The following is a 56432-nucleotide window of genomic DNA, read 5'->3' on the forward strand; positions in this document are numbered from 1 at the left end:
TGAAAAGCTGTATTTATCACCTGTGCTGGACTTGTTTAACGGTGAAATTATCACCTACACAGTAGGGTCTCGTCCTACATACTCCTTAGTCTCTGAAATGCTGAATCAGGCCTTTAAACGCTTATCCGACGAGGATGAACTCCTCCTGCATTCGGATCAAGGCTGGCACTATCAGATGAAGCAGTATCAACATGCGTTGAAGAAACAAGGAATTACCCAAAGCATGTCGCGCAAAGGAAACTGTTACGATAACGCAGTAATGGAAAACTTCTTCGGCATTATGAAGTCAGAGTTTCTTTATCTTAATGAGTTTGAAAGTGTAGATCACTTCAAGCAAGAACTAGCACGATACATTGATTACTATAATCACAAACGCATCAAGTCAAAATTAAAAGGCATGAGCCCGGTACAATACCGAACTCATGCCCAACAGGTTGCATAAAAATATTGTCTAACTTTAAGGGGTCACTTCATCGTTTGGCCGGCTGCCGCTGTGTAATAATGGTTGAACTATCGTCTCCCTTTAGCTTAATGACCTACGTGGTCGCCCCACGAAAAAAGAAGCACTTAAAGACATGTATTCTACAATTTGCTTACTTGGAGTACCCTTTGACGGATTGAATGAACCCTGATTCGACCTTTACTAGTGCATTAAGCGTACCAGTAATTCTAACCCTGTATCCGAAATCTGGCATTTTTTATGATTTCTTCAGCAAGTTCATCCGGCTTCTTACCATCGGTGTCCAGTAGGAATGGCTCATTAGTCGGTGACGCCATCAACTTGTTCCGAAGGAAGAGCGAGCGGTGGATATATTGCGCATCTCCTCGCTGATGGAGTCGAGCGGTAAGTGTGTCCGGTTCCGCGTGCAGCACAACATAGTGGAGCGTCGCCTCGAGATCCGATAGTTGGTCAAAGAACCATTGAAGTTCATCTTCGACGACGAAATCGATAACCACGTCTAGCCCGTTCAGGAGAAAATTCCGCGTCACCGCAGCGATATTAAGCCATGCCAGTCGAAGTCGTTCCTCCCAGGGCGGTTCGGTCTCCCCTCGGTAGACATGGAGAAGGAGATCACCTTCAATCAAGACACATTGGTTCATTGCACTAGCCAGAGTCTTGGAGACGGTTGATTTCCCTACACCAAGTGGACCAGAGATAAGATAGACGGTTACTGATCTTTTGGTGAAATTCATATAATCCCCTCCCCCATATTTTACCCGTTCGTAACGAAGCTGCCTTTTCATGCCGGCAGCCTCGCACTAATCATTTGTTCAACTCTCGTTACCCGTTAGTTTAGCCAGCAATAAATGAAGGCGTTCTTACGCTTTCTTTATTTGTTATCCATTTCGTTAATGCGTTTCTCGAAGGTGCACCAAGTATAAAATTGACATCATTATTGGGATGCAATTTATAATCGGTTATTTCATTCAGTGGAATCCAAGCAATGCCCACCTGGTGCACGTCAGGAGTGTCTCCAACCTTTGCTTCATTTATCGAAATAACCTTGCATAAAAATGTAAAGTCAATTTGGTGGATATCGGGTTCTAAATCAGGGAAAAGAGAATCTCTTTTAGCAATGAATTCATTTATAAAGAGAAGTTCCTCAATTTCAACCACCAAACTTACTTCTTCAAGTACTTCCCTAACCAAAGTTTCTTGAATGCTTTCGCCATGTTCTTGACCACCACCAGGGAGAACATAAAATTCCCCTTGAACTCCAGTTCTTCGTAGTACAAGTAATTTTTCATCTTTAATAATTATAGCCCTTGCTGCGGTTCGAATTCTCAACTTCTCCCTCCTTTACCCTTCCAGATTATAACAGAGATTGGTTGATTCCTTAACATTTATTACGCTATACTGCCCGTTAGCTTAACGCCTATCAGCTACATATGTACTAAATTTCTTATTTTGTGAAGAAGTCTGAACACAGAAAGAGACCCACAGCATCGCTGTGGGTCTCACTGATTCTTTATTTTCCTAATGTTTTTTCATTTAGTTCTTTAATTTCTTCTTTTGTCATTTTCTTTATTGGATTCTTTTCAAGATCATCAAGAGTGCTCTTGATTTCTTGCTTTATTGTGGAAAGCTTAAAAGAATTTTCATAGGTAGAGTCAACAGCAGTCTCATTTACAAAGACTTTGTCACCATTTTGCGATCCCTTCAACGTAAACTTACCTTGGATCATGCCCGTTAGAACATAATAGTCTTCATTCGGATTCGCTACATCTGAATCATCCTCCGACAGAAAAAGAACAACTTCCTCTCCAACTTCAAAATCTGGATAACCCTCAAATTCCATTGTTGTGTCGCCAACTGTACCTTTGTCAATTCGTACAGTTACTACTTCATCATTGTACGGTTTATTCTTATAAACATCTTCAACATTTACCAAGACATCTGTTTGAATGATGTTTCGAACGCCCTCACCTTTCTCAAGGTTTGGATTACTCCAGAAACTTGGTTTCATTTCTTTGACTGTACCTTTAATCATAACGGAAGCATTATTAATCAAATCTTTTTTGCTGCTTGCAGGGATTAATCCTGATTGATGCATTGTTGTTTTCATAGGGAAGATATTATAAACTCCGACTCCAAGGGCAAATGCAACAGTAGTTATTATCAATACCATTTTCATTTTCATAATCTTTCTCCTTGCTTTAATAAATATCTTTCGCACCAAGGTGATGATTATTTCAAAACGTTTCCAATGGTTGGAAAGTTGCACTAGCTGAACGCTAAATGCCAAGACATATGCACCAAATATTATATTTTGTGAAGATGTAAGAAGGAGCTGCCGCAGTAGCTCCTTCTTCGTTTGTATAGGGTCCTTCATTGAACTAACGTTCCCCGTTAGTTCAATAGTACAGCGGACCTTGTTATCTATTACTTCGAATTGACCTAAGTATTTTTATTATTATTCTAGAAAAACCTTGAAAGAAGTCACTTAGATATTTTTTGACTAGGAACCCTACCAACTTAAAGAATAGTGAAATAGCTATTATAAACACAAACAGTTTTAACCCAGTTTCTATAGATTCTATTGTAGGAGTCATAAGCACCTCTGCCTAGAAAAGTTAACTACAATATACCACATATTGGAACTATTCTGCCCTTTAGCTTAATGACAGAAGGAGCAGCTGCCGCGGCGGCAAACTGCTCCCTTGATCGCTGAACTAACGTTTCCCGGTAGCGTAATAATTATAGGGACATAGGGTAAAAGTGCGTTAGTAGAGTCGTTATCCGTACGAATATAGGAAGCGCGTTTAGTTATTTTTTAAATTTGGTTCAAGTAGTACTTCTAAGAGAGAAGTAATGTCTCTCTCACCTAAACCGCGTTTGGAGGCTTCAACAAATAGATCACGAATATCATTAAGAATTTTCGATGGTATATTTAGTGAATCTGCAGTTCTAACCATTTTATCCATTGAGATTTTAACATCATCAATTTTTGCAAGATAAATATCGTAATCACGAGCTAGAAGTTTTGATAAAACAACCTCAGCGTCTGGAATAATAGCACTCAACGCATTTATGCCTACTTCTTTAGGTATGTTTAATTTTAGCAATGCTGCAGCTGCATATGCGCTAGAAACCATATTAAATGCCCATACTAATCCAATTGCTGTTGTTACGTTGGAAGCAACTCCAACTTCACCAACACGTTTTGAAGTTGGCCCAATACTTGAAAGAATCTCTGTCCAAAAAGTTTCATCATCGGCATCACAAGCTAACGAAAAATTAGCATGTCCGGTACGAAGCTCTTCAGGGCCTACCAAAATCGACGCCTCAGCCAAACTACCCCCATGTTCTTTAACTTCCTTTGAAAACTCAAGAATCTCGTCAGTGCTGGTTGTTGATGTGTTCAAGAGTTTTTTTCCTTTTACTGCTGCAAGTGTTATATCATTCAGAAGTAAGTCGCGAACACTTGCGCCATCTAATAGTACAAGAATGCTCGCATCAGCAGTAACAATTGCGTCTGCTGGCGTAAGTACTGCCTTTGCACCTAATGCAACAAGAGGCTCTGTTCTAGAAGCTGTTCTGTTGTAAATGATGACTTCATGTCCTGCTTTCATCAAGCCTTCTGCGAGTGCCGATCCCATTAATCCTGTACCGATAATTGCTATTTTCATTATTATTCCTCCTAAATAGTTCATAACACTCTTACACATAACACTATACATAATTGTCTCAAATGAGTCAAATGTGTCTCATTCAGGTATTGAGAAAACCGAATATCTTAGTGCCTAAGAGATTCGGAATTGTAAGATTATAATAATAGTTTTTTAGAGTTATCACTAGTTTGAATCTAATTCGTTATGCATGCAATGGATTTAATGCACCGTATAGAAAGAACTGTTCAATTGTCTCTAACATATAGCTTGAAGCTACTCTACCTCTTCTCTCGCTGTCAATCACTCCAAAAATTACCGACAAAAAAAGTTCTGATAATACAGAGACAGAAAAGTCACTTCTAAAAACCCCTTGTCTTTGGGCTCTCAAGAAGAATGAATCAATAGCTTTAGCATAAGTATTCCAATATTCATCATCTGTACAATTTTGAAAACTGCAAGAATATCTTAAGAACTCTTTGCCTTCGTAATGTGATTTAATTAATAGTTTTACTCCATTTACATAATCATCATATTCTTTTTCTGCAACGCAAATTACATTCTCCATAGATTCTTTTGATTTATCTATTAGTAGTGTTTCAAGATTTTCTCTAGTGCCACAAAATCTGTGTAAAGTAGCTTTACTTATTCCCACCGATTTCGCAAGTTCATTAAAAGTACCCCGAGGACTATCCACTAGGGACACTGCAAGAAGCTTTAGAAGCTTATTATCATCTATAGTTGAACTCATAGAAATTCCTCCTTACATAAATCATCTGTCTGTAATTCTAAACTACAAAGTTTCAAACGAGAATAGTTTTATCTTATTTTACACTTTTTCTCATATTTCATTCAATTTATACGAGAGTTATTAAACTATCCTGCCTGTAGTTTAACAACGACTCCAGTATGGCCACTTAGTTGCAACGCTGCTGCCGACCCGCGTTTCTGCAGAAATCGTCCTTGCTCCATTGGCCCGCAGGAAAAAGGAATCTGATTAAAAAATGATCGCTTCAATTCCATAGACCTGTAAGTGAAATTTCAGTTTCAAGTTTTTTTGTTCTTGAGAACTTGATATAACTTTGCTTTAGATACTCCGGTCTGCTCTGTTATTTCTTTTATGGTATATCTCCGACTCTCATACAGAAGCAACGCCATTTCAACTTTGCTCTTATCCAACGGCGGTCTTCCTCCTTTTCTACCTCGAGCCCTAGCGGCTTGTAATCCGGCCTGGGTTCTCTCTCGAATTGTCTCTGCCTCCATTTCAGCTAAACCAGCCATAATTGCGAAAAAAAGCTTGCCCGCTGGTGTGCTTGTATCTACTCCCAAAGTGATGATCTTAAGACTGACTCCTCTTTCTTTAAGGTCATGCGAAAGCTCGATTAACTGCTTTGTCGTCCGACCGAGTCGATCCAATTTCCAGATGACTAATGTATCCCCGGAACGCAAGTACTCCAAGCAACGAGCTAACTCAGGTCGATCACTTTTCTTTCCAGAGACCTTTTCATCGAAAATACGTTCACATCCGGAAGCCTTCAAAGAATCGATTTGTAAATCCATGGACTGATCGGAAGTCGAAACGCGCGCATATCCAACTTTAGCCATTTCCCAATCCCCTTTTGTCTATTAAACCTTCGATTTATACATTTAATGCACCTTGAATAATAGACGAATTAATAGACTAAAACAATGGTCAGTTTGGGGCATTTTTAGTTCATGTTCAAAAAGTCTAAAAAACGATTGTTTTATAGCCATATGGTGATCACCGTACAGAAAAAAACCAGTCCCTGAAACGAACTGGTTCACGCTGCGTTCATTCAACTATCGTGTCCCGTTAGCTTAATCAATTATGATTCCAATCTTAATTCATTAACAAGAAAATCACCTTGCTCAATTTTCATTACTCTCTTTTCTTTTGTATAATCCCAACCATTATTTATTGCATAATTAATTAAGCGAGCACAAACACTCGGTTCACTTAAGTTGGTGGACCAATTAACTTTCCAAGAAAACAATATTAAGAAGTGCGAAGTTTTAGTTTTTGAAGAATATATTTTAAAACTTATTGACTCATTTGTAGGCGTTTGGTCAATTATGCAATGAAATAAGCATTCACCAAATACGATTTTTTTTACTTCCTTAGTGAAAAGCTTCATTGATTGCACTCCTTTTGTAGGACGATTTTCTTGATTAATAAATTCTATATTTTCTTACGTTAACCTTCCCGTTAGCTTAATAAAGAAATGGAGCAGCTGCCATAGCAAGCTGCTCCTTGTATGTACTATCGTTACCCGTTAGCGTAACGCACGGTCAGCTATTCACAAAGTTCAATGTCATTAGGTCCAACAGAAAAAGAGCTTTTGTAGTTCCGTCTTGGTTAACAAATTCTAATTCGCAGCCTTCCGTTGGCAACGAATAAACCTCGACAATTGTTGCTGTATGTCCTATATATATGCCTTCTTCAGGATTTTCTTGAGTGATATTTCACCACCTCGAACAACTTAAACCTCACAGTTAACACATCAATTAAAATTGAATTTAAGTCTCCTGATGGCTTAATAACCTAACTCAACAAAACTCATCTTTAATGATTATCATAAAATGCTTAACTTGAAATACTATATTTTTGAACATAGTTCTATTATTTTGGTCTAAATTTCTCAGGCTTTTTGACATAACTCTCCACAATAAAACCACATTTTAAACAGAATACGTGAATCAATTCGGAACCAGTATTAAATATACTTAAGTTCTTTGGCAAAATATTGGCATGCCCTACTTGGACTCCTTTTGAAAGGTTAAGGCATCCACATTTTGGACACTCATTCATATACTCACCCCTAAGACATACTTTTGTTTAGGATGACTCCTGTTGAAAAAATCCAACATTTTGTTTTATCCCATTCTTGAAGTATTCTCGAAATCCAATAGATATCCCTTTAATACCCATTGTAAGACCTTGAATTACTGAACTGCCAGTTAGTGTGGAAAGGCAGCCGATAATAATGGTTGCCTTTCCTGATGGTGTATTGAGGTGTAGATTCCCGTTAGCTCAACGTAGCTGCCGTTCTGTGCCGGCAGCCTCGTCCTCGTAATTGTTAAGCTATAGTTTCCCGTTAGCTTAATATCCAATTGGTCCAGTAATCCCATGTTTTAGAACGCAAATTTGCCCACGTTGCGTCATATGTACAATCGTTTGTATGATTTTTCATACAAAAAAAGACACTGATATCCTATTCCAGTGTCTTTTTTGTTGATACTTTTCCACCAACAAAGAGGGTTATGATTTAAAGCAACTTAATCAGCTCTTCTAGCTCATTAACCAATACTTTTGCAAGTACAAAATCTGTATCTTATAAAGCCAATTCTATTTTCGTTTCAACTGATTTTTTCTTTTGTTCAGTTTCTAAATAGTCTCTATCAAAATGACTAGCATAAATCATCTTTCTAAATTTTTGTATACTCATTTTTCGAATCGTCTTATCGTCAATGATTGAATTGAATCATGATTATTGTTAAAGATTTCTCGGTGCAAGCGTTTCCATTGATTCTATATTTTGACAGGTTGAAAACCTGGTAAATATACCACATCATATAGTTGGGCGTTTGTCAAATTGACAATGTGTCCGTATACGATGCGGGTAAGCCGTGGGCGCACCGGATCGAAAAAAAAGGAGGATTTTCATTTATGTCAAAACGATTTGGCAGAATGCTCGCGTTCCTCTGTTGCTTGGTAATGGTAGCGTCGCTAATGCCTGCCAGCTTTGCCGCCGCCACTGACAACATCGAGTACGCAGAAGCACTTGATGGCGACCTCAGTTCTACAACTCTTACAAGCTTGCAGGCGAATGAAACGCCGACCGCCATTTTCGGAACTCCCGAACTCGGGTCAGACGACCCACTGTGGGCCCTGACAATGGAGCATCTCATCAACAAAAGCACTGTGCCCGGCGACTCCAGACCCCATGCCACGGGCACAGCCAGAATCCTTTGGGACCACAACTACCTGTATGCCCGCGTAGTTGTGGAGGACAGCAATCTATATCAGGGAGCCGGCGGAGATCACCAGTACGACAGCCTGGAGTTTTATGTCGGCACCGGAACCGGAGGCTCAAACCAATGGCGTGTCAGCGCGACGGGCGTGTTTTCAGGGCAGTCCGCTCCGGGCAGAGCTGCGTGGACCCAGATCACGGAAACAGGATATATCGTGGAGATGAGAATACCCAAAAGAACCTTGACCTTACAGGAAGGCAAGCTTACCTTTGAGGTTTATATCAATAACTCGACGGAAAAGGGCAGTGACCGCTATGAAGTCGTTTCCTGTTTCGGAGTTCCGGACGCGGCTTATTCCAGCGATGTTTCATTTATAGACAGCCTGCAGCTCTCTTTAGCCAATGAAGTGGACACCAGATTCTCAATCACCGCCACGGCGGGACCGGGCGGTGAAATAACGCCGAACCCACCCGGCGATGTTCTGAGACTAGATAAGGGCTCAAGCAAAGAATTTACGTTTACCCCCGATCACGGCAAAATTGTGGATACCGTAACGGTAGACGGCGAGGCCGTGACTCTATCCGCTGGCACTTATACCTTTTTAAATGTTGAGGCTGACCATACAATTCACGTGACATTCAAAAACGATCCGGACGCGGAGCTGCTTCCCTTTATCGTATGGAAAGACAACTTCGCCCGTGGCGAGTACACGACGGCTGTCATCATTGACTTAGGCGATGGGAAGGCTGCGTTATGCTCCGAGCTTAATCCGGGCTTGTTTACCGTCTCGGCTAGGAACACGACCCTGAACGGCGACTCGGTGACCTTTGAAGGGACGCGCAAGATCACAAGGGTATACGCCAATGACGAACCAAAGGTACGCGGCTATCTGGGGACGGTAAGCAATTCACCGGATTATCAGGACGGACTGGCAAGCGGCCGTTACATCGTAGTTGAGTTTGAGTTTTATTCAGAGAACGGCGGCAATATAACGCTGGATGGCAGCAGTAACTCGACAAAGCAGGTTTACAACATCGTCCAAAACGACAAGATCGTACTGACAGAAGGGAGTCCGCTTCGCAACGTGGTTTTTGAACAGGAAAAAGTTGTGAATCCGATCCTTGACAAGTTTACAACACCCACGGGCAATTCGGTCAATCGCGCGCTCTACCTTCACAAGGATGAAAATGGTAAAGTGTTGCAAGGATTGCCGCTGTATGTCTATACCCACGGCAGATCACGCGGCGGCACAAACGCTGCAACAGACCAAAAAGCAGCCATGAAATCCGCCAACGGCTCGGTCGCTCTAATGAAAAAAATAGAAGAAAATCCCGAAAAATACGCCAGCCATATACTGAATATTTCCTATGATGGCGTATCTACTCCCTCCACAGCCAATGTTAAGAAGGTTATAGACGACCTGGTTGCCAGCGGCGCAGTAGACCCTAACCGTATTTACGCGGCGGGCTTCTCATGGGGCGGCCAGTATACGAACAGCTTAGTTAACGCCTACCCCGGCTTCTTCGCGGCCGCCGCACCAATGTCCCCGGTAAGCGGCTCACCGAACGCGAACGCCAACGACGTTCACACCAACCTGGCCTATTGGATGTTTATAAATGCTCATAACGTTGGAGTATACCAGACTAACCTCACTAACTTCATAAACACCAATATGCCGAAAATGATCAATGCGAGGGCTTCGCGCTTTGAGAGCAACGAGGTTCTTACGTGGCCCTACAATCAATTTGATCAGCCGAATCAGAGGCCGAATCTGGCCAACACACCTGTCCTGGCTGATTATGTAGCGCACGAGGTTGAAGCTGCGGTTCTTTACAACCAGATAACTATGGGGACTTGGAGCATAGCTCCCACGGCGCAGTCCTCTAACTTGCCGGCTTGGAACAATGACTACACAGACGTCTTTGATTGGATGTTCGCGCAGAGAAAAACGGACGTGCCCGGTGCTCCGGGCGGCTTCAAGGCGACGGCGGGCGACGGACAGGTCACATTGAGCTGGACTGCTCCGGCTGACGACGGTGGCAGCGCGATATTGGGTTACAAGGTCTGGTACGGCAACGTGACGCCAGTCACACTGGGTGCGGCGGAGACCAAATATACCTTCATGGGCCTGACAAACGACCAAGGCTACACCTTCAAGGTCGTTGCGGTAAGTGCGAAGGGCGACGGCGCGGAGATCAGTGCAACGGCTACGCCGACGAAGACGCCGACTCCCATTGTGCCCGATCCTTCTGGTGGCAACAGCGGCAATACGGGCACCGGGACAGACGCTGGATTGTCGAAGTCGAACTACACAGTGAATACACCTAAGGATAAGCCCGCGGTCACAGACAAAAACGGCAACACCACCCTACCCGGCGGCGGCGAGATTGCGACCAAGGGTGGGACGAAGATTAAGGTACCCGAAGGCACAACTATAGACTCAAACGGTAAGGTGACCATTCCGGCGGACAAGAGCGCCGAAGTGGCACTACCCGGCGGCAACAGCACAGTGACCATTCCGGGCGGCTCGACGATAGCGGGCGACGGTACGGTCACAGTGGGCGGCGGAGACGCGCATGTGAACCTGCCGAACGGCAACCAGGTGGATATCCACGGCGGCTCGAAGATACAGAGCGGCGGCGCGGTTATGGTAGGACCGGGCGGCGCGAGTGTCGGCTTAGACAACGGCATGTCGCTGAACATCCATGAGGGTACGGAGCTTGTGTTCGATGACGACACCCCGCTGGGCTTCCTCGTGATGTCGGGCAATCCTTTCAGGGATGTCAACATGGACGACTGGTTCTACAGCTACGTAAACTTCGCCTACACATACGGTCTTTTCAACGGCACGACGTCCACGACGTACTCACCGGGCACCTCAATGACGCGCGCGATGTTCGTGCAGGTACTGGCCAATCTTGAGAACGTAAACCGCTCCGGCTACACGAGTTCCCGCTTTAGCGACGTGACGGACGGGCAGTGGTACACGGCGGCAGTCGAGTGGGCGGCCGAAAGCGGCATAGTCAACGGTATAAACGCAGACCTGTTTGACCCCAATTCACCGATGACGCGCGAGCAGATGCTGGTGATACTGTACAACTACATGAAGTACAAGGGCTATGAGATACCTGAAAGCCAATCTAAGTCCTTCGCGGACGAGAGTGAGATCAGCTCATGGGCGTTGGAGGCCGTTCAGGCGCTGCGGGGCATCGGCATTGTATTAGGCAAGCCGGACAACCTCTTTGACCCCAAAGCCACCGCCACCCGCGCCGAAGTAGCCACTATCTTTGTAAGGTTCGTCGAATATCTGGCTAAGTAAAGGCGTAAACAGAAAAATGCGGACCCTTCCGGCTGGACAATATCCAACCGGAAGGGTCTCCTTCTATTTTACAAAGAAAATCTCCGATCTGATGCTGCTAAACACACGACAGTAGCATAGGGCTTTGGTCTATGCCTGCTTCATTATCACTTGGGTGCCGCTGTCGATGCACGCGCTATCAATGACGGTCTGTATAATAATCCCTCATTTCCCGGACTATCGGTTTGAATCATATTCAACAAAAACTCGGCGGCTTTTTTGCCGAGTTTTTGCTTTGGATACTTGACGGAAGTCAGCGGAACCTCGCAGGTCGCGGCGAGACTGCTGTCATCGATTCCAACGAGCGAAAGGTCCTCCGGTACGCGACCAAATTCTTCACCCGTTTTCAGATTAGTTGCTTTTAATTGATCATCTTCAAATACAACTTCATAGTTTCCAGTATTAATAACGGCTCTATTAATCATTATCATATTCCATTTTCTTCAATCCCGATATATCCTTACCACACACTCCACATGCGCTGTCTGAGGAATCATATCGTCGCGGGATATGCTCGAGTAATAAATCGATTAGACTGCTTAAAAATAGAAACAGCGGTAGCCTTGGACTCAGATATTAAGTCCAAAACTGCCGCTGTTTATTGAACTAACGTTCCCCGTTAGTTCAATCGTGTTTTTAGGGACTGACTTTGAATCGGTATACTTAGTTCTTTTCTTTGAGCATCACGAATTTTTTCTAATTAACTTCTTATATCTATTCGATTCCTCCTCCAATGGCGGGGCAGCATATCGCGGCAACTACGATTGGATAATCCGCTCCGCCTCCAAAGCATCCCAGTTCGGCGTAGGCACATCCGACCTGGTCCTCAACTCGGCGAATGTGTAATTCAACGCATTAAGCTCCACATCCGTCCCATCAATCAACCGACTAATCGGGAGCAAGAAGAAAAGCTTTAGGGCCCAGCGAACTAAGCGTGGATACCTGATAATCCAAGATGCTTGACCCACCGGGGTCAGCGGGTAACCCAATGAATCCAGTACGTGAAGGCCCTCCCCCATCGCCGCCACCAACTGACGCAATCTCTTGTCGTCACGAACAACCTGTTTCATTTGGAAGCCATGGAACAGAATGACCATGTTCATGGGCACGACTAACACCATGTGATTTTTTAGCCAGGCATCGATCTGATCATGATAGTTGAGCTTGTACTTGGTTCGTTTGAATGCCTGCTCCAGCAGGGAGCGGAACGGAATGGGGCTGTTCAGTCCCCCGATGACCATCTGCCCGTGGCCGCCACGGATGCAAATGACTCGTCCGTCGGTACGTGTACCTGCGGTAGCTTGGAATCCAAAAGCGACCTGTTTGGGCGACTGTCCATGTTTACTCAAATAGTCCTGCATGGCGTAGGTATCCATATTATTGCCTACCATTACAATATGACGGCTAACGTTTTCTGCGAGGATCGGTAGCACAGCCCCGAAGTCTGAATATTTCATCATGACGAAGATCAAGTCATACGCGTCACCTGACTCGAGTCTACGAATTACACGAACCCGATCGACAGTTGTCTTGCGCTGAAGGTAATGCCGAATGACCAGTCCCTCCTTTTCCAGTTCCTCCGCTCGCTTTCCTCTTGCCAACACAGTCACGTCATGACCGCCCTTTACCAGAACATGTGCCAGATAGCTTCCCTGCACACCTGCACCGTACACAAGTATGTTCAATATAGTCCCCTCCCCATGCAATTAACAGATGTTGAATATATAACACCTGTGTACTACAATCAAGGTATCATTGGAACTAAAGCAAGCGCAATGGCTAATCGTAACTGCTTTTGTTGAGAAATGAACAACGAAAGCTGGATATGTTCAAGAAAGAGGGAAAAAACATGGATCGACGCATCGAGCGATCAAGACAAATGATTATGCAAGCGTTCATCGAGTTGTTGGAGGAGCAGGATTTTGAGAAGATCACCATTCAAGGGATTGCGGATCGGGCCAATGTCAACCGCGGAACAATCTATTTGCATTTCACAGACAAATATGACCTGCTGGAACAGAGCGTGGAAACGTATCTGATGATGCTTGTTGACAGCTGTTTACAGGAGGAAGGAGTAGCCACTGAACTATCCCGGGAGCTGCTGATTCGTGCGTTCACGTATCTGAAGGAGCATGCATCGATCTACCGCGTGTTGATGACCAACAAAGGCATTCCAACTTTCAGACATCGTATGACACAGTTCATTAAGGGAAATATTACCGTGGTGGTGAACTACATGAATCTGGAAACGGGTATCCATCGAGATGTGATGGCGCAATTCTTATCCATTTCCGTTACGGGTTTGATTGAATGGTGGATCGTCGAATCCATGCCGTATACGCCAGAAGAGATGGTCGAACAGATGACTAAGATACTGGAAGCACGGCTGCAGCTATGGTGAACTTAATTACTAATCCAAGTATAACCTCGTCGTTGCAACTAACTGCCCGTTAGCTTAACCATTACTTATCCAGAGTTTTCGCAAATTCCCTCAGTTGTTCTGGGTCATTTGTGTGATAAACCATTTTTTCAGTATCAAAAATAAGGATAACTTGGCGTTTCTCTTCTAGCCCTAATATCTTTAACCACTTCAACTTATCGTCCTCTGTATGAATGGTTGCTTGTTGAATATATTTAAGAAGAGTTGGTTCAGAATTATGTACTTTATTTACTTCAAAATCCCAGTCAGGTGAATCCGAGAAAATCTGCATATGGAGTTTATTTTCTTCTTTTGAAACTAACTTTTCAAGAACATCAGTTTTGTTTGGGACGCAACCTGTTAAAAATAAGGCAACGACCAGTAAGCACAGCCCAAGCTTAAGCTTCTGCATAATTGATGCCACCTTTCCAATTTCAAAACTACAATTTTCTCACGAACTTAACAAAGGCTGCCGTTTCAAACGGCAGCCTTGTCTTAATGTTTATTGAGCTATAGTTACCCGTTAGTTCAATATTTTGTGTTGTGCCACAGTCCCCTATTAGAGCAGTACGAATTAATTTAAACCCCGAAATCGCTGCTCGCTCGATTCGTCAGGATCGCGCTCGCAATAATATTGAAGAGATAGTCAGCCCTTGGCGCGGACGACGGTTGGTTGCTGAGCCACGCAAGCGCAGCAGCTAACGAGAACAGATCATCACCATCCATGTCGGTACGCGCCAAACCTTCTGCCTGGGCACGAGCGAGAAGCTGCGTGCCTGCTGTGCGCATCGTCATGCATGAAGCGTGGAGCGCGGACTCCGGGTCCTCTTTGGCTGCCATCATCACGTCCACAACACCTTGATAGTTGCTCGTGAATTCAACGATTTCGCGTAACCACGACACGAGCGCATCTTCGGGTGAACTTGCAGTTTCGAGCATACGTGCCTTTGTCGTAAACTCGTCGAAGCTTGCGCGGAGCAAAGCTTCGAGCAGCGCCTCTCTCGTCGGGAAATGACGATAAAGCGTGCCTAGTCCGACACCAGCTCTGCGAGCGATCTCGCGCAGTGATGCATCGACGCCATGCTCGGTTATAACGACGTTCGCGACTGCGAGTATGTGCTCATAGTTTTTCATAGCATCAGCTCTCATAAGAGACCTCCTTGACAAGCGGAGCGGTGCTCCGTATAATCGTAAACGGAACAGTGATCCGATTAAACGGAGCACCGCTCTGGTAAGTATAACTCATCTGCATGAAAGGAGAAAGTAAGATGTCTATAAATACAATGAAAGCAATTCGTCTGCATGAATTCGGCGGTCCTGAGGTACTGCGTTACGAGGAGGCGCCGATTCCCGAACTGAAGCCAGGTGAGGTGCTTGTCCGCGTTCACGCGGTTGGCATCAATCCCCCCGACTGGTACCTGCGCGAGGGGTATAAGGATCTTCCTCCTGAGTGGCGGCCGCCGGTGCCCTTTCCCGTCATTCTGGGGTCGGACGTGTCGGGCGTCGTCGAGGCGGTAGCCACGGATGTGCAGGGCTTCTCCGTCGGCGATGAAGTTTTCGGCATGGTTCGCTTTCCTAGCTTTGGGGAGAGCGCTGCTTATGCAGAGTACGTCGCCGCGCCAGCGTCGGACCTTGCACTCAAGCCGGCAGGCATCGATCATATGCACGCCGCAGGGGCGCCGATGGCAGGCCTCACCGCGTGGCAGTTCCTGATCGAGCTGGGGCACAGTGAAGCGAATCCGCTTCAACCGGAGTCGCATCGCCCAGTGCAGCTGAGCGGCAAGACAGTACTCGTCAATGGTGCCGCGGGCGGCGTGGGGCACTTAGCGGTGCAACTGGCTAAATGGAAGGGTGCGCACGTCATCGCGGTGGCATCGGGCAAGCATGAGTCGTTCCTGCGCGAGCTCGGTGCCGACGAATTCATCGACTACACCAAGAGCCCTCCCGAGGACATCGCTCATGACGTTGATCTCGTCCTCGATACCCTCGGCGGTCCCACCACCGGTCGTTTCTTACGTACGCTCAAGCGTGGCGGCGCTTTGTTCCCAGTGTTCTTAGGCTTCTCCGACGCCGAGGAGGCCGCAAAGCTGGGCGTCACGGTATCAATGACCCAAGTGCGCTCAAACGGCCCACAGCTGGCGGAATTAGGGCGCTTACTCGATGCCGGGACGGTTCGCGTCGCCATCGACAGCATGTTTCCACTTGCCGATGCTCGCAAGGCGCATGAACGAGCCGCCGGTGGGCACATTCAAGGCAAGATCGTACTCACGGTGGAGTAAGGACGATAGCTCGAATGATTTTCGCACTCCTTGTATATCGCGATTAGCTTTGAAGAAATTTTGCATGCTTAATTCAAGAAAAAAGGATGAACATCAATGATTCTACTCATGGGTTACGTACATCTAAATCCGTCTGACGTAAATGAGTTCACTGCAGACGTTCAGGACGTCGTTTCCAGCACGCGAACTGAAACTGGATGCCGCTTTTATGCCTTTACTTTGGAGGATGCACGCGCCGGACGCATGCTGACTGTTCAGCGGTGGGAAGATCAAGAATCGCTGACCGCTCATGTTGAAAGACATGAATCGGCGCCGTTTTTAATGAAGTGGGAAAACAGGATGAGAATGGACATTCAAAAATATGATATCTCAAACGAGCGCTCGTTTATGGAGTAAAAGAGGTCGAGTAGACCGGGGATTCCCCTTTTTCTCACAGAACAGGGCTACTCTTGCAGCATGAGTTAAATGGATCCGCCGCGGCGGATCCTTCTGCTTATATTGATCTAAAGTATCAGCTCGGATCACTGAGCATAACTGCCCGTTAGCTTAACGAAGAAAGGAGCAGCTGCCGCAGCAATCTGCTCCATGATTGTTCAACTATCGTCTCCCGTTAGCGTAAGATTGTTTGGTTACCTTCCCCTTACATCAAGAGAAGGTACTTGCCAGCAACTTGTACAAAATTATTATCTTAAGTGTTCTAGAATTCTTTCAGGTGAAATATTTATTACATCCGTTTCCGTCGCTGTTAGTTTCGTTAATTGCAGGTTCTTTATCTGATAATTATCGAAAATTCCTAAGTCAGTGGGTCTACTCCAAACTTATCCCATAATAAAGGGTACCTTTCCTCTAGGTCTTCTTCCTCCCAATCAAATTCAATATCAATGGGTTCAAATTTATAACCTAGTGCTTCTAATTCATTTAAAAATTCTGTATTAATATCATCGTTATATTCAAAAGATCCTGTTTTTTGATATGTGTACGCATCTGAAGCCGCTGATAAAATCTCTTCCAACTGAGGCGCAAATTCATCTTCTTGTAAATTATCTTCAGTGAAATATTCAGCTAGAAATTCAGGATTATTTACTCCCTGATTGAAAATTTCTTCTCCACGAGAAATAAGCCAGCCTCTGAAGTAATCAAATCCATCGTCTGAACATCCTCCCATTATTACAAAAGCTGCGCCCCATAATGACGATGTATAAGATTGTTTCAACTTATTTCTAAACTCAATTTCGAATTCAATGACCTCTTCTGTTCTTTTCTTTACTAATTCTTGGGTTAACCATTCTACTTGTTCTGCACCGTTCTTTTTTGAATTATCTATCATTTCCCAAAAATATTTATTCGTCATAGGTACTGTTCTCCTTTGGTTTTTATTATTTTCATTGCGGAGATTTCTTTTACCGTGATATTCACGAAGTTCGTAAATACTCCATCCCGAAATGTATTCGAGAAGCGATTGAACTATCCTGCCCGTTAGTTGAACGAAAGGCTGCCAAGCAGCAGCCCTGTCAGTATTGAACTATCGTATCCGTTAGCGGAGTAAAGAATTTTATTTTGCAGAAATCGCCTCTTCCAGCATTCGAATTATCGCATCATAGTCTTCAACAATTGGTGTGAGGCTCTCATCGATGGGATTCGTATAACCATTCTTAATCTCTTCCCGCCAATAGTGTGCGAGCTGAAGCGGTGTCCAATTGTCTCTTACTGCAACTTCGGGGTCCGCCCCTCTTTCTATCAGGAACGCTACAGTGTCTGGCCTGCCTGCCGTTACAGCATTAATCAGTAACGTACTCCCGTACCATTCCGAAGTATAATAGTCGATGTCCATTCCGTACTTCAAAAACAATTCGATTAGGGGGATGGATTCGCCAGCGAAGGCATACCCTTCCGGTCCTAACGGACCGATCATCACGGTTGGGTCGGAGCCTGCTGCTAACAATCGCTCAACCTCCTTCAGATCCTCACTAATTATTGCAGAGAACAACTGATTCTGATTTGCCGAAAGCACCCAGACTACATTGAGCGCACCACCGTAGAGCTCAACGTCGCCGCCGCTTGCATCGCCGACGAATCGAAGTGGTACATAAGTGACATTACCTATCACCGCTGGCGCCAGTGGCATGTTTTTTTTCACTCCATTCACTATTGCGACGCGTGATCCCAGGGTTAACATGATATTATATTCATCATTACTCGCCGTAATCTGTTTTGATTTTGCATTCCACACGACTTTCAAGCCAAGCCTCTCGAAGATTGGGCGAAAAGGAACCATCGTTGCTCCTGCACGCAGAAACGGCGGATCATTCAGCTTAAGCTCTTCGTTGTCGATTACAATTCTATAGCCTGGCCTCGTTAGCTTCTGCGAGGCGGCGACTACGGATACGGCTGGCCCCACAACAATAAATAATAGCAGTATTACGATTACTTTTTTCATTAGACCCTTACCCTTTCCTCGATCGATGAGTCCATAACATCCTTCTGTGATTACGTTTAAAGAAAAGTTCACTGCTATGGCTTTTATATAAGTACTTTACTGATCATTAGCGTAACAAGGCTGCCGATTGATCCCGCGGCAGCCTCATTGAGCTCTTGTTACCCGTTAGTTGAATAATGGTTCGGTTTCAATCCTAAACTGAATCCATTCGATACCTGCAACTTTTGTTTTAGTGGTTAGTCCACTAAATTCCCAAAATCCAGATTTCGAATTGGAAGGACCAGTAACTTGCCATTCATAAGCCAATTTGTGAGCACTTACTAGGGTTGAGAAAACGGCATGAGAAATATCGTCCTTATTTAAGGATGTGCTAAAACCAACATCATATAAAGCCGAATCCTTCCAATAACGTTCACAGGATAAAAGGGCAGCATTCGTCTCACAAACCTCTTCGAATCTTGAGAGTAATCTCCGAGCCTTTTCCTCTGTATTCGCTTTGAAAAACGCATGCCAATGAATGCTTTTATACATTTAGATACCCCAATCATTGAATAAGATGCGATGGTGATTTAACAATTCAGTCTGTTGTCATTGAACTATCGTGTCCCGTTAGTTCAATTCTTTTTTGTAACGAAACCCTTTAGTTTTAAGTAATTGTGAGTTGGGAAATCATAGTTAACCCACTTTTCTTTGTAGCCTTCCTTACCATGTAGACTCAATAATAATTCAAGCGCTTGTACTACTGCCTCTGAAAATTCCGATATCGAACAAGACTCATTTAGTTCAATAACCAGTTGTTTTTTGTTTCGCAAATTCTCAAATGACATAATCTGAACGTTCAATAAATCATCAATCTTTCTGAATTTCCAAACGGTTCCACCAGGTTCTTCATTCCATTCAAATTGTGAATTTGAAACAGGGTATGGACTGAGCTCTGGATTAAGTAAAATCAGAGCCTTTAACATCTCATCAAGAGCATCCGTGATATAACTTGTTGCAAAATAAACGGTATTAGAGTTCATTTCAATGAATCCACTAGCCCAACCTCTTCCGGTAAGTTCATATTTGAACCTCAAAACTCCACCTCGCCTTTAACAAGGAATTCCCTTTCAGTATTTCGGGGTTTCCTCCACGCAATCCAGCCCATTAGCTTAATGAAAACAAGGAGCAGCTTGCGGCGGCAAACTGCTCCTTGTTTCGTTCAACTATCGTTACCCGCTAGTTCAATGAAATCTTCCATTTATGGTGTTCAAAACTCGTCAATCAATGAAATTCCTTTTGTAATCCGCATTCGACTATCTTGCAAAAAATCGCGTGTCCAATCGTCTGGTTGACTTAAATCCCAGCTCCGGTGCATACCGACGAATACGATAATTTCTCGTAATCTTAGAAAGAGCCCAAGCTGTTCCTTCCAGCCGTCAGGCAATTGACGGCCATCCTCTGTATAGCCTTGCTCGAAATGTTTAGTGAAAAGTTCATACTGCATCTTTCGTTCGGACTTCGAATCTTCCCCGAATACATATAACAAGTAATATAGCTGGATGGCAATGTCTTCGATAAACCAACTATACTGGCATTCGTCGAAGTCGAAGAGCGTTATTTCCCCAGATTCATCAACTGTAAAATTCCCAACATTGATATCCCCATGAATTAAACCGAAATTATCAGCAGTAACAGGCAGGCTAGCCAACTGTGATTTAAGTTTATCAAGGGCAAGAAGAATTGGTTGTTGCTCTGACGGTATATAATTTCTGGCCCGTAAGAGGTATTCATTACTCTTCCACGTATGTCTTTTGGCCGTAGGTTTGTACTGCTTAGTAAGAACATGGAGAAGGCCTGTCATGCGTCCGCATTGTTCATAAAGTATGGAATTACCTAGGCATTCTGGGTATCCAATTTTTCTACCGGGTGCATGTCTGAAGGAGGTCACGTAGAAATCAATCATATTACCTTGAATTCGTTCCATGTTCTTTCCATCAATCGACGATATCGAATTTGAGACTGACAAACCATTCTCAGAAAGATAACGAATCCATTCTATTTCAGCTGCAAGTCCGTCCCACGTGCGAAGAGTGCTCGGGGTAAAACGGAGAATGTATTTCAATTCATCGCGATTATAGGAATAAATAAAGTTCTGAAAGCCTCCGATGAAAGTCAGCTCCTTTGGGCTGACGCCAAACAGCGCAGCACCTTCTATGGCATGTTCGTCCAGGAACATTGATTTTATTTTTGGGTCCATGGGTTCTCCTTGGTAATTGAGTCGTGATTGAACAATCGAATGAACTTTTCCCAATCTCCGTTTATTACCTCAATTTAATAAAATGAATGCCTGGTGACATGTGAAAGCCTCACTTTCGAGAAATCTTTATTCCATAGCAATTATACTAATCCAGCTTTTTACACCCGTTCTCTGGTTTTAGTTGGATATTGAATGTACCTATTTCTTTACCATTAACATCATATAGCGGAATTTTTCGAACACTTCCTGGAGCAATACTACGTTGTTTAGACAATGCTTCTTCAGGGCTTTTGGGCATTTCGGTTTCCAAGTCTTTTGCACGTACATATCCGAGAGTGCCATCTACACCAACTGCTTGAACTAAATCTGGCCCTGCATTTGGTGCTGCGTTTTCTCCAGATCCATATGTCTCGCCATTCTTGTTTACCGGGAAACTGGGAGTATGTTCTTGAGTATTGCTTGGATTAATATTGGTTTTAGCATTTGTACTATCGAGAGCCATCGTTCCTACCAACATGCCAGTGACAAAGACAACACCAATGATGACTATTCGTATACCCGTTGAATAAACCCGCATTTCGTTCACTCCCTAATTATTTTGATGTTACTGTCCCCGACAGTTATTAAGTTTCTTTACATTGTGGCTGTGTCACCTTATTGTTACTACCCTATATGAGTGTAGCATCATCGTTACCTTCTCACTTTTCGAATGTAAATGTCTCAACGATATTTTCAAATTCCTCTTTTGATAATGGTGGGATTTGACTACGAAATTCATAAATATGCTCATTGCCGACAAAAATGATATTTCTAAGCTCGGAAATATTAGTAGGTCGGACATATGCTGATTGTATGGCATATTTATAAACCGTAAAATCTCCTTTTGTTTCCTTGGTTACATCCTCCAAAAGTTTATTATCCGCTTCTTCAACTGAGAGTTTTCGCTTGATCTCTGAATCCAACCATTTTTCTACACCCTCTTCAGGGATATCATGTGTTCGAAAAGAGATATGTTTTTCGGTGGCACTTTCTTGCAAAGTACTATCAGTAATTTTATCCCATGATGCAGGATATTGAATAGTCCAGCCATCTTTACTTTGATATTTCAATAACACTGAAGGAACTTCCGTTGGTACCTTGCTTTCAATCGGATGACTCGTTTCTACAGGAGCATTCGTTGGTTTTACTTCCGGTTCGATGTTGTTCATACAAGCCGATAAAAACGTAAGGGTTGCACATATTACAACGATGCTTAATAACGTCTTCATTTCATTCCCCCACTTACAAATTTTATCTTAATTAGACGATGGTGTGAGGTAGTAATTCGTTCACCAGTAATTTGCGCTTTTCTCATGGACTCCCCTCCTAGATTTTACCATATACATTTGACGGAAAAATACCTTGATAAGTTGCACTATACTGCCCATTAGCTCAATGACGCTTTTTTATTCGCAATTTGTCTCTAAATTATTATTATTAGCAATCGAGAAGAAACGACAGCAGCATTTATATGCTTAAATAAAATGGACACAAAAAATATCGAAGGAGTAGTTTAATTATAATGAATGGAACAAATTTTAGTATTGTGGAAGCAGGTTCTTTTGGCGGTCTTATGAATGTGACGAAGGGTCCTTCTGCAGGCAAGTACTTCTTGAAAGACATGCTTGGACTAACTGGCATGGAAGTTTCTCTTAACCAACTGCCGGAGGGAGCCGCGGTCCCTTTCTATCACACACATCGCGAGAATGAGGAGCTATTCCTTTTCATTGGTGGCTGCGGTCAGTTCCAAGTGGATGGACAGATTTTTGAAGTCAAGGAAGGAACAGCAGTCCGCGTAGGGCCTGAAGGCGAACGCACGCTCCGCAATAACGGTACTGGGGATTTGTATTTCATCGTTATTCAAGTAAAAGCAGACAGTCTCCGACAATGGGTGATGACTAATGGCGTCATTCTGGATAAACCAGTGACCTGGCCTGAATAATGATTATAGGTTTGGAAAGCAAAACGAACAAGCTCAAATCGAATTAAGAAAACTTATGCGGTGCCCGTTTGCTGGATACTCGTCCAGAAAAACCAGACATCCTCCGGCAGCCATAGTCGCCCGCAACTGGAATTGCCCAAAACTTGCTGCTAATAGCAAGCGATCAGAAAAAAGTATGTTATCACCCTCAATCCCTCTATTTCACTTAATCAGGTACGAAAACCTGGATTAAAAATAGAATACCACGCTTCTGGAAGAATTAGGATAATTTATTCCGATCATATTTATCAATCCTCCTGATAAATCGCTCTTTTACCAGGGATCGATTACCGATCATGGTGTTGATCTAACCTGCCCGTTTGTTGAGCAAAGGTAACAATTACTTTGGTCGGCTGCCTTTGCTATTGCTTTATGAACAAACGTACCCGTTAGCTTAAGGACCGAGGGTCAATAGCCCCAATGCTTGAATATGTTGTTATCTGATGGATTCGCTTTACTATGAAACACTAATCTCTCTTTTACTTAATTTTTTAAATGCAGAGTAATCCTGATCGGACTTAATAAAACTTAATATTTTTTCGGCACACTCTGTTGGACTCAACTCTTCAGTATTTACTTCAAGGTCATATTCATTAAAAGAATATATTTTGTCGTACTGGGAATTTGCTAGTCCAATCTCTCGATCTCCTCTGATTTGCTCTCTTCTTGTGAGTTCTTCTTTCGAGCATATTACACCTACAAATAATGTAGGATAATCAAAAAGTAAATCAAGATAATCATTAAACCGCTTGTCATTGTCGATTACGGTATCGACGATTACATTCAAACCCATTTCTGAAAACAATTTAATTGTTGCATAGTACACTGAGTTTATGGGATCAAAAACTATTTGTCCGAAATTATCCACTTCTTTTGTAGGTTCAATATCTGGAAATTTATTATTAATAAAATCAAAGTAATTATGAAAAAAATCATCTATGGATAAATGATGAAAAGGAATCTCTTTCTGATTTTTTAGTTCCATAGAAATACTAGTCTTTCCTGAACTTGAAGTTCCGTTTAAAAACACAATAAGTCCTTGCTTCAAACGAATTCACCCTCACATATAAGATTTGCGTATCATTCAGACAACGATATATTCACAACGTTCATTAAATTATCCAGCTGATAAAATATTCGAGAAACGATTAAACTATCCTGCCCGTTAGCTTAATAAGAAGAGCAGGCCATCGTAGCGCCTGCTCTTCTTGTGTGTTATCCAACTATCGTACCCGTCCCTCGGTTTTAAGGGTTTATCTCACATATACTCACTCATTCGCAGGATTTCGTCGCCATAGAATACAGCTGTTGTTCAGAAAGCAAGCTCATTAGACACCGTTGCTCTGGTCTTGGGCATGCAGAAACAGAAGAAGCGTATGGGACATTTCTCCAAGTACAATTCTTCTGCACGCATACTCCACAATTTCCTTGGGGTTCACCATCCCATAGATCTACGGGTCTATGCCCTTACATTCCTTCGTTACACCTAACCAAGGCGTGGAGACCGATAGCGTTTAGCTGACGGGTCTGAGCCCTTATCGGGTACGAACTCGGTCCTCCGTGCTTTCTTTGTGAAATCCTACGAATGAGTCAATATACGTGAACGTTTAATCTGTCTTAAGCAGCTTGAATATATCTCGGGGCAGTTTTTTCAGGAGAGAAAGTCTCTCCACGTCCAACAATGCCGATGATGATTCGTGCCAATTTCCCAATCAGTTTAAATACCGATTGGTGCTTCTTCATTTTTGACTTGAACATTGTTCTTATGCAGCTGCCGGAAAACAGGGTTATTTCCAACGAGTTGGAGCGTAGCCAGATACAGATATTTTCGCAGCGTAGCATCACCTCTTTTAGAAAGCACAATCTGTCCCTTGCGCTTCCCCGAGGTGCTTTCGGCTAGGTTTAAGCCTGCCATACGCAATAATTGACGTCCATGGCCATACTGTCTAAGGTCGCCAGCACCTGATAGAATGGCTGCAATACAGATCGTGCCTAGGCCGATAGATCGAAGCTGATTGGCCATAGGAATTTCGCTGAGTAACACATGTATATCCTTTTCTATTCTTTCTAGTATCTCAACAATCCGTTCGAACTCTTGAAATAGCCGCCCCAAATCCTGCTTTGCTTCATCGAGGGCAGACGTTTCGCCTATACTACTCTTAGCGTGAGCGATGAGCTGCGCAGCTTTCTGTATACCAGTGGAGCATTGTTGGAATTCCCGACGTCCGAGGCCGTACTGAGCGCCGGTGAGCCTCTATAACATATAGGCTTTATTTTAATGTGGTAGCCGTAGCGCGGCTGGTCATTGCCCAAAATAGAAGAGCTAAAGCACTGACTGCGGCCCCAAGTAAGCATACTCCGGCCCAGCCATAGTGTGCATATATTTGGGTAGAAGTAATCGAACCGGTAGCACTGCCGATAGAATAGAAAACCATGTACCCGGCAGTTAGCCGACTACGCGCCTCCGCACGCAATGCGAAGATCATACTTTGATTAGTGACATGCACGGCCTGCACCGCCAAGTCAAGAAGAACAATACCTATGACCAATGCGAACAGCGACTGTTCTATATAGCTGATTAGCAACCATGATATTAACAATAGGATCAAAGCGAGGCCTGTCGTTCTTTGACCGTAACCTCGATCGGCTAGCTTCCCCGCACGTGTTGCAGCTAACGCTCCTGCCACTCCTGCGAGACCAAATGCCCCAATTGCAGTGTGGGAAAGAGATAATGGCGACGCGCTAAGCGGGAGTACTAATGAAGTCCACAAAATACTGAAATCTGCAAAAATCAGTAGAGCCAAAATAGAGCGGATGCGTAATATTCGTTCTTGTGAGAACAACAGAAACACCGACCTAATCAGGTGGGGATAAGACAGTGATTTTACCCCACGTTCAACATTTGGCAATACCCTGAATAATGCACAAACCATAAGAAGCATCAACGCTGCAGAGACCAGATATACGGAACGCCAACCCGCAAGATCTGTTAATATTCCTGAAATGGTTCGCGCAAGAAGTATGCCGATTACAATTCCGCTTGTTATTATACCAACGATACGTCCTCGTTCGGTAGGGGCAGCCATTGTCGCAGCGAATGCTACAAGTGTCTGCGTCACAACGGCAAGCAGTCCCACTAAAGCCATACCTGCGAATAGTACTGTGCTGGAGGAAGCAGTTCCAACTATAACGAGGGCTATCAAGGAGAATGACATCTGACCGATAATCAATCGGCGCTGGTTCAGTAAATCTCCAAGAGGCACCAACAGCAGCAGTCCCAATGCATAAAAAATTTGAGTGATTGTAATGAGAATGCCAATGATTGAATAGTCAATACCAAACTCACTCGATAGATTATCGAGAAGTGGTTGTGCGAAGTAGATATTGGCAACAGACATCCCGCAGACAACCGCAAACAACAGTGTCACATAGCGAGGCATTGAAGAACCATGAACTGAATCTGATCTGATAATCGTTCCCGGTGACGAATTCGCCTTTATACCTGCATTAACTTCTACTTTTGCTTTAGCCTCCTTCATTTTGTACACATCCTATTTTTTTTATTTTTTAATACCGGAAATTATCATACTGTTCAGTACGATATAATTCCCAGTAAATATAACTCTTAGAAATGAATGCTGTCAATAAAAATATTGATTTTACACTATTAATCCCTATATTTGATCTTACCTTGTTAGGATTAACCAACCTACAATTGACACTATTAACGGATAAATATAAAATAATAACATATCATTTAGTACGAAAAAGACGCAAATCGTTTCATATGATCAGAATCATTGCGCTATTAAGAAAAAACCAAGAGTAACGAGAGGTATTGATTATGGGACGAATCCGCGAATTTAACGAAGAAAAAGTATTAGATGCAGCTATGCAACTATTTTGGGAGAAGGGATATGAAGCTACCTCACTAAGCGATTTAACTTCCAGAATGGGAATTCAACGACCCGCTATATACTCAGCTTTTGGAGGCAAAGAAGAATTGTTTGAAGCCGCGCTGCGCAAATACACGATGTTCCATGCTTCTCTTATCCGAACCAGACTTCAAAGCAATCCATCTGTAAAAGAAGCATTTCGCACTTTTTTTGAAGGTGTGGTTGATGAGGAATACACACAAAATACCAGAAAAGGTTGTTTTTGCATCAATACAATGGTCGAACTTGCGCCTCATGATGAAAAATTTGAAATTCTTACAAGAGAGCATCAGATGTACCTATCGGTCATATTTGAAGAAACTATCCAGCGAGGTATACAATCAGGTGAGCTAGAGGCCGATATAGACGCGAAGGCATTATCACAGGCGCTAATCGTATCGTTAATTGGACTAACCGTAATCATGAAATCTCATCCAAAGCGATCATTTGTTGATAATACGATAAAAGTGACACTTGCATTGCTTAAGTGAATCGAAATGTGTTCAGTTTTAACGAATAGATTGAGAAGAAGCCTGCATTTTGCTGCCAACGGCGGGGGCGGAGAGAATAAAAAAGCCGAGCAAATATCAGGATTAATCATGTATCTTTCTTATGAATAAGGTGAATAAAATATTAGAATTCTAATCTCGTCAGACTTCGTAAAAAATAAGTACTAGACTGATCCGAATAAAAGAAACAGCTGCAGCCATGGACAAGAAAATAAAGTCCAAGACTGTCGCTGTTTTATTGATGAGCTATCGTTAACCGTTAGCATAATGAGGCTGCCGATTCAGCCGGCAGCCTCGTCCTGGTAATTATTGAGCTATCGTTTTTTCGTTAGATGAATCGCTTTTTTGCATTTTTATAGTTATCCCATTGAAATATTAGTAGTTCGATATCCAGCTTGAAAAATTAATGCTCGATTCATGTTGGATAGGTGCGACGATTATTTCGAGTAGCACTCACCGTGATGAACCATACCAACTAGGATTCGCACCAGCTCAGTTGGCTTGCTATTGGAATCTCACCGAATACGGTTACGATGTCCTTTTCAATCAGGACTATAATTAAAAGATTGAAAATAAGTGCTAACAAATCAATATCCCTCCTCTAAAGATTTTATTAAACGGAATTGTATCTATCTGAGGCAGTTCAACAATCCTGCGTTAGCTTAATAAAAAGAGCTGGCCACCGCAGCACCTGCTCATCCATGTGTTATTCACCTATCGCTACACGTTAGTTCAATCAAAGATACCATGCTCATCCACGAATAGCGTTGCCTAGAAAAACCGCATCGAGTTTATTTTCCAGTTATCCCCTTGTGGACTTTTCAAGATATAACTCACTAGCAAAGAAATTAAAAGAAAAATGAGCCTATGATTTAATGTATTTTTTCCCATTGCTCTTTTGTTCCAACAAAGAAAGTAAGTCTTTCAGGTATCTTCACTGCTGTTTCACTTGATTCCCCAAAAGATCCAGATGAAGTTCCTAGACCGTGTATCATTGGTACATTTGAAAGCATTTTTGTTAATCCATTAGTTTCAGAATAATAAAAAACCATAGGGCCAGTAACGTTTTTGCTAGAAGTTTTTATTTTTCCGGTGGAATAAACCTCATATACAATATAATTCCCATCTTGCTTTAATTCGGGGGAATTTAGTTGTTCATATATAACTTCAACCAAACCCGTATAATTTTTTAGGCAATATAAATTTATGAGTTTGTTTATCTGTTATATAGAAAGATATAATGCCTGCCCCAAAAACAAGACAAACAGCTATTGTCGCAGCTAATATACCAAGAGTTCTTTTCATATAATCACTTCCTAACATAAAAAATATCACCTTATGAGATAATCTAACCATAATAAACAATAAGCAGACTTAATGTAGCTCCAGTATTAGTAATGTGGCATTGTCATGATTTCTCTCTCATCAAATATTTCTTGCTTTAAGGTTAACAGAAATTTCTTCTTTTGATCAGTTCTAAGTTATGTAGAACCTGACACCCGTTAGGACTTCAGGTCTTTTCTGCAAATATGAATATTTTGTAAGTCGTTAGTGGCATTATCGTAACCTGCCCGTTGCTTAACGCCTGCCAGTACAGATGTACAAAATTTCTTATTTTGTGAAGATGTAAAAGGAAAAAGGAGCTGCCGCGGCAGCTCCTTTTTCGGTTATGGATGTCGAAAGTAGTAAAGTGTATTGTTACACATTATCCTTGAGACGTTTTATGCTTGATCAAGTACTCCCGTTGTCTCTTGAGATGCCATTTGTTTTTGCGCTTTAGTTACTTGATTGCTTTCGTGGTTGAATTCGTTTGATTCACTGTATTCAGCAGGAACTTCTTTGGTCTGATCTACTTTCCCTATAGCTTGCGTCTTAGTCATGTTTATCTCCTTCGCAATCAAAATCCAAAAGGCTCATGAAATGAAAATCATCTTAGTGTGCTACTAAGTTCAGACTTGAGTATCCAAGTCATCCGGGTGCGGAGTCGATTGTTCAAACTCTGGGAATTCCCTCTCCTCTATTTCAGGGATGTCAGGCTGTGGAATTTCACGAATATCATCCATTTTCTTATTCCTCCATATTTACATCTTTTCTGTAACGCTTGGCCTATATATTGTTTGTGAATTTTCCAATTATATACGTACGATCGTACTACGCAAGAGTGATGTGGCTGCCGGCCAAAAAACCGGCTATGATTACATGTTCTTGTCCTAATACGGCTGCGGATATATGTTCTTGTCTTTCGCTTTTGACAAGAACATATATCCGCAAAATGAAAAAGCAGCGCAGCGCGCAGCTCTCTATGCATATATGTTCTTGTCCCCCGACATTCATTGAACTAGCGTTTCCCGACAGCTAATGATGCTGGTACTCAGGACAGTCTGAATTTATCAAGTCATCTAAGGAGCCAATCCTCTGTTCTACTGAATCTACATGATAAAATGTGCATGTGTTTTCGATTTCATTCAGTTCATTTGTTGGTGGGTATAAATAAATTTTACATAAAATTTCATTTCGTTCCCCCATTTCGGCCTTCTAAATATGCAGTTATATATTTGCACATATTGGAAGTACCCTGCCCGTTAGCTTAACAAAGAAAGGGAGCAGCTTCCGCAGCAAACTACTCCATGTTTGTTCAACTATCGTACCCGTTAGCTTAATTCTCTACCCCGTGAGACTCTTCAATCGTACCTGTTTAGCGCAATAGAACCGCCAATAGCTATGTGATAACAAGAATATATCCTATTCAATTCTTCCCTTTCCAGCCAATTGCGTTCCACCAACAATACCTATCTGACCGAACGTATAAATATAATCTGTTTTTTGGACTTCCTTATTGCCTTGGACTGAAACGAAATATTCTTTGCCTTCTTCTATCAGGTTATAAATCCTTGAGTCATCTATCATTACTTTATATTTTGTTTTATTTTTTGTTGTCTCATTGGCATTTGACCCGATAACCCACATTTTAAGGTATTTACCAGGTTCAATAAGGCTATCTTTCTTTTCAATATACATTTCCATAACTATGCTTTGAAAAGATTTCTCTCTCTTTACTTGAAAATAAAAAGTTAGCGATAAAATCAACACCAAGCTAATCACTGAAAAGATAAACAAGTAGATACTTTTTTTCTTGAATAAAATATTCAGGTTTTTCACCACCAGTCGATTAGTCGATTTAAACTAACTGCCCGTAACAGCGGGACTCTTCTAAAGCTACGATACTAGTAATTCCTTATTTACACGTACCGCTTTAGCAACACAACTTGTTGCATTGTCCTGACCGTTAGGTTAATAAAGGCTTCCGATCTTTCTGTTCGGCTGCCTTCGTGTCATTGTTCAGCTATCGTACCCGTTAGTTCAATCATGACTGATGTGAATCTTGTTCATTGCCAAGCCAATCAGGAGTTTAAAATCTCACGTAGTTCTCTCACGCCTTCCGAACAGTGGGCGAGTAAAATACGTCACTATGCATATGCTGAATTTTGTCCCATTTGCCAGGATTGGTCGTGTCTGGACAGCGGTGCTCCAGAATGGCCTGATACAGGGTGGTTTTTTCTTCCAAATGGGCAACGTGCCGTTTGGCTTCTTCGAGCTTAGCGAGCGCCGCTTCTTTATGCTCCATCATGAGTGCGCTGCGTTGCGGAATGGTTGAATCCCCTTCGAGACAGAGATCGACGTACATTTTGATGACTTCAATCGGCATCCCGGATTGCTTGAGGCATTTGACGCCATGCAGCCAGTTGATCGATTCTTCGTCAAACAGCCGTATATTATTCTCATTTCGCTGTACGCTTGGCACCAACCCTTTATCCGTGTAAAAGCGTACAGCGTGCTCGGTGAGTCCCGTTATCAGCGCGGCTTCTTTGACAGTATGCATGTAAAGTCCTCCTTGGAAAATAAATTTTTGAAGATGGCTTGCCTTCGTGTAACACGAAGGCACTAGGCTTATTGTAATGCAAATCAGCCGTAAGCAGAATCCCCGCTGCAGTGCCCGATTCCCGGGATACGGGCCGTTTGCTATTATACATTTGAACACTAGGAGGAATTACAATGCAAACCGTAACATTGAACAATGGTGTAAAAATGCCGATCATCGGCTTTGGTGTCTACCAAGTTCCGGATGTTGAAGAATGCGAGAACGCGGTATATGAAGCGCTGATAGCCGGTTACCGCCTGATCGACACCGCCGCCGGTTATCTGAACGAGGAAGCGGTCGGACGCGCGATAAAGCGCAGCGGTCGGACGCGTGAGGAGCTGTTCATCACGACCAAGCTTTGGGTTCAGGATGCCGGCTACGAGAGTGCCAAGCTGGCGTTTGCTAAATCCATGAAGAAGCTGCAGCTCGACTATCTAGATCTATACCTTATTCACCAGCCGTTTGGCGATTACTACGGCGCTTGGCGTGCCATGGAAGACCTGTACCGTGAAGGCAAGATCAAGGCGATCGGTGTCAGCAACTTCCTGCCCGACCGTCTGATGGATCTCATCGTGCATAACGAAATCGTGCCCGCCGTCAACCAGATCGAAACGCACCCGTTCTACCAGCAGATCGAGAGCGCCGCTTTTATGAAAGAGCAGGGTGTTCAACACCAGTCGTGGGCCTCGTTCGCTGAAGGACTTAACAACATGTTCGGCAACGAAGTGCTGGCCTCGATCGCAGAAAAACACAACAAGTCCGTCGCCCAGGTAGTCCTGCGCTGGCTTGTTCAGCGTGGAGTCGTTGCAATTCCAAAATCGGTGCGCAAAGAGCGGATCGTCGAAAACTTCGACATTTTCGATTTTGAGTTGAGCACGGACGATATCGAACAAATTTCTACTCTCGATACGCGGGAAAGTCTTTTCTTATCGTACCGCGATCCGGAAGTCGCCAAGATGATGGGCAACTGGAGAGTCGATCTGTAAACCTAGATCAAACCGTAAACTCATCACGCGTTTATCCTCATCTATTAAGAAAGGACAGGGCGACGCCCCCGTCCTTTCTTTACTTGAATTGTAAATTCTAAGAATAGCAAAACTGCTGCTACCGGTGCAACGAAATCTATACTCCGGCCAATACAGGTAACACACAGAACCACCGAGACTACATGTCTTTGAGGATTTGAATGACCTTTCTTTTAACTGATTCATCATTCACTTAAATCCTCTCCTCAAGTTCAGTATTCTGCTTTCCGAAAATTGTGTTGACTTTATATACAACTTAACTTTAACACATATTGGAACTATTCTGTCCGTTAGCGTAGCGAAGGGCTGCCACATGGCAGCCCTTCATGGGTTGAACTATCGTGTCCCGTTAGTTTAATCATAAGTGCTTCTTTTTTTTCACTCTCACCTCCATAATGCGGTTTTATTTCAAGTATTCATGGTTAGAAAGCTTATTACTATCGGAATTACTGTATTAAGTTTTATTCGATAAGATGTGCTCTTCGCCCCACTCACTCATTTTATCAAGAAATACAATCATTGATCTTCCGGACGAAGTCATCATATATTCTACTCTTGGTCGAGTTTCAGGATATGATTTCCTTTCAATGATTCCATCACGCTCAAGTTCGCGAAGCTGTTCCGTTAGTATTTTTTTCGAAATAGATGGTAAATGCCGCAGTAATCCACTATAACGCACTGGTTTGTTATTATTATATAAGTATCGATAAATCGGAATTTTCCATCTCCCACTTAACATCGTAAATACAACTTCTACCGGGCATTCATTTAGTTGGACAGGCATTCGCTCACCCCATTTTCATCTATATTATACCCCATATCATAACCCCTATGGTTGGATACTTAAAAGTGCCTTATTGTTCATCATTCATAAACTTCATATAATCACTCGTAGAGAGGAGAGCATGCGTATGAACATTGGAATTCTTGGAGCTGGAAATGTAGGTAAAATTTTAGGGGAGGGATTTGTTAAATCAGGTCATCGTGTTTTAATCAGCAGCCGAGATCCGCATAACTCGAAGCATGTTTCTTGGAAGCAGGAGGTAGGCGAATCTGGAGATATTACATTACTTGATGAAGCCGCTCGGTTTGGCGAGATCATCATTGTAGCACTCCCTTGGTCCTGTTTAAAAGATGTTCTTGCAACGATCGATCCAGTCTATCTAAAAAACAAGACGGTCATTGATGTAAGCAATTCCATACATTTTGAAAACGGTCCACGCTTACTCCTTCACGATACATCGGCAGGGGTAATAGTCCAAAAGTTATTGCCGGAAAGTCATGTTGTTAAAACACTCAATACAATCAGTGACAAAATCATGATCCATCCATATTTTAAAGAAGGTTCGCCAATCATGTTTATGTGCGGAAACAATAATTCATCTAAATATCAGGTAAGAGCTTTGCTTAAAGATATTGGTTGGACAACGGTTGTTGACTTGGGTGACATACGGCAAAGCCTTCTACAAGAATCGATCATGCTTGCATGTGTGATTAGTGAAATTCAATTACATTCTCCAGGTTCAGCATTTGCTTTGTTAAGACACTAAAATATTGATTTCAGAGTACTCTTTATTGGGCTCCGAGATCGTTACGGAGCACCCCCATAATGGGCAAATATTCAACTATCCTACCCGTTAGCTTAGTGAAACATCATCAGTCCAATACTTTTTCTCAATCTAACACTTTATTTTTCGATATATTTATAACATTCATAGGTGCACAATACTCGTAGACAATAAGGCAAAGGATACAAGTTCTTATCCTCCCTCATTTTTGAAAAGCAAAATGTGTAATAGGTGTGCTATTACTTGAAGCTCAGCTGCATGAACGATCACGGTTACCGGTATTTGTACTTGTCGAATGCGACAAATACTAAAAACAGACAAACCGTCAATTAATAAATTGGCGATTTGTCTGTTTAGAAACAATGTGACATATTAAAGCACTCTTTAGTCTAATCATTAATTCATTAATAGCTCACTAATCAATGATTGGCTTGATAGGCATATTCTTCTTCTTTTTGTGCTTTTATTTCTTGTTGAGGCTTGGAATCTAACCACCAATGGTAGCCGTCTCTCGCCAATAACTCATCGGACTCTGCAGGACCGTAAGTACCTGCTGAATAAAGATGAAGCGGCGCAAGGTTTTCTTCAAACGCATGCAAGATGGGTTGAACCCATTTCCAAGACAATTCAACTTCATCCCAATGCGAGAAAAACGTAGCGTCTCCGTGTAAAGCATCGTGAAGCAAATTTTCGTAAGCCTCTGGCACATCATGTGGACTTGTATGGAAGTCAATGTTCATCGGCATGAATTCCTCTTTATGCTGCGGGTTCCTCGTATTCAATTGCAATGTGATGCCTTCGTTAGGGCCAATTTCAAATACTAACAAATTCGGTATTTTATTATCGTCATTTGCCGATGAGTGCTGCTTCAACGGTTCTTTGAACTCGATGACGATTCGCGTTGATTTCTCCTTCATCCTTTTGCCTGTACGGATATAAAAAGGAACGTCACGCCAAAACACATCATCGATCTGCAATCTAGCCGCTATAAAGGTGTCATTCATGGACGTTGTGGCAATGCCTGGCTCGGAAGTATAACCGATAACCGGTTTCTCTTGAATGGTTCCTTCTTTGTACTGGCCGCGGATCACGCTCATTTTAACATTTTCTTTGTCAAGCGGCTCAAGGGACTCCATTACCAGCTTCTTCTTAAAGCGCACGTCTTTGGAGGTGCTGTTCGTAGGAAGGTGAATCGCCACCATCATAAGCAGCTGCAGCATATGGTTTTGAAACATATCCCTGACCGCGCCTACATGATCGTAATAACCTGCTCTTTCTTCAACGCCAACGGTTTCGTTTGCCGTAATTTGCACGTTCGCAATGTAACGGTTTGACCACAAAGCATTAATAACCGGATTCGTCTGCTGTAAAACCCCAAGCTTCTGCACCATCGGTTTTCCTAGATAATGGTCAATCCGAAAAATTTCATCCTCCGTAAAAGCATTGCTCAGCTTATGATTTAACTCCCGTGCGGATTCCAAATCGTGGCCAAAAGGCTTCTCGATAATCAGGCGCTTCCAGCCTTTTGCAGAGCCAAGTCCGCTTTCTTTGATGTTGGAAGCTATCGCTTCAAAAAATTGAGGCCCAACGGATAAATAAAACATCCGATTCGGTGGTAAATTCAGCGCTTCCTCGCGTTGTTCTATCATGTGCAGCAGCTTTTGATAATCTTCTTTATGGCCTACATCCAATACGCTATAACGGAATGCGCTTAGGAATTTTTTGATTAATACAGGATCGCTTGCTTCGCGTCTGGAAAAATGATGGAGGGATTGCTCGACATTTGCTTGAAAAGTTTCATCTGACAATTCCCTTCTTCCAAGACCAATCACAGAAAATGATTGCGGCAGCTTCTGATCGACAAATAAGTTATACAAGGCAGGGTAAATTTTTCTTTTGGCTAAATCTCCTGTCGCTCCAAACAAAACAAATGTTGTTGCCTCCATTTTATTTCTCCCTTCAACATGGCTTCCATTGTGACCACACTAGGAAGTGCCTAAAGCAGCAGCACTATCCCTCCAAATCCCACAAGTAATGTTTTCTTTTTCTTAGTTTCACTATAATACGAAATGCATCTATTCAAGTAATTAATATATTTCACAGGAGCTATAGACCAGATCTATGTTAACGGGCGTGCGTTCCACTTACGTTCGAAACCCGAGCTGGTTGAAGCCTGTCGTTCGATCGGTTACAACTTACGTTGAAAGCAGCTTCAAGGCATAGTCTAACTCAACATCCTGTCCGTTCAAATACTTGGCTTTGACGTTTCCGCATTCAATGGAATTCGAATATCTGGCGTCACTCCGCCTTGCCCGTAACGGTCAACATCACCTTGAATGTTCTTATCCTTATTAAGTGACCTGCCGTCAGGCAGTTGAATCGTATATCCGCCTGGCATGTTCACTAAGATTGGACTGCTAACAACACCAAAAGAACCATTCGTCGGTGTGAATCCAACAATCATTACGTTAGGAAGCCCCTTTAATGCCATGGGCAATCCCTCGCCAGAGCTCACGGTTCTGTTATTGATAAGAATAATGATATCTCCTGCAAAATAAGGCTGTCTAGGCTGAATCGTATAGGTCTCCATCCGGTTGATTTCAAATGCTTGGGTAAACCGATTATAATAGCTGGCATATTCATAAAAACGCTCTTCATTCACAAAATGCCCAGCTATTTCTGTAACGAGTCCATCATCTCCGCCGGGATTGTCTCGCACATCGATAATTAAATGCTTGATCTCTTTTTTCTCAAATTCATGTATTTGATTAACCAATAGAAGTGCTGGTTTAGGGAATTTCTTGGATGGTAAGAAATAATTGATTTTGAAATAACCATACTGACCGTTTATAATCTCGCTAATTATTGGCGGATCTTCTTTGGTCAGCTTTATTTTTGTTTGCTTTAATGTGGCGAATTGATCGTCGACGGCGGTCATGGTTGCTTGAGAATCCTGTTCCCCTGTTATATTCCTATATTCAATAACGATTCTTTTGCCGACAGGAGCTCTAGTCATAAAACGTCCTTGATTGAACTGCCGATCCGCCTCCGTTGTAAATGGATAATCGCTCCATTCGGTTACTAAATACGCCTTCTTTGCGTCCTGGCCATTCCATTTCAAAATTTCGGCTCCAAGCCTTATGCCCGCTTTCTCGGCAGAACCTCCCTTTAAAAGGAATGAAACAAGCACGCTGTCATCATCGAGCTGGATCGTACTCATGCCGAAGCTGCCGCCATTTTCCTTTTTAAAATATACGTTGTCTTCATACAATTGTTCGTTTGTAATTTCAATATGGCGGTCACGGAAAGAAAACAAATAAGCTCTTAAAGTCTTGTAATAGAGCTCTTGGTCCTGCTCGCTATCTGCTTTTTGAAAAATTGGCCCATAGGTCTGTTCAGCTCAGCCCAATTCATATTTTTCCACTCCCCGAAGGGATATTCGTCTTTCATCCTGTCATGTAAGGCGGTAAAAGCTGCAGAATAACTCATTTTTTCATAATGACTGACCGGATTATACCTCATTTCACCTGCCACAAACAGGATAAGCAAATAGGCAGTACTCCTAATAACCTAACGGTTAGCCTAAGGATGATAAATTTTATATTTAACTTACGCGGAGCAGATTTAAACCATCTTTTGAGCGTTAACAAAAACGTTGCTGCTGTTAGAGTATAAATCAAAATGGCCATGTAGGTCATATTGCCTTTAACGATGCTAACTATAGCTGCCGCAACTGCGATGAATGGCATTATTCGGAACCATTTGTGCTCCTTTTTGAAAGGAATAGCAAATAAAATGAGGGTGATGAAATACATAGCCAGCATGACGATCTCTTCCATAGTCAACCATTTAACCGAATCAAAAATGACCATGGGATCCATTTTGAATTCCTCCAATATTTTACAGACTCCCGTTATCATAGCAGGATCAAACTTCTATTCAAATAGACCTTCGCCAAGCTCATTCCAAGACTTTAGACCAGCAAAAAAAGCAGAACCGAACGGATAACTCCCGTTTTGGTTCTGCTTAACTTTGTGGCCGCTTCCCTTCTACATCGTCCCTCCGCCTCTGCGGATTTGTGCGGGAATTTTCTCAGGGCCTTCATTAATATACTCATATATGAAAGTTGCGATTTTCGTCTCGTCGTATTCGGCTAGCTCCATCGTTTTGGTCCATGCGGTGACGACAACCTCTTTGCCGGATGGGATATTCTCATCGGGAACGGCCAAAATGCCGGCTCCCGCTTCTCTAAAGTTAACAAAATATTTGAGCTGCTCAATGATTTGGGCATCCGCGCCGGGACGGTAATGAATGATGATGTCGCCATGCTCTAAATTATGAACGAGCATCTCGTTTGCCGGTTTTTCCGAATAAAAACCAAATTTCAAATCATGAGGACTGTGCGTGCCTGATGTAGGAATTTTCATTTCATAAGAAACCGGGTCATCCGAATGCTCCGCTCCGTAATTCTTATCCTCGGTCACCTCAATTGCCGCCTTTAGATTCAAGGTGTCCACATCGTATTCCTTGCCAAGATCCTTAGCAAAGTGTACGATGACGACGATAATAGAAACGCTCAAAAGCAGATGCGCCGCCATTCGCATTTTTTTCGTTTTTTGCTTTAGCGCTGCTTTTTGCTCCTTCTTTAACTTGCTCGTATTTTCCTTATTCCATTTGTTAGCATACCAATAGCCGAGCAACGCCATGATCAAAATAACCGCTGCGGTATAAAGTAAAAAGTAAGAAGAACCCGATTGCTGATGTAATCCCACATGTTCATTCATAAAATCTTCCACACGCTCCTGGCACTACGCATTGTAGTGTATATTGGTAAAAAAACTATGTGATCGCTAATACAATCATGCCCATAAACAAGAGCAAAACATGTATAGAGATCACAATAGAAATCATTCCTAAACGAACAGGTATCATTTGATTAGGATCAACGAGCTGCTGCAATCGGTAATTAACCACCCCATCGGAAAAATAGACTAATACCGGTGTAGGATGATCACTGAATCCTTTTTTGATAAGCTTTAGCAACGCGCTTCCTAGACCAAGCTCTGAGCCCGTTTTCTGAACGGCATATTCGTCTGCAAGCAGTTCGCTTATAAGCTTATAATTCCGGTAAGTCCATTTCGTAACGGGAATGAACCAAAGCGATTGCGAGATTAACTGCAGCAGGAATATTTTGAGCGAGTCATAATTAGACTGATGGAAAGCTTCATGCGCGATTACCGCCTCCAGCTCTTCCCGGTCGAGCATCTCAATTAATCCGCTTGACAGCACGACTAACGGCCTTCTAAATCCAACCGTAAACGCCATTGCCCGGTTGTGATCGATAACGATAATATTTTGATTGAGCGGCTGAAATTCTTGGATGATATTCGCCGTCAGAATGATATTTCTGAGCGACATCAGCCTCGTTTTAAAACGTCTTGAAAGCACATATTGCTGGGTAATCTTAAGGCATGTAATTAAAATGGCATATGCGATTAAAGAATTTAGAAACGTAATGACTAAGAAATAGTAAAAGGAGTTTTCTTTAAACAAGCTGATGCAAAATTTAAAAAAATTCACTTTTACGTTTACGCCGAACAAGAGATGGGCCAAATACATTCCCATCTGGCTCCAAACCAAAATCGCGATAAAAAAACTGACAGCCATTATGGTAGCGGACTTCCGCTGCCATCTCATAACGGCTTGTCCTTCTTCAATTGCTGGATTTTTTGTTCGAGTTTATCAAGCAAAGATTGATCGACATCCTTGAGCGCATCAATCATATGATTAATGACCACGCCGCCAAACTCATCCATTAGGTTTTCAGTTAATCGCTTCGATTGCTGCTCTATAAATGTTTCCTTCGATTCGACGGGACGAAACAGCGATAATCTTCCCTTTAATCTTTTTTGCAAAATGCCTTTTTCTAATAATCGGTTCATGACGGTCATGACCGTATTAAAATTAATTTGCTTCTCCTTCTCCAATCGAAGCTGAACTTCCTTAATGCTCAGCTCTTCTGCTTCCCATAGAATGTCCATAATTTTGGCTTCCAGGGAACCGAAAAATCGATTTAAGCCGACTTCGCCGTATTTAAAATTTTTGATATCCATGGACTTCCACCCTTCACTACATATTATAGTGCAGTCAAAATCCCATTTCAAGAGAGAAGATATGGTGCGCTGCAGTCCGCAAGTATGAAATGTTCGTTTGCTGCTCACCCTATACTTGCTGGAGGTGATTAAAGTGACAGGAAGAAACAATAAACCCGACAATGATGGTCCAGCATCAAGTCCCTCCCGGCTCGAACAATTTGGCGACAAAATGAGCCGGGATGACGAATCGATTCCTAAGAAATCGAAAAATAATAAGAGCTGCTAACATGCAGCAAGGGCAGCCCTTGTAAGGAGCTGCCCTTTCAAATTATTTTAAATCAGAACATTTGTTCTCGTTGGTAAAAAAGGGCATTTTGCTATAATTCACGGTATACCATAAGCAATTTCGTAAAATTGTGCCCCATTAAGAAGCAATCCGCTCTAGTTATGTAATTTTTAACAAAAATAGAAAATCAAAAGGTTTTTTCATTGTGCATCTACGTAGAACATATGTTCTCATCACGGGATTTCGGTCATTTTTTGGTTAAAAATAGCATGATTATCTCCATTTTATAACGAATAGATCCGAATTTTTCAGTCCCAAGGATGCTTAACCGTCAAAAAGCCGGCGAATTTTTTGCTCTCGTCTCTTCTTATCTTCCGCATCTCCGCACGGTGCGGCGCTGTTTCGAACAGCTTAAGCTCTTCCTCCGTTTCCGGAACGACAAGCGGTACCGGAACAGGCTTGCGATTCTCGTCAAGCGCAACAAAAGTTAAAAAGGACGTTGCTGCCACCTTACGCTCCCCGCTGAGCAAATCTTCTTTTATTACCTTAACAAACACTTCTACCGAAGTACGCCCCGTCCAGGTAACGAATGATTCCAAACAAACCGAATCCGACGGCCGAATAGGATGCAAGAAATCCACCGAGTCCGTGGATGCCGTTACGACGGATCGCCGGCAATGCTTGGTTGCTGCAATCGATGCTATATCATCGATATAAGCCATCAATTTACCGCCAAACAACGTATTATGATTATTTACGTCTGGAGGGAAAACCCTTGCTGTTTTGTAGCATTTTGATTCGCGTGAAAATCTTTTTTCCATCGGTTATCTTTCCCCTTTAGTAAATACGGATAACAGTTCTGCAATCGCTTTTTCCTTATCAACCTCTAAGCAGAAATCGACGGGACGGCCAACGACCGAGCGTACTCGTCGATCCGTGACGATCATACCCGCTGTATAACCGTTTCCGCAATCGATTACCGCATTCATCGTTTCCACTTGCACGATCGACGGGTTAACCGCAACGATTACAGCCAAAGGATCATGCATGGGACATTCCCCTTCAAAATGGTTGGAAAAGGCATAAAAATCAAAATAACGCTCTAAAGCCGCGTCTAAGAAGTCATATATTTCGCGTTTGTCTGCGTTGATCTCGCGAGATAAATACAGCATATGCTCCTTCGTTAGACGAGTTTGCTGCGTGACATCTAATCCCACTATCGTTATAGGAAGCTCAGACTCAAAAACAAATGCCGCAGCCTCCGGATCCCCATACAAATTGGCCTCGCTCACGGGCGTAATATTGCCAGGCACAAATACCGCGCCGCCCATAATGACAACTTTTTTAAATTTAGTCACAATGGCCGGATCCAGCTGCAACGCCAGCGCCAGATTAGTCAATCTTCCCACGGTTACTAAAATAAGCTCGCCCGGCGCCTCGTTTACCTTCCGAACAATGAATTCCGCGGCAGATTCTATTACCGGTTGATTAGGTGAAGCCGGCAGCACCACATCGCCAATCCCGTTATGGCCATGAATATGGGGAACTGCTCCTGGAAACACCCGGCTAAGCGGTCCTGCTGCTCCCATTGCTACGGGTACCTCATACCCGCAATTCGCAACTTGAATGACACGAAGCGTATTCTCAGTAGCTTGTACGACATCCGTATTTCCGAAACCGGTCGTAATGCCTTCCACCTTGATCTGCGGCGAGAGCAGCGCGTATAGAATCGCTAAAGCATCATCGATGCCAGTATCTACGTCCAGCAGCATTCTATTTAGGTTTGACATGTCATGATACCTCCCTTTGCTATCGTTTATTGTAAACGAACAAAGGAAGAAAAACCAAGGACAAACCAAAAGATTGTGCTTTCTTGCGAGAATGAAGCCTTATTTTGTGACCGCTAACCAAAATAGAAGCTTATATAAATCATAATGAGCAAACCGATGATGAAAGAATACGTGGCTGACCGCTCGTAGCCATGACCGTGGGTTTCGGGGATAAGCTCCTTATATACGATGAATAGCATGGCTCCGGATGCAAAAGCTAACCCATAGCCTATGAGTCCAGCCACATAGCTTGCGGCAAAATAACCTACGATCGCAGATACGACCTCCATTAGTCCGGTCAACGTAACGATAAGCATGAGTTTCAGTTTGCTTACCCTAGAATGAATGAGGAAAATGGCCAATACGAGTCCTTCCGGCATATTCTGCGCACCGATAGCGATAGCTACCATGGGACCAAGACCGCCATTCGCGCTGGCATAACTAAATCCCGTGCTCAAGCCTTCCGGAATATTGTGTATGAACAATGCGAAAATAACGAGCAGCGACTTGCTGTCGAAGGATGAAATTCCCCGCTTTTGCTCGATGTCGATATGGGGAATGTTTTTCTCCAACAAATCAAGCGCGATAACTCCGATAAGCAAACCAACGGTTAAAGGAAAGATTCCTGATTCTTTCAAAGCTTGCGGCAGCAAGCCGAATGTCGAAGCAGAAACCATAATACCGGCTGTAAAGGCGATAAGCACGTCCTTCCATTTTTCGGAAAGGCTTTTCACAAAAAGCAGCGGTACAGCTCCAATCACGGTTGCCATTGCCGAGATAAAACTACCTATGAGTGCTTCTATCATGATGACTCTCCTGACTGGGCAGAGCACGACCCCAATGCCTCTTCCTTATATTATGCGATTCCATTTCAATCCATCCATTAAGCGGGTGCCGGCGTCTCCTCGGCTAATCGCTTTAACTGTTCATTGCGATGCGCTAGAAATTGCGTCATATATCGCTTTAAAACAAGACGTTCTACCGCCCGGCCCAATACGCCAAGCGGCGCTTCAAAGCGCAGCAAATCCGTCATAAGCGTTCCTTCGCCTTGCTTCTCGAACAGATGAACATGCCTTAAGCTCTTGAAGGCGCCTTTTTGCGTTTCATCCACAAATAAGTATGGGGCGTTATACTCGGTTATTTTTGAAGTCAGCCGCTGCCTGATCCCGAAATGCGTCGCTTCAAACGTAACAAGCTCTCCTTCGTTAATACGGCCTGTCGTCACTCCTGCTATTGCTTTCTCGCGGGTATGCTTCCACACTGTCCTAGTATGTACGTTGATATCGCTGGCCAAATCGAAACAAACCTCGATCGGTGCCTTAATCCATATTGCTGTTCTTACTTCGACCATTTCGTTCACCGCTCTTTTCTGCCTTTACCTTATTAAGGTTTGTTACGCCAATCCTTCTTTTACTAGATTCATGAAGTAGTCTTGATGCTCCGGAAGACACGCTATCAAATACGGCTGTTCATTTATCCCGGTAAAGGGATTTCCTTCGTAATCAAAGACTATTCCTCCTGCTTCCTTCACCATTAGAATACCGGAGTATAGATCTTCGCCTTCCGAATTGTATACGATGATTGCATCCAAATCTCCTCTGGCAAGCATCGTCCATTGCAAGGTCGGCGCCCAAAGCCGCATCATTCGTTTCGTATTCACGTCTATGTAATGTCTAAGCTTTACCGCCCGCTGTTCGTTCTGAACGGCATGTCCTTGTATCCAGCCGACTCGCGCTTTACTAAACGCTTTGGCCCGGTTCATTTGCACGGGAACCGCATTGCAGAGGGTGCCCTCGCCAAGGCTTGACACATATAACCGGTCGATGATCGGCTCATAAATCACAGCCAAGACGGGATCGCCCCTATAAGCAAGCGTAATCGAAATACCGAATAGCGGCATGCCGACCGCAAAATTATTCGTTCCGTCAAGCGGGTCCACCAGCCACAACCAGTCGCTCGAAAGATCATTTTCGCCAAATTCTTCAGATCGTATCCTGTGGTCTGGAAATACGCGCCTGATTTTATTCAAAATAATGCTCTCAGCCAAATGATCCACTTCGGTTACGATATCCCCGTGCTCATCTTTTTCCTCATAGGCATAAAGCGTTCCGAACCTTTCCCTGGCCAGCTTTCCCGCTTCATAAGCTGCAGAAATAGCTGTCTCCCTAGCCGTATTTATGATCGTTTGGTTCATCATACATGCCTCCTTCCAACAAGGTTTTACCAGTTTTTACGGGCTGATAAATTCAGTCACGATTTAACGCTATAAAAATGAAGACGATTTCCGAACGGGTCGGTGAGCTTAACTTGATTCCATTCCTCATCAAAGCCGGGTCTCGCGAATTTGAAGGTTTTGCTTAACAAATGCTGCTGAAGCGCCCTAGCATCTTCAACCTCGATCCTAACGGCGGAGCCGGGCGTGCAATCTCCGTAATGCTCAGACAAATGAATCAAGCAGTCTCCATTTGAAATCTGCATATAAAGAGGCATATCCGGCTCGAAACGATGCTCCCAGTCACAAGTAAACTCCAAAAAATCCAAATAAAATTCGCGCGCCTTCGCTTCATCAAAGATACGGAGAATCGGAACGGTACGCTTCATTGCGGTTATCATCGAATCGCACATCCTTTGCCTGTAATTGATCTTCCATGATTATACATGGGTTTGTCGTCATAGAGAAGGCAGAAAACAGGAAAAAGGACTGCAGCCTGCAGCGTAAATTGCCAGCAGGTACAGTCCTTTCAACCAAACGGTATCGATTATTTCACAATGCTTTCCAATACGTCATCAATAACTTGCGAGTAAGCAATCGTACCCGCGTACAGCCAGCTTGATGTGCTAGGGTATTCATAAAGCTTGCCGTTTTTGACGGCAGGAATGTTCTGCCAGATCGGATCGCTTAATGCTTGCGAATCGGCATCCGTTCCGCTGTTGATCAGGAACAGATGATCAGCATCGAGCTCAGCCAGCTTTTCAAGAGGAATCGCATTCCAGTTGCCTGTGCCTGCCGCAGAAATTTCTTTTACAACCTCAGGAACGGCCAAACCAAGTTGATTATAAAGCAAATCTCCGCTTGAAAGTTTCTCGCTTACGATATAAAAGCTGCCTTGTACGAACCATAGTGCCGCCGCCGACTCTCCTGCCGCAGCGCCTTGGATTTTTTCTTTCGCATCCTTCGCTTTCACGTCGTAAGCATCCAATGCTTTTTGCGCTTCTTCGCTCTTGCCGACAACCTCGCCGACTTTGAGCAATGCAGCACGCCAGTCCGCCGTAAGTTTATCGCCAATGGTGAATGTCGGAGCGATTTTAGAATATTGAGCGAACTTGTCGCCCTCAACGTTGCTGTCATATGCCATAAGGATAAGATCAGGATCAAAGCTTGTAACTGCTTCAAAAGGAAGGTCATAACCGATCGTAGGAACATCGGCAAGCGAATCTTTTAAGTAATCTTGAATACCGTTCGGAACGGACCATTGCGCAACGGGTTTAATGCCCAAAGCAACAAGATGATCCTCTAAGTATGAGGCAATGATACGCTGCGGATTGGCAGGAACCGTTACTTCGTTTCCAAGCGCATCCGTTAACGTTCTTTCTGTCGTCGCTTCCGTTGCTGCAGGCGCATTGGTTGCCGCATGGTTTGCTGCTTCATTTTTATTATTGCTTCCGCAAGCCGCGAGCCAAAGCGACATGACTATCAAACTCATTAATACCAATACAAACTTCTTGTTGCGTTTAATCACTGTACTTCCCCCTGTAGGACAATTATATTGGCTTGAAGCGAAACGGCCACCTCAAAAGTCACCTAATGATAACAATTATCATTTTCATTGTCAACTGGGATCCAACCTCTGATCCAAAAAAAGAAACCGCCGCTCCTTTACTTAGAAGCAACGATTTCTATTCTTACCGCACTCTAGGAATCAGGTAACATTTATCGGTTTGCGTAAACCCGATGCGCGGATAATATTCGACAGCTGTAGGGGCAGATAGCAGAACGAGCGATACCTCGGGTCCTAACGTTTTCTTTAACCGCTCGACCAGCTGCTTCCCTATGCCGAGCCTCTGATAATCTTGGTTAACTGCAAGATCAGATAGATAACAGCAATAGACAAAATCGGTTACCGCTCGGGCTATGCCGACTAGCTGTTCACCGTCCCAAGCGCTGACCAGCATATCAGCATTCTCAATCATTTTTTGCAATCGTTCCAAATCTTGATAAGGCCTTTTGATGCCGGAGCTGGCAAAAACCTGCGAGAGCTCCGCTGCGGATATCATTTTATCCGTGTGATAGATTATCATTTTAAAGTGCTCATCCTTTCCCTATGCGGTTTCTGCCTGCCCATATATGGGCGACATGGTGGCTGCCATGCCAGGCGTAATTGCCTAAATTATAATCCAGTGGATAGGTCTCCTTAGATTCAGGGTGATAAAAGGATTTCTTAAAATCGGATTCCGACAGTCCCTTTAGCAAAATGACCCATCTCTTGTGCAATTGCTCGATGAGCGTTAAAGAAAGTTCAATATCCGCTTGAACAGAATCATGCAGTTCTGCCCAACGATCCTCATAATAGGGTCTAATCGTAGGGGTTTCTTCGGTTAATGCGAGCTTAAATCGAATATAGCTGTTCATATGGCTGTCCGCTATATGGTGGACGACCTGCTTTATTTTCCAGCCGCCGGCACGGTATGGCGTGTCTAACTCTAACTCGGTGAGCCCTTCAAGGCTTGCGCGCAGCCGCTCTGGCAGCTTTGCAATCTCCTCAATCCAAATCTCCCGCTGAAACGCCGGGATTTCGCCTGTCCAATTAAATTTGCCTATCGGATATTTTTCATCCATCGTAATCATTCCTTCTTCATCTGTAATCAAACAAAATCGCTCAAGGTTGTTTTGCACATTGCGGTTCATGATCAGGATGCTTTGCCCGGCTAAAAGAACATACCGTTCATATAATGCCATAACTTCGGCTAGCAGTGACGCATCTTGATCCAGATCCGATACCGCCGCACACCGCCATATACCATCGGATTGCATAAAACAAGCAGCAGCCCACTGCTCCAATTCCTTGCAAAATTGTGCAAGCTCCTTCAATTCAAAGACCATCAAGCCTTTAACCAGTGCCGGCCAAGCTTTGAGCTCACCAATAAAATAAGAAGAAAACCAATAAAATTCACCGACTGAATTTGTATGATTATGAAATGCATAAAAAAGGTATAACGCTTTCTGATGCTCATTCAGCTGGCTGTATGCATCCGCTTTTACGGAAGGATCTCTTCCTTTGACCCCCTCCAATATGGACTTTACGCATAACCATGACAGCTGCTTGCTGTTCAAATCTTGCTTCGTTAATAATATCCGCATACCTTCATCCTCTCATAGTAAGAACAACAGCTCGTTCAATTTCGAAATCGTATGCAGCGGCTTCGCCATCAGGTTTTCTCGCCAAGGCTGGTTCACCTTCATCCAAATCGCGGATAAACCTGCCTGATAAGCGCCTTCAATATCATTTGCCGGATGGTCACCTATGTAAATACATTGAGCGGGCTGTAATGATAGAGCGTTTGTGGCAGCTTCAAAAATTCGCCTATCCGGTTTTTTATAACCCGCTTCCTCTGAGACAATAATGAAATCAAAGGAAGCTCTCAATCCCAGGCGATCGATTTTTCCGTATTGGATCTCTTTTCTTCCGTTCGTAATAAGCGCGGTTTTATATTTGCTTTGAATATGTTTGATGACATCCCAGGCATGTTCCATTAACTTGGCATTTTTCACATAATGATCGTTGTAATATTGCATTAATTCCGAAAGCGCCGGCTTGCTCGCCCATGGCAGTTCCGCAAGCAGTTCTTCAAACAGTTCCCGCTTATCCTTATAGCCGTCTTGATCCAGCTCAATGATCCGCTCTAGCAGCAGCTGACGGGATTCCAAATGATCAAAATAATGTTGAAGAAAGGAAATTGCGAAAGCTTTGAACGTGCCCGAACGATCTAGAAGAGTGTTATCCAGATCAAATATGACCGCTTTAATGTCCGTCATTGTCCTATCACTCCAATCATTTTCATCATCATACAACTAAAAAAGATTACCGGATAGTCTTCTTACATTTCCTTATCGATGGCATAAAGGGCAATTGCTCTTTGCAGTCCGGCAAAAAGTTCCTCGCTTTCCCAAATAACCTTAAACCCGCTCATTAGCGCTGCCCCTAGCTCGTCCTCTAAAGGCATCTGAAGCCACTCTTCTCCCGTGACGCCGTAATCGGCCTCCATTCCGCTTGCATAGACAACTTTAATGGAAGAAAGCAGTCCGTATTCCTCCTGAGAGGCTTGCTCTATCGGTTCAAATGGAAGCTGGAGAATAGCCTCCAACGTTTTCTTCTTTTTGGGAGTGATGATCAGAAAGCTCAGATTTGAATCTTCTTCGTTCTCATCGTCAGCGCAAGGGCCGACCAACGCGATTCCTTCAATATGCGATTGCTCCCCCGCCCAATTCACAAAGTCGTACATCAGCTTATAATGATCCGGTCTCATTGCTTTCGTTCCCCCATATACCAGCTTGGTATCGTATTTTTGAAGCTGCTGCCCTTAAGTACCTTGATCGGTCATAAAAAAACTAGCCAACAAATTGTTAGCTAGCTGCCGGGCTCATGGAGATTACGGGATTAAGACCCGTTACATCTGTTTCTGCTTGCTGTATGCAACCACTTCTTCATACGATAAATGACCGCCGAAAATATCAAGCGCGCTGCCAATCGTAATATCCAGCTTACCGTTCGACAGCTCATCAAATTGATCCATATCCGCAATCGATCTGGCTCCGCCGGCATACGTTGCCGGTATACTTACCCAGTCCGCCAACGCGCTGACGAGACTTTGCTGAATGCCGCGCTGCTTGCCCTCGACATCCACGGCATGAACTAGAAATTCATTGCAATATTGTTCAAGGAATTGAATATTTTCTTTGTTCACTTCAAAGTCGCTGAACTGTTTCCATTGATTCGTGACGACGAACCATTTGCCATCTTTCTCCTTGCAGCTAAGATCGATAACTAACCGATCCTTTCCGGCCTCCGATACGATTTTGGCAAGATGGTCTTCATTTAATAATCCATCCTTGAAAATATAAGAAGTCACGATGATATGCGATGCGCCTTTCTCCAAATAAAAGGCAGCATTGTCCGCCGTGATGCCTCCGCCGATTTGCAAGCCGCCCGGATAATGTGCAAGAGCGGATACCGCAGCCGCTTCATTGCCGCCGCCGAGCATAATCACATGGCCGCCAGTCAACGCATCCTTTTTAAAGAGCTCCGCATAGTAAGCAGAATTCTTCTTCGATACAAAATTTTCTATGATTTCAGTATTGAGCGTTTCACCGACAATTTGTTTCACTTTCCCGTCATGCAAATCGATACAGGGTCTAAACTTCAACGTCATTCCTCTATTCTTTAATTTCTATGTGTTTACATTCTCTTTAGAAAAATAACCTAAAGGTCTATGTAAATCAACCCTATCCTGAAAATCTTGCATTTTCAAGATATCTTCGACTCACGCTTCCAGCTTTGGAGGCATACTTATCTAGATAGAGCGCCCTAACCGTATCGTCGGTTTCAAGGCTTGAGGAAACCTCGCTATGAACAATCTCGCGAAGCTTATCCTGCCTATACAAACAATGATGGTCGAAGCAATTGGCCTCATCCAGCATATAAGGCAAGGTTATCGGGATATTGGACACGATGCCGGCATTGTCAGCGTTCATAATCCAATCGATTTGTTTCCAATCTAATATGCCTTCATCCGTTTTTCTCGGTGTCGGGTATACAAAGTCAGGCGGAACCTCAGCGATATAAGCATACATGCCGCCGTAATCAAAATCATCGCCTTTCCAAGTAACCAAACCTTTAAAGTGCAGCTCATATGATTGTATTCCCGTTTCCTCTTCCAGCTCACGGATCATGGCCGCCCGCGGCGTCTCTGAAGGATCCAGCTTACCGCCTACCCCGTTCCAGCAGCCCATCCAGCTTGCTCTCTCCCGATTGAGCAGCAATATTTCTTCACCGCGCTTAATAAAACAAATATTGTATTTCAGCATCTCGATAAATCTCCCCATTCTTCTTGGAAATATTTTATCACATTTCGGCTTTGGTTGAGTAGGCTTCTGCGGAGGATAAAAATGAACAGAAAAAAAGACAAAGAAAATGAATTCTTTGTCTTTCGTTCCATTTTAAAAATCGAAGTTATCGGGATCCGGACCTACCCGGGTATTTTCATTCAACCCGCTGATCTGTTCCATATGCTCGCTGGAAAGCTCGAAATCAAATATATCCGCATTGGAAGCGATTCTGGCTTCCTTGGTTGATTTCGGGATCGTTACCACGCCGTTTTGCAAATCCCAACGCAGAATGATTTGAGCAGCTGTTTTATGATAGCTTGCCGCGATTTCAAGAAGGAGCGGGTTTTTGAGAAGCTGCCCTTGCATTAACGGCGACCAAGCCTCTAACTGGATGCCATGCTGATTGCAGTAGCTTCTTAGCTCCGTCTGCGTCAAACGGGGATGATATTCCACCTGATTGACCATAGGCTTGATTTTGGCGGCTGCCATTAAAGTGTCTAGATGATGCGTTTGAAAATTGCTTACGCCAATTGCTTTTACCCTGCCTTGCTCGTACAAGGCTTCTAAAGCACGCCATGCCTCTTGGAATTTCCCTTCCACTGGCCAGTGGATGAGATACAAATCCAGGTAATCCAGACCGAGCTTATTTAGACTTGTTTCATAAGCCGCAAGGGTCGATTCATAGCCTAAATCAGCATTCCACACCTTAGAAGTAACAAATAGTTCCGATCTTTCGATTCCTGCCTGCCGCAAGCCCAGCGCTATGCCCCGCCCAACGCCGGCTTCATTGCCATAGATGGCCGCGGTATCGATGCTTCTATATCCGTGCTTGATGGCGGCAGCTACCGCGTTTTCAAGCTCTGCTCCCTCTTCGACTTTAAATACGCCGAGTCCAAACCACGGCATGGCTGCTCCGTTATGCAATGTCGTCGTTGCTTGTAAATGTTTCATTATATAAAAACCTCCCAATTATGATATTACTTCTGTTGTGTTGTCTTTTTGCTCAAGCTTCATGCTCGAGCCGGTCAGGATAACGGCCGCTATTACCATAATGCCTCCAAACCATGAGGTGTGAATGAGACCCATCGAGTCCGTTACGACGCCTCCCAAATAAGCGCCAATTGCAATCCCTGCGTTAAATGCTGCAATATTGATCGCAGATGCAACGTCAACGCCACCGGGCATGATCCGTTCGGCAAGCATAACTACGTACACCTGCAGCCCTGCCACATTCATGAAATGGAACAGCCCCATTGCCACGATCGTAAGCAATGCCGCTATTTTAAACGGAGCAGTAAAGGTCAGCAAGAATAGAATAACGGCTTGTATGATAAACATATAAAATAACGCTTTTAACGGCTTTCGGTTAGCAAGCTTTCCTCCTATCACATTGCCTATCGCGATAGCGATGCCATAGAGAAGCAAGATCACGGTAACATGTTTCTCCTGAAATCCGGTTATTTCCTGAAGCAAAGGGGTTAAATAAGTAAAGACTGCAAATGTGCCGCCATAACCTAATGCGGTAATGATAAAGATAAGCAGCAATCGTCCATTCGTAAACAGTTTGAACTGTTCACCAAGGGTAGTAGGCGTTCCTTTTCGCAAATCGGACGGAACAAGAATGCTGTTTGCAACAAAAGCAACAATTCCGACGATTACGATTGCGACAAAGGCTGCCCTCCAGCCAAGCTGCTGCCCGATAAACGTTCCAATCGGAACCCCCGTTATCGTGGCAACGGTAAGACCCGTAAACATGATGGCGATGGCGCTCGCCCTTCGGTTCGGGGGAACGACGTCTGCAGCGATCGTTGATCCGATCGACATAAACACGCCATGCGAGAGAGCAGATATGATTCTCGCAATTAGCAGAAGCTCAACGGAAGAAGAAGCTGCTGCGAGCGTATTGCCGATAATAAAAATGACCATGATCCAAAGCAACAACGCTTTACGCGGTATTCTAGTCGTTAAGGATGTAAGAATAGGAGCTCCGAAAGTAACGCCCAGCGCATATAACGTAACGGTCAAACCTGCCGTCGTAACCGATATATTCAAATCCTCTGAAATAAGCGGCAGCAGTCCGACGCTAATGAATTCCGTCGTTCCGATAGCGAATGCGCTGACCGCGAGAGCCAGAAGAGCTAAAGTGCTTCTTTTTTTCTCTATTGTCATAAAGTTTCTCCCCAATCCCATTCCTTTTATCTAATCTAATGTGTAGCATTGATCGGCCGATGAATGTTATTATCGTTTATGCGAAAGAAAATGAACAGTACGTACTTAAAAGTACTATAGGTACTTAAAAGTACCTATAAATTTCGGTAAGGGAGAATGGCTTTTGATAAAAAAGAAATATAATGTTCCGGTAGAAGCGACGCTTGAAGTCATCGGAGGCAAATGGAAATGCATTATCCTCTGCCATTTGACGCACGGCAAGAAGCGCACAAGCGAGCTGAAGCGCCTGCTTCCGGAAATCACCCAGAAGATGCTGACGCAGCAACTTCGAGAGCTTGAGGACGCAAGCATTATCGAACGTATCGTCTATAACCAAGTCCCTCCAAAGGTTGAATACCAGCTCACCGATTACGGACAAAGCTTAAAAAGTATTTTGGACGCGCTCTCTGCATGGGGAGAAAATCATATTGTTAGAGTGTTCGGAGACAAACATGATGTCTTGGAAGAGAACATCTTTAATAAATAAAAAAAGACTTTCCAGCAGCCCATTCGGCTGGCAGGAAAGTCTTTTTTTGATCATCCGTCGTTTTCTACGGTTCATAGGTAAAGCCTGGGTATTTGACGACTGGCCGTTTTTCTTTGTGAAGCGCATCAAGCAGCTCGGGCCCGACATTCACATTCCGCTGAACCAATTCCCTTGGGGTTAAGGCCAGCCATTGATTTAAAGACACATCCACGAATCGGTCGCTTTTGAACATCTCCAAAAACCACAGCGAATCATCGCCAGTATTTTGAATGTAATGACCATTGGCAAAAGGAACGTAACCTACGTCGCCTGCCCGGTAATTAAAGGTGCGGGCAATCCCGTTACCTGCAAATACCGTCATTCTCCCCTGTCCGGCCAAATAGTACTGCCACTCATCATTATTCGGATGCCAATGAAGCTCTCTCATACCTCCGGGCTCCACCTCAACCAAAGCTGCTGCAATCGTCTTCGAAATCGGAAAGTTGGAGGAATCCACAATACGCACGCTGCCTCCCGGCGTCCGAATCGGAGGTTGCGCTAACAAGCGGTGCGTAAAGCTAAGCGGGATCGTACCGTAAGGCGATTGGACCTTCTGACTCTCCAGAGAGCCAGGAACATGATCCTGATAAATATATACTTGCTCTTTAGGAATGTGATCGAACGCGCTCTCCGGTACGCCGAAGTTGGCTGATAGCACTTCCTTTGGCGTATGGGCGAACCAATCCGATAACGATAACGTATTTAGGTCGGAGAAGCTGCCGTCATCGAAAACGAGCAGAAATTCACATCCGTTTTCCAGCCCTTGAATCGAATGGGGAATGCCTGGCGGAAAATACCAAAGATCCCCTTCTCCAATGTCGGCTATAAAATTTCGGCCTGCTTGGTCTACGGATGTAATTCGTGCGCTGCCAAGAAGCATGTAAGCCCATTCCGCCTGCTGATGCCAGTGCAATTCCCGTACGCCGCCAGCCGTTAAGCTCATGTTGACTGCCGCGATCGTCGTTGATATCGGGAAATCGCGAACAGTAATTTCGCGCGACCAGCCGCCTTGATTCAACTGCATATGCGTATCCGAAAACGAGAATTTCAAATTGGGAAGCAGGCCTGCATCTGTAACGGGCGGTATGAACATATCGGGATTTTCAATGTCGCGCATGATATCACGGGGACCACGGTCCACATTTCCCGCTCCGTCGCTTTTCCTTATTGGCTGAGGGATTCGGGCATTCCAATCTTGTTCATCCCGCGATTGGTCTTTCATAATCCGCCTCCTCACCCTTTATTATGTAAACCGATGCATTCACGACCTATAAAGCTTATGATAAGAAAAGGCGGAATATTCGATTACAGGTTACCCGCTGATCATGTCCAGCCTAAGGATCTGCAACAAATAAGTTCGTATTAACGTTAGGATTATTGATAGATGTCAGGTATGCGAAACTCCGATCAAGGGGATATTGCATCCAGGGAGGAATTTTCGATGATCAAACAAGCAGTCTCCATCCTTGCGCTGTTGATGATTTGTTCCGGCTGCAGCCAGAATAACGCAGCTAATCATATAACGCCTTCACCAATCCCAAGCCCCGGCGCAAGTCCTGCTGCGCAGCCTACAATCCATCCGACCGTCGCCCCAACCCTTGCGCCGACCGAAGCGGCAGACCCGCTCAAGGAGCAAATAGCCAGCATGACGTTAGATGAAAAGATAGGCCAGCTGGTGCTCGTAGGCATGGAAGGCACAACGGTGCAGGCGCAAGCGGGCGAGATGATCGATAAGTACCATGTTAGCGGATTTATCTTATATAAAGATAATATTACGGACGCTGCGCAAACCGTTAAACTGTTGAATCAATTAAAGAAAAAAAATGCAGGCAGCCAAACACCGCTTTGGCTAAGCATCGATCAAGAAGGCGGAAAAGTCAGCCGAATGCCTTCGGAATTCACAAAAATCCCCCCTGCAGCCGAGGTTGGACGCGCGGACCGCATCGCGTACACCCGTAAGATCGGCGAGGCACTAGGCGCAGAGGTTAGCGCACTCGGCTTTAATATGGATTTTGCGCCGGTACTGGATATTAACAGCAATCCAAATAATCCCGTTATCGGCAATCGTTCCTTTGGCGCCAATCCCGAGACGGTCAGTATGCATGGCATCGAAACGATGAAAGCGATCCAATCCAAGCAAGTTGCAGCCGTCGTTAAGCATTTTCCTGGCCATGGGGATACGTCGGTAGACTCTCATTTAGAACTGCCTGTCGTTAACAAATCCTTGGCTGAGCTGGAAGCATTTGAATTGCTTCCATTCGTTGAAGCCATCAAGCAGGATGCGGATGCCATCATGATCGCACATTTGTTAATTCCGAAAATCGATAAAAACAATCCGGCCTCGCTCTCCAAAACGATGATCACGGATATTTTGCGCGTGGACCTGGGTTATGATGGGGTCGTCATAACGGATGATATGACCATGGGCGGCATTACCGGACATTTCGACGTGGGAGAAGCGGCTGTCCGTTCCATTCAAGCCGGCAGTGATATGATTCTGGTCGGCCACGATTATCAAACGCAGGTTTCAGTACTCAAAGCGTTGAAGCTTAGCGCGCGTGACGGACTCATTACGAAGGATATGCTGGATCAAAGCGTTTACCGTATTCTCAGCTTAAAAGAAAAATACAAGCTGCAGGATACATCGGTTGCATCCGTTGACGTGAAGGCCGTCAACCGTCAAATCAATGCCGCGCTGCAAGCCAAATAAACGAAAAAGGCTCAGATCCACACACAGGATCTGAGCCTTTTACTTCTATTAACCCTACAAACCGAGAATATGGTAGCCGGCATCCACGTGAAGCACTTCTCCCGTTATGCCTCTGGATAAGCTGCTCAGCAAAAACATCGTTGCGTCGCCAACTTCCTCCTGGTCAATATTGCGGCGAAGCGGAGCTCTTTCTTCTATCGTGGACATAATGTCATTAAAGCCGGAAACGCCTTTAGCGGCAAGCGTGCGAATTGGACCGGCAGAAACGGCATTTACGCGAATGCCGTATTTGCCAAGGTCTTCGGCCAAGTACATCACGCTGGCTTCGAGAGCGGCTTTCGCTACGCCCATTACGTTATAGTTTTTCACGACCCGCTCCGCCCCGATGTAGGTTTGGGTTACGATGCTGCCGCCTTCGGTCATCAGCTTCTTCGCTTCGCGGGCAACAGCGACCAAGGAATAAGAGCTTGAGTTCTGCGCCAGCAAATAACCTTCTCTCGTCGTGTCAACGTATTCTCCCTGAAGCTCATCCTTATCGGCAAAAGCAACGGAATGAACCACGCCGTGAATGACGCCCGTGTTTTTTTGTATTTCTTCAAAGGCCGCCGTTATGCTGTAATCATCGAGCACATCGCAGGATACCTTTTGCAGCGCATCAATTTGATGCTGCTCAAGCAGCTTGTTCAGCTTATCCAACGATCTTTCTTTGCGGTAGGTGAAAATAAGCTTAGCCCCTTGATTATGCAGCGACTTCGCAACTCCCCATGCAATGCTGCGGTCATTGGCGACACCCATAATCACGATTACTTTGTTGTTCATTAAGTTAGACATGCTGTTCCTCCTAGTTGTTCTTCCCTGCTTAA

Annotated in this window: 64 protein-coding genes and 1 pseudogene (1 of these 65 running past the window's edge); 12 read left to right on the forward strand and 53 right to left on the reverse strand. The window is 43.8% G+C overall.

Features of this window, described 5'->3' with window-relative positions; translation table 11 throughout:
- A partial coding sequence (locus tag MRBLPE1_RS00005; RefSeq protein WP_364139937.1) for an IS3 family transposase occupies window positions 1–442 on the forward strand: 442 nt, incomplete at its 5' end.
- Between the two features lie 227 nt (window positions 443–669).
- On the opposite strand, the gene MRBLPE1_RS00010 is transcribed toward MRBLPE1_RS00005, so the two are convergent.
- The 9 genes and pseudogenes from MRBLPE1_RS00010 to MRBLPE1_RS00050 form a co-directional block, all read right to left on the reverse strand.
- Window positions 670–1194, reverse strand: coding sequence for an AAA family ATPase (locus MRBLPE1_RS00010; protein WP_364139939.1), 525 nt, complete (start codon window positions 1192–1194; stop codon window positions 670–672).
- A 100-nt stretch (window positions 1195–1294) separates the two neighbouring features.
- The gene (locus tag MRBLPE1_RS00015) at window positions 1295–1789 is read right to left on the reverse strand and encodes an NUDIX domain-containing protein (RefSeq protein WP_364139942.1); all 495 of its coding nucleotides are present in this window, start codon (window positions 1787–1789) and stop codon (window positions 1295–1297) included.
- Window positions 1790–1970: 181 nt separating this feature from the next.
- The gene (locus MRBLPE1_RS00020; protein WP_364139945.1) at window positions 1971–2642 is read right to left on the reverse strand and encodes a hypothetical protein; all 672 of its coding nucleotides are present in this window, start codon (window positions 2640–2642) and stop codon (window positions 1971–1973) included.
- A 622-nt stretch (window positions 2643–3264) separates the two neighbouring features.
- Window positions 3265–4131 carry an NAD(P)-dependent oxidoreductase gene (locus tag MRBLPE1_RS00025; protein ID WP_364139947.1) on the reverse strand — a complete coding sequence of 289 codons (867 nt, stop codon included), beginning with the start codon at window positions 4129–4131 and terminating at the stop codon, window positions 3265–3267.
- 184 nt (window positions 4132–4315) lie between these two features.
- Window positions 4316–4861, reverse strand: coding sequence for a transcriptional regulator (locus MRBLPE1_RS00030; protein WP_364139950.1), 546 nt, complete (start codon window positions 4859–4861; stop codon window positions 4316–4318).
- A 296-nt stretch (window positions 4862–5157) separates the two neighbouring features.
- The gene (locus tag MRBLPE1_RS00035; RefSeq protein ID WP_364139953.1) at window positions 5158–5715 is read right to left on the reverse strand and encodes a recombinase family protein; all 558 of its coding nucleotides are present in this window, start codon (window positions 5713–5715) and stop codon (window positions 5158–5160) included.
- Window positions 5716–5957: 242 nt separating this feature from the next.
- Complete coding sequence (locus tag MRBLPE1_RS00040) at window positions 5958–6266, reverse strand: hypothetical protein (protein ID WP_364139955.1); 309 nt, start codon at window positions 6264–6266, stop codon at window positions 5958–5960.
- Window positions 6267–6420: 154 nt separating this feature from the next.
- Window positions 6421–6591 carry a DUF4926 domain-containing protein gene (locus MRBLPE1_RS00045; protein WP_364144388.1) on the reverse strand — a complete coding sequence of 57 codons (171 nt, stop codon included), beginning with the start codon at window positions 6589–6591 and terminating at the stop codon, window positions 6421–6423.
- A gap of 806 nt (window positions 6592–7397) precedes the next feature.
- Window positions 7398–7604, reverse strand: a pseudogene (locus tag MRBLPE1_RS00050) (ABC transporter ATP-binding protein); the annotation flags it as partial.
- 194 nt (window positions 7605–7798) lie between these two features.
- Between MRBLPE1_RS00050 and MRBLPE1_RS00055 the strand changes: the two are divergent.
- On the forward strand, window positions 7799–11422 hold the full coding sequence (locus tag MRBLPE1_RS00055) for an S-layer homology domain-containing protein (RefSeq protein WP_364139958.1): 3624 nt from the start codon (window positions 7799–7801) through the stop codon (window positions 11420–11422).
- A 146-nt stretch (window positions 11423–11568) separates the two neighbouring features.
- Here the strand turns inward: MRBLPE1_RS00055 and MRBLPE1_RS00060 are convergent, their stop codons facing one another.
- Together MRBLPE1_RS00060 and MRBLPE1_RS00065 are read right to left on the reverse strand one after the other, a co-directional pair.
- Window positions 11569–11892, reverse strand: coding sequence for a substrate-binding domain-containing protein (locus MRBLPE1_RS00060; protein ID WP_364139961.1), 324 nt, complete (start codon window positions 11890–11892; stop codon window positions 11569–11571).
- A gap of 327 nt (window positions 11893–12219) precedes the next feature.
- The gene (locus tag MRBLPE1_RS00065; protein WP_364139964.1) at window positions 12220–13146 is read right to left on the reverse strand and encodes a ketopantoate reductase family protein; all 927 of its coding nucleotides are present in this window, start codon (window positions 13144–13146) and stop codon (window positions 12220–12222) included.
- Between the two features lie 164 nt (window positions 13147–13310).
- On the opposite strand from MRBLPE1_RS00065, the gene MRBLPE1_RS00070 reads away from it, so the two are divergent.
- Complete coding sequence (locus MRBLPE1_RS00070; RefSeq protein WP_187768218.1) at window positions 13311–13862, forward strand: TetR/AcrR family transcriptional regulator; 552 nt, start codon at window positions 13311–13313, stop codon at window positions 13860–13862.
- A 61-nt stretch (window positions 13863–13923) separates the two neighbouring features.
- Here the strand turns inward: MRBLPE1_RS00070 and MRBLPE1_RS00075 are convergent, their stop codons facing one another.
- Window positions 13924–14292: a hypothetical protein gene (locus MRBLPE1_RS00075; RefSeq protein WP_364139967.1), complete on the reverse strand. Its 369-nt coding sequence runs from the start codon at window positions 14290–14292 to the stop codon at window positions 13924–13926.
- Between the two features lie 167 nt (window positions 14293–14459).
- Entirely contained in the window at window positions 14460–15029 is a 570-nt protein-coding gene (locus MRBLPE1_RS00080) for a TetR/AcrR family transcriptional regulator (RefSeq protein WP_308999669.1), read from the reverse strand.
- A gap of 119 nt (window positions 15030–15148) precedes the next feature.
- Between MRBLPE1_RS00080 and MRBLPE1_RS00085 the strand changes: the two genes are divergently transcribed.
- Together MRBLPE1_RS00085 and MRBLPE1_RS00090 are read left to right on the forward strand one after the other, a co-directional pair.
- Window positions 15149–16159, forward strand: a complete 1011-nt coding sequence (locus MRBLPE1_RS00085) for an NADP-dependent oxidoreductase (protein WP_364139969.1) — start codon at window positions 15149–15151, stop codon at window positions 16157–16159.
- Between the two features lie 96 nt (window positions 16160–16255).
- Window positions 16256–16555: a putative quinol monooxygenase gene (locus MRBLPE1_RS00090; protein WP_364139972.1), complete on the forward strand. Its 300-nt coding sequence runs from the start codon at window positions 16256–16258 to the stop codon at window positions 16553–16555.
- Between the two features lie 397 nt (window positions 16556–16952).
- Here the strand turns inward: MRBLPE1_RS00090 and MRBLPE1_RS00095 are convergent, their stop codons facing one another.
- From MRBLPE1_RS00095 to MRBLPE1_RS00125, 7 genes are all read right to left on the reverse strand, one after another.
- Window positions 16953–17510 (reverse strand): DUF4240 domain-containing protein, encoded by a 558-nt coding sequence (locus MRBLPE1_RS00095; protein WP_364139975.1) that lies wholly within the window; start codon window positions 17508–17510, stop codon window positions 16953–16955.
- A 201-nt stretch (window positions 17511–17711) separates the two neighbouring features.
- Window positions 17712–18596 carry a stalk domain-containing protein gene (locus tag MRBLPE1_RS00100; RefSeq protein ID WP_364139978.1) on the reverse strand — a complete coding sequence of 295 codons (885 nt, stop codon included), beginning with the start codon at window positions 18594–18596 and terminating at the stop codon, window positions 17712–17714.
- A gap of 165 nt (window positions 18597–18761) precedes the next feature.
- A complete protein-coding gene (locus tag MRBLPE1_RS00105) occupies window positions 18762–19127 on the reverse strand; it encodes a hypothetical protein (protein ID WP_364139981.1) in 366 nt (121 codons plus the stop codon).
- 83 nt (window positions 19128–19210) lie between these two features.
- Window positions 19211–19672 carry a hypothetical protein gene (locus tag MRBLPE1_RS00110; RefSeq protein ID WP_364139984.1) on the reverse strand — a complete coding sequence of 154 codons (462 nt, stop codon included), beginning with the start codon at window positions 19670–19672 and terminating at the stop codon, window positions 19211–19213.
- 173 nt (window positions 19673–19845) lie between these two features.
- Entirely contained in the window at window positions 19846–20835 is a 990-nt protein-coding gene (locus MRBLPE1_RS00115; protein ID WP_364139987.1) for a phosphotransferase enzyme family protein, read from the reverse strand.
- Between the two features lie 145 nt (window positions 20836–20980).
- Entirely contained in the window at window positions 20981–21412 is a 432-nt protein-coding gene (locus MRBLPE1_RS00120; protein ID WP_364139989.1) for a peptidase M56 BlaR1, read from the reverse strand.
- A gap of 121 nt (window positions 21413–21533) precedes the next feature.
- The gene (locus MRBLPE1_RS00125; RefSeq protein WP_364139992.1) at window positions 21534–22103 is read right to left on the reverse strand and encodes a hypothetical protein; all 570 of its coding nucleotides are present in this window, start codon (window positions 22101–22103) and stop codon (window positions 21534–21536) included.
- A gap of 293 nt (window positions 22104–22396) precedes the next feature.
- On the opposite strand from MRBLPE1_RS00125, the gene MRBLPE1_RS00130 reads away from it, so the two are divergent.
- Window positions 22397–22816, forward strand: a complete 420-nt coding sequence (locus MRBLPE1_RS00130; RefSeq protein ID WP_364139995.1) for a cupin domain-containing protein — start codon at window positions 22397–22399, stop codon at window positions 22814–22816.
- 496 nt (window positions 22817–23312) lie between these two features.
- Here MRBLPE1_RS00130 and MRBLPE1_RS00135 read toward each other — a convergent pair whose 3' ends face one another.
- From MRBLPE1_RS00135 to MRBLPE1_RS00145, 3 genes are all read right to left on the reverse strand, one after another.
- Window positions 23313–23903: a chloramphenicol phosphotransferase CPT family protein gene (locus MRBLPE1_RS00135; protein WP_364139998.1), complete on the reverse strand. Its 591-nt coding sequence runs from the start codon at window positions 23901–23903 to the stop codon at window positions 23313–23315.
- Window positions 23904–24572: 669 nt separating this feature from the next.
- The gene (locus MRBLPE1_RS00140; protein WP_364140000.1) at window positions 24573–24899 is read right to left on the reverse strand and encodes an IS110 family transposase; all 327 of its coding nucleotides are present in this window, start codon (window positions 24897–24899) and stop codon (window positions 24573–24575) included.
- Window positions 24900–25125: 226 nt separating this feature from the next.
- Complete coding sequence (locus tag MRBLPE1_RS00145) at window positions 25126–26295, reverse strand: MFS transporter (protein WP_364144390.1); 1170 nt, start codon at window positions 26293–26295, stop codon at window positions 25126–25128.
- Window positions 26296–26699: 404 nt separating this feature from the next.
- On the opposite strand from MRBLPE1_RS00145, the gene MRBLPE1_RS00150 reads away from it, so the two are divergent.
- Entirely contained in the window at window positions 26700–27281 is a 582-nt protein-coding gene (locus MRBLPE1_RS00150; protein ID WP_364140002.1) for a TetR/AcrR family transcriptional regulator, read from the forward strand.
- 890 nt (window positions 27282–28171) lie between these two features.
- On the opposite strand, the gene MRBLPE1_RS00155 is transcribed toward MRBLPE1_RS00150, so the two are convergent.
- From MRBLPE1_RS00155 to MRBLPE1_RS00175, 5 genes are all read right to left on the reverse strand, one after another.
- Window positions 28172–28474, reverse strand: a complete 303-nt coding sequence (locus tag MRBLPE1_RS00155) for a DUF6843 domain-containing protein (RefSeq protein WP_364140004.1) — start codon at window positions 28472–28474, stop codon at window positions 28172–28174.
- Window positions 28467–28622 (reverse strand): hypothetical protein, encoded by a 156-nt coding sequence (locus MRBLPE1_RS00160; RefSeq protein WP_364140006.1) that lies wholly within the window; start codon window positions 28620–28622, stop codon window positions 28467–28469. Before MRBLPE1_RS00160 ends, MRBLPE1_RS00155 begins: the two co-directional genes overlap by 8 nt.
- A 398-nt stretch (window positions 28623–29020) precedes the next feature.
- On the reverse strand, window positions 29021–29179 hold the full coding sequence (locus MRBLPE1_RS00165; RefSeq protein ID WP_364140008.1) for a hypothetical protein: 159 nt from the start codon (window positions 29177–29179) through the stop codon (window positions 29021–29023).
- An 862-nt stretch (window positions 29180–30041) separates the two neighbouring features.
- Complete coding sequence (locus MRBLPE1_RS00170) at window positions 30042–30317, reverse strand: hypothetical protein (protein ID WP_364140011.1); 276 nt, start codon at window positions 30315–30317, stop codon at window positions 30042–30044.
- A gap of 412 nt (window positions 30318–30729) precedes the next feature.
- Window positions 30730–31179 (reverse strand): MerR family transcriptional regulator, encoded by a 450-nt coding sequence (locus MRBLPE1_RS00175; protein ID WP_364140014.1) that lies wholly within the window; start codon window positions 31177–31179, stop codon window positions 30730–30732.
- A 173-nt stretch (window positions 31180–31352) separates the two neighbouring features.
- Here MRBLPE1_RS00175 and MRBLPE1_RS00180 point away from each other — a divergent pair, with 173 nt between their 5' ends.
- The gene (locus tag MRBLPE1_RS00180; RefSeq protein ID WP_364140016.1) at window positions 31353–32204 is read left to right on the forward strand and encodes an aldo/keto reductase; all 852 of its coding nucleotides are present in this window, start codon (window positions 31353–31355) and stop codon (window positions 32202–32204) included.
- 493 nt (window positions 32205–32697) lie between these two features.
- Here the strand turns inward: MRBLPE1_RS00180 and MRBLPE1_RS00185 are convergent, their stop codons facing one another.
- Window positions 32698–33027 (reverse strand): winged helix-turn-helix transcriptional regulator, encoded by a 330-nt coding sequence (locus MRBLPE1_RS00185; protein ID WP_364140019.1) that lies wholly within the window; start codon window positions 33025–33027, stop codon window positions 32698–32700.
- A gap of 127 nt (window positions 33028–33154) precedes the next feature.
- On the opposite strand from MRBLPE1_RS00185, the gene MRBLPE1_RS00190 reads away from it, so the two are divergent.
- Entirely contained in the window at window positions 33155–33793 is a 639-nt protein-coding gene (locus tag MRBLPE1_RS00190; RefSeq protein ID WP_414698819.1) for an NADPH-dependent F420 reductase, read from the forward strand.
- A 437-nt stretch (window positions 33794–34230) separates the two neighbouring features.
- Here the strand turns inward: MRBLPE1_RS00190 and zwf are convergent, their stop codons facing one another.
- The 6 genes from zwf to MRBLPE1_RS00220 all read right to left on the reverse strand — a co-directional run bounded on the left by zwf (window position 34231) and on the right by MRBLPE1_RS00220 (window position 39924).
- Window positions 34231–35757, reverse strand: coding sequence for a glucose-6-phosphate dehydrogenase (gene zwf / locus MRBLPE1_RS00195; RefSeq protein ID WP_364140024.1), 1527 nt, complete (start codon window positions 35755–35757; stop codon window positions 34231–34233).
- 299 nt (window positions 35758–36056) lie between these two features.
- A complete protein-coding gene (locus tag MRBLPE1_RS00200) occupies window positions 36057–37127 on the reverse strand; it encodes a S41 family peptidase (RefSeq protein WP_364140027.1) in 1071 nt (356 codons plus the stop codon).
- 202 nt (window positions 37128–37329) lie between these two features.
- Window positions 37330–37692: a hypothetical protein gene (locus tag MRBLPE1_RS00205; protein WP_364140029.1), complete on the reverse strand. Its 363-nt coding sequence runs from the start codon at window positions 37690–37692 to the stop codon at window positions 37330–37332.
- A 168-nt stretch (window positions 37693–37860) separates the two neighbouring features.
- Window positions 37861–38595, reverse strand: coding sequence for a DUF3105 domain-containing protein (locus MRBLPE1_RS00210; RefSeq protein ID WP_364140032.1), 735 nt, complete (start codon window positions 38593–38595; stop codon window positions 37861–37863).
- A gap of 55 nt (window positions 38596–38650) precedes the next feature.
- Entirely contained in the window at window positions 38651–39508 is an 858-nt protein-coding gene (locus MRBLPE1_RS00215; RefSeq protein WP_364140035.1) for a M56 family metallopeptidase, read from the reverse strand.
- Window positions 39505–39924 carry a BlaI/MecI/CopY family transcriptional regulator gene (locus MRBLPE1_RS00220; protein ID WP_364140038.1) on the reverse strand — a complete coding sequence of 140 codons (420 nt, stop codon included), beginning with the start codon at window positions 39922–39924 and terminating at the stop codon, window positions 39505–39507. The genes MRBLPE1_RS00215 and MRBLPE1_RS00220 overlap by 4 nt, the downstream gene beginning before the upstream one ends.
- A 133-nt stretch (window positions 39925–40057) precedes the next feature.
- Here MRBLPE1_RS00220 and MRBLPE1_RS00225 point away from each other — a divergent pair, with 133 nt between their 5' ends.
- Entirely contained in the window at window positions 40058–40192 is a 135-nt protein-coding gene (locus MRBLPE1_RS00225) for a hypothetical protein (RefSeq protein ID WP_364140041.1), read from the forward strand.
- Between the two features lie 308 nt (window positions 40193–40500).
- Here the strand turns inward: MRBLPE1_RS00225 and MRBLPE1_RS00230 are convergent, their stop codons facing one another.
- From MRBLPE1_RS00230 to MRBLPE1_RS00300, 15 genes are all read right to left on the reverse strand, one after another.
- On the reverse strand, window positions 40501–41013 hold the full coding sequence (locus MRBLPE1_RS00230; RefSeq protein ID WP_308996502.1) for an acyl-CoA thioesterase: 513 nt from the start codon (window positions 41011–41013) through the stop codon (window positions 40501–40503).
- A 3-nt stretch (window positions 41014–41016) separates the two neighbouring features.
- A complete protein-coding gene (locus tag MRBLPE1_RS00235; protein ID WP_364140044.1) occupies window positions 41017–41982 on the reverse strand; it encodes a nucleoside hydrolase in 966 nt (321 codons plus the stop codon).
- A 113-nt stretch (window positions 41983–42095) separates the two neighbouring features.
- A complete protein-coding gene (locus MRBLPE1_RS00240) occupies window positions 42096–42827 on the reverse strand; it encodes a ZIP family metal transporter (RefSeq protein ID WP_364140047.1) in 732 nt (243 codons plus the stop codon).
- Between the two features lie 77 nt (window positions 42828–42904).
- Window positions 42905–43372, reverse strand: a complete 468-nt coding sequence (locus MRBLPE1_RS00245) for an SRPBCC family protein (protein WP_364140050.1) — start codon at window positions 43370–43372, stop codon at window positions 42905–42907.
- 42 nt (window positions 43373–43414) lie between these two features.
- On the reverse strand, window positions 43415–44215 hold the full coding sequence (locus MRBLPE1_RS00250; RefSeq protein ID WP_364140053.1) for an inositol monophosphatase family protein: 801 nt from the start codon (window positions 44213–44215) through the stop codon (window positions 43415–43417).
- A 56-nt stretch (window positions 44216–44271) separates the two neighbouring features.
- Window positions 44272–44634 (reverse strand): glyoxalase superfamily protein, encoded by a 363-nt coding sequence (locus MRBLPE1_RS00255; RefSeq protein WP_364140056.1) that lies wholly within the window; start codon window positions 44632–44634, stop codon window positions 44272–44274.
- A 146-nt stretch (window positions 44635–44780) separates the two neighbouring features.
- On the reverse strand, window positions 44781–45761 hold the full coding sequence (locus MRBLPE1_RS00260; RefSeq protein ID WP_364140059.1) for an ABC transporter substrate-binding protein: 981 nt from the start codon (window positions 45759–45761) through the stop codon (window positions 44781–44783).
- Between the two features lie 163 nt (window positions 45762–45924).
- Window positions 45925–46320 carry a GNAT family N-acetyltransferase gene (locus tag MRBLPE1_RS00265; RefSeq protein ID WP_364140062.1) on the reverse strand — a complete coding sequence of 132 codons (396 nt, stop codon included), beginning with the start codon at window positions 46318–46320 and terminating at the stop codon, window positions 45925–45927.
- Window positions 46321–46330: 10 nt separating this feature from the next.
- Window positions 46331–46858, reverse strand: coding sequence for a YfiT family bacillithiol transferase (locus MRBLPE1_RS33120; protein ID WP_414698839.1), 528 nt, complete (start codon window positions 46856–46858; stop codon window positions 46331–46333).
- A gap of 534 nt (window positions 46859–47392) precedes the next feature.
- Window positions 47393–48055 carry an HAD family hydrolase gene (locus MRBLPE1_RS00275; protein WP_364140068.1) on the reverse strand — a complete coding sequence of 221 codons (663 nt, stop codon included), beginning with the start codon at window positions 48053–48055 and terminating at the stop codon, window positions 47393–47395.
- A gap of 62 nt (window positions 48056–48117) precedes the next feature.
- Window positions 48118–48546, reverse strand: coding sequence for a hypothetical protein (locus MRBLPE1_RS00280; protein WP_364140071.1), 429 nt, complete (start codon window positions 48544–48546; stop codon window positions 48118–48120).
- A 141-nt stretch (window positions 48547–48687) separates the two neighbouring features.
- Window positions 48688–49443: a phosphoribosylformimino-5-aminoimidazole carboxamide ribotide isomerase gene (gene hisA, locus MRBLPE1_RS00285; protein WP_364140074.1), complete on the reverse strand. Its 756-nt coding sequence runs from the start codon at window positions 49441–49443 to the stop codon at window positions 48688–48690.
- Between the two features lie 79 nt (window positions 49444–49522).
- Window positions 49523–50104: an NUDIX hydrolase gene (locus MRBLPE1_RS00290; RefSeq protein WP_364140077.1), complete on the reverse strand. Its 582-nt coding sequence runs from the start codon at window positions 50102–50104 to the stop codon at window positions 49523–49525.
- A 132-nt stretch (window positions 50105–50236) separates the two neighbouring features.
- Complete coding sequence (locus MRBLPE1_RS00295; RefSeq protein ID WP_364140080.1) at window positions 50237–51076, reverse strand: aldo/keto reductase; 840 nt, start codon at window positions 51074–51076, stop codon at window positions 50237–50239.
- 18 nt (window positions 51077–51094) lie between these two features.
- Window positions 51095–52294, reverse strand: a complete 1200-nt coding sequence (locus tag MRBLPE1_RS00300) for an MFS transporter (RefSeq protein WP_364140082.1) — start codon at window positions 52292–52294, stop codon at window positions 51095–51097.
- A 163-nt stretch (window positions 52295–52457) separates the two neighbouring features.
- On the opposite strand from MRBLPE1_RS00300, the gene MRBLPE1_RS00305 reads away from it, so the two are divergent.
- On the forward strand, window positions 52458–52820 hold the full coding sequence (locus tag MRBLPE1_RS00305; RefSeq protein ID WP_364140085.1) for a winged helix-turn-helix transcriptional regulator: 363 nt from the start codon (window positions 52458–52460) through the stop codon (window positions 52818–52820).
- A 64-nt stretch (window positions 52821–52884) separates the two neighbouring features.
- Here the strand turns inward: MRBLPE1_RS00305 and MRBLPE1_RS00310 are convergent, their stop codons facing one another.
- Complete coding sequence (locus MRBLPE1_RS00310) at window positions 52885–54081, reverse strand: oxalate decarboxylase family bicupin (RefSeq protein WP_364140088.1); 1197 nt, start codon at window positions 54079–54081, stop codon at window positions 52885–52887.
- 219 nt (window positions 54082–54300) lie between these two features.
- On the opposite strand from MRBLPE1_RS00310, the gene nagZ reads away from it, so the two are divergent.
- Complete coding sequence (gene nagZ, locus MRBLPE1_RS00315) at window positions 54301–55569, forward strand: beta-N-acetylhexosaminidase (RefSeq protein WP_364140091.1); 1269 nt, start codon at window positions 54301–54303, stop codon at window positions 55567–55569.
- A gap of 54 nt (window positions 55570–55623) precedes the next feature.
- Here nagZ and fabI read toward each other — a convergent pair whose 3' ends face one another.
- Window positions 55624–56400 (reverse strand): enoyl-ACP reductase FabI, encoded by a 777-nt coding sequence (gene fabI / locus MRBLPE1_RS00320; protein ID WP_364140094.1) that lies wholly within the window; start codon window positions 56398–56400, stop codon window positions 55624–55626.
- 28 nt (window positions 56401–56428) lie between these two features.
- Window positions 56429–56432, reverse strand: the 3' portion of a protein-coding gene (locus MRBLPE1_RS00325; protein ID WP_364140097.1) for an AAA family ATPase. Its footprint extends 587 nt past the window's final position; the window shows 4 of its 591 coding nt (coding positions 588–591); its start codon lies beyond the right edge, outside the window — the gene reads right to left on this strand; the stop codon is at window positions 56429–56431.

It is taken from the genome of Paenibacillus sp. LPE1-1-1.1, assembly GCF_040676435.1.
GTDB lineage: Bacteria > Bacillota > Bacilli > Paenibacillales > Paenibacillaceae > Pristimantibacillus.

Coding starts and splice junctions, on each gene's coding strand:
- MRBLPE1_RS00010 (WP_364139939.1), bottom strand. CDS start 1,194: ATGAATTTCACCAAAAGATCAGTAACCGTCTATCTTATCTCTGGTCCA.
- MRBLPE1_RS00020 (WP_364139945.1), bottom strand. CDS start 2,642: ATGAAAATGAAAATGGTATTGATAATAACTACTGTTGCATTTGCCCTT.
- MRBLPE1_RS00025 (WP_364139947.1), bottom strand. CDS start 4,131: ATGAAAATAGCAATTATCGGTACAGGATTAATGGGATCGGCACTCGCA.
- MRBLPE1_RS00030 (WP_364139950.1), bottom strand. CDS start 4,861: ATGAGTTCAACTATAGATGATAATAAGCTTCTAAAGCTTCTTGCAGTG.
- MRBLPE1_RS00035 (WP_364139953.1), bottom strand. CDS start 5,715: ATGGCTAAAGTTGGATATGCGCGCGTTTCGACTTCCGATCAGTCCATG.
- MRBLPE1_RS00040 (WP_364139955.1), bottom strand. CDS start 6,266: ATGAAGCTTTTCACTAAGGAAGTAAAAAAAATCGTATTTGGTGAATGC.
- MRBLPE1_RS00055 (WP_364139958.1), top strand. CDS start 7,799: ATGTCAAAACGATTTGGCAGAATGCTCGCGTTCCTCTGTTGCTTGGTA.
- MRBLPE1_RS00060 (WP_364139961.1), bottom strand. CDS start 11,892: ATGATAATGATTAATAGAGCCGTTATTAATACTGGAAACTATGAAGTT.
- MRBLPE1_RS00070 (WP_187768218.1), top strand. CDS start 13,311: ATGGATCGACGCATCGAGCGATCAAGACAAATGATTATGCAAGCGTTC.
- MRBLPE1_RS00075 (WP_364139967.1), bottom strand. CDS start 14,292: ATGCAGAAGCTTAAGCTTGGGCTGTGCTTACTGGTCGTTGCCTTATTT.
- MRBLPE1_RS00080 (WP_308999669.1), bottom strand. CDS start 15,029: ATGAGAGCTGATGCTATGAAAAACTATGAGCACATACTCGCAGTCGCG.
- MRBLPE1_RS00085 (WP_364139969.1), top strand. CDS start 15,149: ATGTCTATAAATACAATGAAAGCAATTCGTCTGCATGAATTCGGCGGT.
- MRBLPE1_RS00090 (WP_364139972.1), top strand. CDS start 16,256: ATGATTCTACTCATGGGTTACGTACATCTAAATCCGTCTGACGTAAAT.
- MRBLPE1_RS00095 (WP_364139975.1), bottom strand. CDS start 17,510: ATGACGAATAAATATTTTTGGGAAATGATAGATAATTCAAAAAAGAAC.
- MRBLPE1_RS00100 (WP_364139978.1), bottom strand. CDS start 18,596: ATGAAAAAAGTAATCGTAATACTGCTATTATTTATTGTTGTGGGGCCA.
- MRBLPE1_RS00105 (WP_364139981.1), bottom strand. CDS start 19,127: ATGTATAAAAGCATTCATTGGCATGCGTTTTTCAAAGCGAATACAGAG.
- MRBLPE1_RS00115 (WP_364139987.1), bottom strand. CDS start 20,835: ATGGACCCAAAAATAAAATCAATGTTCCTGGACGAACATGCCATAGAA.
- MRBLPE1_RS00120 (WP_364139989.1), bottom strand. CDS start 21,412: ATGCGGGTTTATTCAACGGGTATACGAATAGTCATCATTGGTGTTGTC.
- MRBLPE1_RS00125 (WP_364139992.1), bottom strand. CDS start 22,103: ATGAAGACGTTATTAAGCATCGTTGTAATATGTGCAACCCTTACGTTT.
- MRBLPE1_RS00130 (WP_364139995.1), top strand. CDS start 22,397: ATGAATGGAACAAATTTTAGTATTGTGGAAGCAGGTTCTTTTGGCGGT.
- MRBLPE1_RS00145 (WP_364144390.1), bottom strand. CDS start 26,295: ATGCCTCGCTATGTGACACTGTTGTTTGCGGTTGTCTGCGGGATGTCT.
- MRBLPE1_RS00150 (WP_364140002.1), top strand. CDS start 26,700: ATGGGACGAATCCGCGAATTTAACGAAGAAAAAGTATTAGATGCAGCT.
- MRBLPE1_RS00160 (WP_364140006.1), bottom strand. CDS start 28,622: ATGTTAGGAAGTGATTATATGAAAAGAACTCTTGGTATATTAGCTGCG.
- MRBLPE1_RS00165 (WP_364140008.1), bottom strand. CDS start 29,179: ATGACTAAGACGCAAGCTATAGGGAAAGTAGATCAGACCAAAGAAGTT.
- MRBLPE1_RS00170 (WP_364140011.1), bottom strand. CDS start 30,317: ATGTATATTGAAAAGAAAGATAGCCTTATTGAACCTGGTAAATACCTT.
- MRBLPE1_RS00175 (WP_364140014.1), bottom strand. CDS start 31,179: ATGCATACTGTCAAAGAAGCCGCGCTGATAACGGGACTCACCGAGCAC.
- MRBLPE1_RS00180 (WP_364140016.1), top strand. CDS start 31,353: ATGCAAACCGTAACATTGAACAATGGTGTAAAAATGCCGATCATCGGC.
- MRBLPE1_RS00185 (WP_364140019.1), bottom strand. CDS start 33,027: ATGCCTGTCCAACTAAATGAATGCCCGGTAGAAGTTGTATTTACGATG.
- MRBLPE1_RS00190 (WP_414698819.1), top strand. CDS start 33,155: ATGAACATTGGAATTCTTGGAGCTGGAAATGTAGGTAAAATTTTAGGG.
- zwf (WP_364140024.1), bottom strand. CDS start 35,757: ATGGAGGCAACAACATTTGTTTTGTTTGGAGCGACAGGAGATTTAGCC.
- MRBLPE1_RS00205 (WP_364140029.1), bottom strand. CDS start 37,692: ATGGATCCCATGGTCATTTTTGATTCGGTTAAATGGTTGACTATGGAA.
- MRBLPE1_RS00210 (WP_364140032.1), bottom strand. CDS start 38,595: ATGAATGAACATGTGGGATTACATCAGCAATCGGGTTCTTCTTACTTT.
- MRBLPE1_RS00215 (WP_364140035.1), bottom strand. CDS start 39,508: ATGAGATGGCAGCGGAAGTCCGCTACCATAATGGCTGTCAGTTTTTTT.
- MRBLPE1_RS00220 (WP_364140038.1), bottom strand. CDS start 39,924: ATGGATATCAAAAATTTTAAATACGGCGAAGTCGGCTTAAATCGATTT.
- MRBLPE1_RS00230 (WP_308996502.1), bottom strand. CDS start 41,013: ATGGAAAAAAGATTTTCACGCGAATCAAAATGCTACAAAACAGCAAGG.
- MRBLPE1_RS00235 (WP_364140044.1), bottom strand. CDS start 41,982: ATGTCAAACCTAAATAGAATGCTGCTGGACGTAGATACTGGCATCGAT.
- MRBLPE1_RS00240 (WP_364140047.1), bottom strand. CDS start 42,827: ATGATAGAAGCACTCATAGGTAGTTTTATCTCGGCAATGGCAACCGTG.
- MRBLPE1_RS00245 (WP_364140050.1), bottom strand. CDS start 43,372: ATGGTCGAAGTAAGAACAGCAATATGGATTAAGGCACCGATCGAGGTT.
- MRBLPE1_RS00250 (WP_364140053.1), bottom strand. CDS start 44,215: ATGAACCAAACGATCATAAATACGGCTAGGGAGACAGCTATTTCTGCA.
- MRBLPE1_RS00255 (WP_364140056.1), bottom strand. CDS start 44,634: ATGATAACCGCAATGAAGCGTACCGTTCCGATTCTCCGTATCTTTGAT.
- MRBLPE1_RS00265 (WP_364140062.1), bottom strand. CDS start 46,320: ATGATAATCTATCACACGGATAAAATGATATCCGCAGCGGAGCTCTCG.
- MRBLPE1_RS33120 (WP_414698839.1), bottom strand. CDS start 46,858: ATGGATGAAAAATATCCGATAGGCAAATTTAATTGGACAGGCGAAATC.
- MRBLPE1_RS00275 (WP_364140068.1), bottom strand. CDS start 48,055: ATGACGGACATTAAAGCGGTCATATTTGATCTGGATAACACTCTTCTA.
- MRBLPE1_RS00280 (WP_364140071.1), bottom strand. CDS start 48,546: ATGAGACCGGATCATTATAAGCTGATGTACGACTTTGTGAATTGGGCG.
- MRBLPE1_RS00290 (WP_364140077.1), bottom strand. CDS start 50,104: ATGCTGAAATACAATATTTGTTTTATTAAGCGCGGTGAAGAAATATTG.
- MRBLPE1_RS00295 (WP_364140080.1), bottom strand. CDS start 51,076: ATGAAACATTTACAAGCAACGACGACATTGCATAACGGAGCAGCCATG.
- MRBLPE1_RS00300 (WP_364140082.1), bottom strand. CDS start 52,294: ATGACAATAGAGAAAAAAAGAAGCACTTTAGCTCTTCTGGCTCTCGCG.
- MRBLPE1_RS00310 (WP_364140088.1), bottom strand. CDS start 54,081: ATGAAAGACCAATCGCGGGATGAACAAGATTGGAATGCCCGAATCCCT.
- nagZ (WP_364140091.1), top strand. CDS start 54,301: ATGATCAAACAAGCAGTCTCCATCCTTGCGCTGTTGATGATTTGTTCC.
- fabI (WP_364140094.1), bottom strand. CDS start 56,400: ATGTCTAACTTAATGAACAACAAAGTAATCGTGATTATGGGTGTCGCC.